The organism is Duganella aceris (assembly GCF_011090165.1).
GTDB classification, from domain to species: Bacteria; Pseudomonadota; Gammaproteobacteria; order Burkholderiales; family Burkholderiaceae_D; genus Rugamonas; species Rugamonas aceris.
Genome location: NZ_JAADJT010000005.1, coordinates 57672 through 115342, shown reverse-complemented (window position 1 = coordinate 115342; position 57671 = coordinate 57672). Strand labels below are relative to the sequence as shown.

Annotated in this window: 48 protein-coding genes and 2 riboswitches (2 of these 50 cut by a window edge); of the genes, 22 read left to right on the top strand and 26 right to left on the bottom strand. The window is 64.7% G+C overall.

What is annotated here, in order from left to right; all coding sequences use genetic code 11:
- The 5 genes from uppS to rpsB all read right to left on the bottom strand — a co-directional run.
- A protein-coding gene (gene uppS, locus GW587_RS12275; protein WP_166103006.1) for a polyprenyl diphosphate synthase crosses the window boundary here: on the bottom strand, nt 1-14 show its 5' portion. 739 nt of this gene lie to the left of the window's left edge; 14 of the gene's 753 nt are visible here — the first part of the coding sequence; the start codon lies at nt 12-14; the stop codon falls past the left edge of the window.
- A 156-nt stretch (nt 15-170) separates the two neighbouring features.
- Nucleotides 171-731 carry a ribosome recycling factor gene (frr, locus tag GW587_RS12270; RefSeq protein ID WP_166103003.1) on the bottom strand — a complete coding sequence of 187 codons (561 nt, stop codon included), beginning with the start codon at nt 729-731 and terminating at the stop codon, nt 171-173.
- Nucleotides 732-758: 27 nt separating this feature from the next.
- Complete coding sequence (gene pyrH, locus GW587_RS12265; RefSeq protein ID WP_166103001.1) at nt 759-1475, bottom strand: UMP kinase; 717 nt, start codon at nt 1473-1475, stop codon at nt 759-761.
- A 121-nt stretch (nt 1476-1596) separates the two neighbouring features.
- Nucleotides 1597-2514 carry a translation elongation factor Ts gene (tsf, locus tag GW587_RS12260; protein ID WP_166102998.1) on the bottom strand — a complete coding sequence of 306 codons (918 nt, stop codon included), beginning with the start codon at nt 2512-2514 and terminating at the stop codon, nt 1597-1599.
- Between the two features lie 108 nt (nt 2515-2622).
- Nucleotides 2623-3375 carry a 30S ribosomal protein S2 gene (gene rpsB / locus GW587_RS12255; RefSeq protein ID WP_166103761.1) on the bottom strand — a complete coding sequence of 251 codons (753 nt, stop codon included), beginning with the start codon at nt 3373-3375 and terminating at the stop codon, nt 2623-2625.
- Nucleotides 3376-3744: 369 nt separating this feature from the next.
- Here rpsB and GW587_RS12250 point away from each other — a divergent pair, with 369 nt between their 5' ends.
- From GW587_RS12250 to GW587_RS12210, 9 genes are all read left to right on the top strand, one after another.
- On the top strand, nt 3745-4512 hold the full coding sequence (locus tag GW587_RS12250) for an MHFG family PEP-CTERM protein (RefSeq protein WP_166102996.1): 768 nt from the start codon (nt 3745-3747) through the stop codon (nt 4510-4512).
- A gap of 134 nt (nt 4513-4646) precedes the next feature.
- On the top strand, nt 4647-5468 hold the full coding sequence (map, locus tag GW587_RS12245) for a type I methionyl aminopeptidase (RefSeq protein WP_166102993.1): 822 nt from the start codon (nt 4647-4649) through the stop codon (nt 5466-5468).
- 5 nt (nt 5469-5473) lie between these two features.
- Entirely contained in the window at nt 5474-8056 is a 2583-nt protein-coding gene (locus GW587_RS12240) for a [protein-PII] uridylyltransferase (RefSeq protein ID WP_229259413.1), read from the top strand.
- A 31-nt stretch (nt 8057-8087) separates the two neighbouring features.
- Complete coding sequence (locus GW587_RS12235) at nt 8088-8837, top strand: pseudouridine synthase (protein ID WP_207393462.1); 750 nt, start codon at nt 8088-8090, stop codon at nt 8835-8837.
- Nucleotides 8838-9041: 204 nt separating this feature from the next.
- Nucleotides 9042-9713: a flagellar brake protein gene (locus GW587_RS12230; RefSeq protein WP_166102991.1), complete on the top strand. Its 672-nt coding sequence runs from the start codon at nt 9042-9044 to the stop codon at nt 9711-9713.
- 75 nt (nt 9714-9788) lie between these two features.
- On the top strand, nt 9789-13205 hold the full coding sequence (locus tag GW587_RS12225; RefSeq protein ID WP_166102988.1) for a hybrid sensor histidine kinase/response regulator: 3417 nt from the start codon (nt 9789-9791) through the stop codon (nt 13203-13205).
- Complete coding sequence (locus GW587_RS12220) at nt 13189-14106, top strand: response regulator transcription factor (protein ID WP_166102986.1); 918 nt, start codon at nt 13189-13191, stop codon at nt 14104-14106. Before GW587_RS12225 ends, GW587_RS12220 begins: the two co-directional genes overlap by 17 nt.
- A 200-nt stretch (nt 14107-14306) precedes the next feature.
- Entirely contained in the window at nt 14307-15587 is a 1281-nt protein-coding gene (locus GW587_RS12215) for a DUF445 domain-containing protein (protein WP_166102984.1), read from the top strand.
- Between the two features lie 23 nt (nt 15588-15610).
- Nucleotides 15611-16414: a substrate-binding periplasmic protein gene (locus tag GW587_RS12210; RefSeq protein WP_371875580.1), complete on the top strand. Its 804-nt coding sequence runs from the start codon at nt 15611-15613 to the stop codon at nt 16412-16414.
- Here the strand turns inward: GW587_RS12210 and urtE are convergent.
- The 6 genes from urtE to GW587_RS12180 all read right to left on the bottom strand — a co-directional run bounded on the left by urtE (nt 16411) and on the right by GW587_RS12180 (nt 23058).
- A complete protein-coding gene (urtE, locus tag GW587_RS12205) occupies nt 16411-17109 on the bottom strand; it encodes an urea ABC transporter ATP-binding subunit UrtE (RefSeq protein ID WP_166102981.1) in 699 nt (232 codons plus the stop codon). The two genes, GW587_RS12210 and urtE, sit on opposite strands and share 4 nt — an antisense overlap.
- A gap of 5 nt (nt 17110-17114) precedes the next feature.
- A complete protein-coding gene (urtD, locus tag GW587_RS12200; RefSeq protein ID WP_166102980.1) occupies nt 17115-17906 on the bottom strand; it encodes an urea ABC transporter ATP-binding protein UrtD in 792 nt (263 codons plus the stop codon).
- The gene (gene urtC, locus GW587_RS12195) at nt 17903-18985 is read right to left on the bottom strand and encodes an urea ABC transporter permease subunit UrtC (protein ID WP_166102977.1); all 1083 of its coding nucleotides are present in this window, start codon (nt 18983-18985) and stop codon (nt 17903-17905) included. The genes urtD and urtC overlap by 4 nt, the downstream gene beginning before the upstream one ends.
- Nucleotides 18982-20577 carry an urea ABC transporter permease subunit UrtB gene (urtB, locus tag GW587_RS12190; RefSeq protein ID WP_166102975.1) on the bottom strand — a complete coding sequence of 532 codons (1596 nt, stop codon included), beginning with the start codon at nt 20575-20577 and terminating at the stop codon, nt 18982-18984. Before urtB ends, urtC begins: the two co-directional genes overlap by 4 nt.
- An 89-nt stretch (nt 20578-20666) precedes the next feature.
- Nucleotides 20667-21866: an urea ABC transporter substrate-binding protein gene (gene urtA, locus GW587_RS12185; RefSeq protein ID WP_229259437.1), complete on the bottom strand. Its 1200-nt coding sequence runs from the start codon at nt 21864-21866 to the stop codon at nt 20667-20669.
- A 79-nt stretch (nt 21867-21945) separates the two neighbouring features.
- Entirely contained in the window at nt 21946-23058 is a 1113-nt protein-coding gene (locus GW587_RS12180; protein WP_166102970.1) for a porin, read from the bottom strand.
- A gap of 134 nt (nt 23059-23192) precedes the next feature.
- Between GW587_RS12180 and GW587_RS12175 the strand changes: the two genes are divergently transcribed.
- The 3 genes from GW587_RS12175 to GW587_RS12165 all read left to right on the top strand — a co-directional run bounded on the left by GW587_RS12175 (nt 23193) and on the right by GW587_RS12165 (nt 25065).
- On the top strand, nt 23193-23420 hold the full coding sequence (locus GW587_RS12175; protein ID WP_166102967.1) for a hypothetical protein: 228 nt from the start codon (nt 23193-23195) through the stop codon (nt 23418-23420).
- 73 nt (nt 23421-23493) lie between these two features.
- Nucleotides 23494-24594 carry a DNA topoisomerase IB gene (locus GW587_RS12170; protein WP_166102964.1) on the top strand — a complete coding sequence of 367 codons (1101 nt, stop codon included), beginning with the start codon at nt 23494-23496 and terminating at the stop codon, nt 24592-24594.
- Between the two features lie 42 nt (nt 24595-24636).
- Nucleotides 24637-25065 (top strand): hypothetical protein, encoded by a 429-nt coding sequence (locus GW587_RS12165; protein WP_166102962.1) that lies wholly within the window; start codon nt 24637-24639, stop codon nt 25063-25065.
- A 4-nt stretch (nt 25066-25069) separates the two neighbouring features.
- Here GW587_RS12165 and GW587_RS12160 read toward each other — a convergent pair whose 3' ends face one another.
- The 8 genes from GW587_RS12160 to GW587_RS12125 form a co-directional block, all read right to left on the bottom strand.
- Entirely contained in the window at nt 25070-26044 is a 975-nt protein-coding gene (locus GW587_RS12160) for an ion channel (RefSeq protein ID WP_166102959.1), read from the bottom strand.
- 3 nt (nt 26045-26047) lie between these two features.
- Nucleotides 26048-26584: a peptide deformylase gene (gene def, locus GW587_RS12155; RefSeq protein ID WP_166102956.1), complete on the bottom strand. Its 537-nt coding sequence runs from the start codon at nt 26582-26584 to the stop codon at nt 26048-26050.
- Between the two features lie 20 nt (nt 26585-26604).
- Nucleotides 26605-27483: a UTP--glucose-1-phosphate uridylyltransferase GalU gene (galU, locus tag GW587_RS12150; RefSeq protein WP_166102953.1), complete on the bottom strand. Its 879-nt coding sequence runs from the start codon at nt 27481-27483 to the stop codon at nt 26605-26607.
- A 1-nt stretch (nt 27484) separates the two neighbouring features.
- On the bottom strand, nt 27485-29830 hold the full coding sequence (gene ligA / locus GW587_RS12145) for an NAD-dependent DNA ligase LigA (RefSeq protein WP_166102950.1): 2346 nt from the start codon (nt 29828-29830) through the stop codon (nt 27485-27487).
- A gap of 9 nt (nt 29831-29839) precedes the next feature.
- On the bottom strand, nt 29840-30997 hold the full coding sequence (locus GW587_RS12140; protein WP_166102947.1) for a cell division protein ZipA C-terminal FtsZ-binding domain-containing protein: 1158 nt from the start codon (nt 30995-30997) through the stop codon (nt 29840-29842).
- Entirely contained in the window at nt 30994-34521 is a 3528-nt protein-coding gene (smc, locus tag GW587_RS12135) for a chromosome segregation protein SMC (RefSeq protein WP_166102944.1), read from the bottom strand. The genes GW587_RS12140 and smc overlap by 4 nt, the downstream gene beginning before the upstream one ends.
- A 101-nt stretch (nt 34522-34622) precedes the next feature.
- Nucleotides 34623-35171: a phosphatase PAP2 family protein gene (locus tag GW587_RS12130; protein ID WP_229259412.1), complete on the bottom strand. Its 549-nt coding sequence runs from the start codon at nt 35169-35171 to the stop codon at nt 34623-34625.
- Nucleotides 35172-35373: 202 nt separating this feature from the next.
- Entirely contained in the window at nt 35374-38139 is a 2766-nt protein-coding gene (locus GW587_RS12125; RefSeq protein ID WP_166102939.1) for a DUF1631 family protein, read from the bottom strand.
- Between the two features lie 219 nt (nt 38140-38358).
- On the opposite strand from GW587_RS12125, the gene GW587_RS31750 reads away from it, so the two are divergent.
- On the top strand, nt 38359-40044 hold the full coding sequence (locus GW587_RS31750; protein ID WP_166102937.1) for a methyl-accepting chemotaxis protein: 1686 nt from the start codon (nt 38359-38361) through the stop codon (nt 40042-40044).
- 31 nt (nt 40045-40075) lie between these two features.
- Here GW587_RS31750 and GW587_RS12115 read toward each other — a convergent pair whose 3' ends face one another.
- The gene (locus tag GW587_RS12115) at nt 40076-40636 is read right to left on the bottom strand and encodes an ATP-dependent Clp protease proteolytic subunit (RefSeq protein WP_166102934.1); all 561 of its coding nucleotides are present in this window, start codon (nt 40634-40636) and stop codon (nt 40076-40078) included.
- Between the two features lie 130 nt (nt 40637-40766).
- Nucleotides 40767-40853, top strand: a riboswitch (glycine riboswitch).
- Between the two features lie 5 nt (nt 40854-40858).
- Nucleotides 40859-40965, top strand: a riboswitch (glycine riboswitch).
- A 75-nt stretch (nt 40966-41040) separates the two neighbouring features.
- On the opposite strand from GW587_RS12115, the gene gcvT reads away from it, so the two are divergent.
- The 6 genes from gcvT (at nt 41041) to GW587_RS12085 (ending at nt 46699) form a co-directional block, all read left to right on the top strand.
- Nucleotides 41041-42162: a glycine cleavage system aminomethyltransferase GcvT gene (gene gcvT, locus GW587_RS12110; protein ID WP_166102932.1), complete on the top strand. Its 1122-nt coding sequence runs from the start codon at nt 41041-41043 to the stop codon at nt 42160-42162.
- A 24-nt stretch (nt 42163-42186) separates the two neighbouring features.
- A complete protein-coding gene (gene gcvH / locus GW587_RS12105) occupies nt 42187-42567 on the top strand; it encodes a glycine cleavage system protein GcvH (protein WP_166102929.1) in 381 nt (126 codons plus the stop codon).
- A gap of 95 nt (nt 42568-42662) precedes the next feature.
- Nucleotides 42663-45557 carry an aminomethyl-transferring glycine dehydrogenase gene (gene gcvP, locus GW587_RS12100; protein WP_166102927.1) on the top strand — a complete coding sequence of 965 codons (2895 nt, stop codon included), beginning with the start codon at nt 42663-42665 and terminating at the stop codon, nt 45555-45557.
- A 126-nt stretch (nt 45558-45683) separates the two neighbouring features.
- Complete coding sequence (locus tag GW587_RS12095; RefSeq protein WP_166102924.1) at nt 45684-46016, top strand: ArsR/SmtB family transcription factor; 333 nt, start codon at nt 45684-45686, stop codon at nt 46014-46016.
- 8 nt (nt 46017-46024) lie between these two features.
- A complete protein-coding gene (locus GW587_RS12090) occupies nt 46025-46261 on the top strand; it encodes a hypothetical protein (protein WP_166102921.1) in 237 nt (78 codons plus the stop codon).
- A gap of 21 nt (nt 46262-46282) precedes the next feature.
- On the top strand, nt 46283-46699 hold the full coding sequence (locus GW587_RS12085; protein WP_166102920.1) for a hypothetical protein: 417 nt from the start codon (nt 46283-46285) through the stop codon (nt 46697-46699).
- Here GW587_RS12085 and GW587_RS12080 read toward each other — a convergent pair.
- Entirely contained in the window at nt 46685-48349 is a 1665-nt protein-coding gene (locus GW587_RS12080; protein WP_371875579.1) for a methyl-accepting chemotaxis protein, read from the bottom strand. The genes GW587_RS12085 and GW587_RS12080 overlap by 15 nt on opposite strands.
- Before the next feature lie 138 nt (nt 48350-48487).
- Between GW587_RS12080 and GW587_RS12075 the strand changes: the two genes are divergently transcribed.
- Both GW587_RS12075 and GW587_RS12070 read left to right on the top strand, forming a co-directional pair.
- Nucleotides 48488-48823 carry a hypothetical protein gene (locus GW587_RS12075; RefSeq protein ID WP_166102919.1) on the top strand — a complete coding sequence of 112 codons (336 nt, stop codon included), beginning with the start codon at nt 48488-48490 and terminating at the stop codon, nt 48821-48823.
- Nucleotides 48824-48832: 9 nt separating this feature from the next.
- Complete coding sequence (locus tag GW587_RS12070) at nt 48833-49522, top strand: PA4824 family protein (protein ID WP_166102916.1); 690 nt, start codon at nt 48833-48835, stop codon at nt 49520-49522.
- Here GW587_RS12070 and GW587_RS12065 read toward each other — a convergent pair.
- From GW587_RS12065 to GW587_RS12055, 3 genes are read right to left on the bottom strand one after another with little or no spacing between them, the layout of a single operon-like run.
- On the bottom strand, nt 49519-50943 hold the full coding sequence (locus GW587_RS12065) for a hypothetical protein (protein WP_166102913.1): 1425 nt from the start codon (nt 50941-50943) through the stop codon (nt 49519-49521). The two genes, GW587_RS12070 and GW587_RS12065, sit on opposite strands and share 4 nt — an antisense overlap.
- Nucleotides 50940-51815, bottom strand: a complete 876-nt coding sequence (locus tag GW587_RS12060; RefSeq protein ID WP_166102910.1) for an ABC transporter ATP-binding protein — start codon at nt 51813-51815, stop codon at nt 50940-50942. The genes GW587_RS12065 and GW587_RS12060 overlap by 4 nt, the downstream gene beginning before the upstream one ends.
- Complete coding sequence (locus GW587_RS12055) at nt 51812-52204, bottom strand: GntR family transcriptional regulator (RefSeq protein ID WP_166102907.1); 393 nt, start codon at nt 52202-52204, stop codon at nt 51812-51814. Before GW587_RS12055 ends, GW587_RS12060 begins: the two co-directional genes overlap by 4 nt.
- A 229-nt stretch (nt 52205-52433) precedes the next feature.
- Here GW587_RS12055 and xth point away from each other — a divergent pair, with 229 nt between their 5' ends.
- A complete protein-coding gene (xth, locus tag GW587_RS12050; protein ID WP_166102905.1) occupies nt 52434-53216 on the top strand; it encodes an exodeoxyribonuclease III in 783 nt (260 codons plus the stop codon).
- Between the two features lie 94 nt (nt 53217-53310).
- On the opposite strand, the gene GW587_RS12045 is transcribed toward xth, so the two are convergent.
- The gene (locus tag GW587_RS12045) at nt 53311-54978 is read right to left on the bottom strand and encodes a peptide chain release factor 3 (RefSeq protein WP_166102902.1); all 1668 of its coding nucleotides are present in this window, start codon (nt 54976-54978) and stop codon (nt 53311-53313) included.
- Between the two features lie 90 nt (nt 54979-55068).
- Nucleotides 55069-57671, bottom strand: the 3' portion of a protein-coding gene (locus GW587_RS12040; protein ID WP_166102900.1) for a pilus assembly protein. The gene runs 1981 nt beyond the window's last position; only the last 2603 of its 4584 coding nucleotides appear in the window; the start codon falls outside the window, past its right edge; its stop codon occupies nt 55069-55071.

Here is a 57671-nt window from a genome sequence, read left to right as displayed (position 1 = left end):
CTCGTATATTTCATGAAAACTTCGGTGCCAAAGTATAAAGTATTGCAGTTGTGACGCAAAAAGACAAGACGCCAGCGTCAACCCCGCACCCCGGCGTTCGGCGGGGACGGACCCCGTACGGGGTCCGTCCCCTCGGACGAGGTGCTGGATCGGCCGCTGGCGTCTGCGGGTTAAACCGTCAGCACTTCTTTTTCTTTTTCCGTGACCATCTTGTCGATGTCGGCGATGAACTTGTCGGTCAGCTTCTGCACTTCGTCGACCGCGCGGCGTTCGTCGTCTTCCGAGATCGCCTTGTCCTTGACCAGCTTTTTCAAGCCTTCATTGCCGTCGCGGCGGATGTTGCGCACCGCGATCTTGGCGTCCTCGGCTTCGCTCTTGACCAGCTTGACCATCTCCTTGCGGCGTTCCTCGGTCAGCGGCGGGGTCGGCACGCGGATCATGTCACCCTGCGACGACGGGTTCAGCCCCAGGTCGGCGTCGCGGATGGCCTTCTCGATGGTCGACGCCATTTTCTTCTCGAACGGCTGGACGCCGATGGTGCGGGCGTCCATCAGGGTCACGTTGGCCACCTGGCTCAGCGCGGTCGGCGAACCGTAGTACTCGACCATCACATGGTCCAGGATGCCGGTGTGGGCGCGGCCGGTGCGGACCTTGGCCAGATCGGCGCGCAAGGTTTCCAGCGATTTGGTCATGCGCTCTTGCGCATTCTTCTTAACGTCAGCTACGGACATTGCTGCTCTCCTAATACGGAATATTGTTTAAACGTGAACCAGTGTACCCTCATCCTCGCCCAGAATCACGCGCATCAGCGCGCCCGGCTTGGTGATGGAGAATACTTTGATCGGCAATTTCTGGTCGCGGCACAGCGCGAAGGCGGTGGCGTCCATCACTTGCAGATGCTTGGCGATGGCTTCATCGAAGCTGATGGTGCCGTACAGCGTGGCGTTCGGGTCCTTCTTCGGGTCGGCGGTGTAGACGCCGTCGACCTTGGTGGCCTTCAGCACGATCTCGGCGCTGATCTCCGAACCGCGCAGCGCGGCGGCGGTGTCGGTGGTGAAGAACGGGTTGCCGGTGCCGGCGGCGAACACCACCACCTTGCCCTCCTCCAGGTATTGCAGCGCCTTCGGGCGCACATACGGCTCGACCACCTGCTCGATGCCGATCGCCGACATGACGCGGGCGGTGATGCCGACATGGCGCATGGCGTCGGCCAGGGCCAGCGCGTTCATGACGGTGGCCAGCATGCCCATGTAGTCGGCGGTGGCGCGGTCCATGCCTTGGGCGCCGGGGGCGACGCCGCGGAAGATGTTGCCGCCGCCGATGACGATCGCCAGTTCCACGCCCAGTTTCGCGACCTCGGCCACGTCGGCCACCATCCGTTCGATCGTGGCGCGGTTGATGCCGTAAGGATCATCGCCCATCAGGGCTTCGCCGGACAATTTAAGGAGGACGCGCTTGTAGGCTGGTTTGGACATGAGACGGGGCTCCTAAGTTGATTAATTCGGGTAAGCTTGCCGGCGCCTATCATACCTCGCCCGGCGCCGGGCACTGCTGCGGGCTTAAAAAAACGGGCCTCTCGGCCCGTTTTCTTTAGTATTACGCTCCTTTGGAGGCGGCCACTTGCGCGGCCACTTCCGCTGCGAAGTCGTCCACCTTCTTCTCGATGCCCTCGCCGACCACGTACATGGCGAACGCCTTGACGGTGGTGGCTTTTTCTTTCAGCATCTGCTCGATCGATTGCTTGTCGTTTTTAACGAAAGCCTGGTTCAGCAGCGATACTTCCTTCAGGTACTTCTGTACCGAACCTTCCAGGCGCTTGGCGACGATGTCGGCAGGCTGCACTGGTTTGCCGGCGGCGACGGCGGTCGCCGCATCTTCGTCGGCCTTCAGCTTGGCGACCGAACGCTCTTTTTCGATCAGTTCGGCAGGAACCTGGTCGGCCGACAGCGACACCGGCTTCATCGCGGCGATGTGCATGGCGACGTCTTTGCCGACTTGTTCGTCGGCGCCGTCGAATTCAACCATCACGCCGATGCGGGTGCCGTGCAGGTACGACGCCAGCTTGCTGCTGGTTTCGAAACGCTGGAAGCGGCGGATCGACATGTTTTCGCCGATTTTACCGATCAGCGCGGCGCGCACTTCGTCCAGGGTCTTGCCGTCGTCGCCGGCTGGCAGCGCCAGCAGGGCTGCGACGTCGGCCGGGTTCTTTTCCGCGACCAGACGGGCGGCGGTGTTGGCCAGGTTCAGGAAATCGTCGTTTTTCGCGACGAAGTCGGTTTCCGAGTTCACTTCGATCAGTGCGCCCACGCCGTTGGCGATGTAGGTGGCGACCACGCCTTCGGCGGTGATGCGGCTGGCTGCTTTACCAGCCTTGCCGCCCAGCTTGACGCGCAGGATCTCTTCGGCACGACCCATGTCGCCTTCGGCTTCGGTCAGTGCTTTTTTGCATTCCATCATCGGCGCGTCGGTTTTCGCGCGCAGTTCGCCTACCATTGCTGCGGTAATAGCTGCCATGTGTTTCTCCTGTATTCGGTGGGGTGGTGAGCGGTGCTCTAACCATTTACGTTAAAAAAAAGGGGGAGCTGTTGGCCACCCCCTTTTTCCATCGCTTGCTACAAGCGATTAAGCTTGTTCGCTGACTTCGACGAATTCGTCGCCAGCTGCGGCTTGAACCATTTGCACGACTTCGTTGCCGGCTGCTGCGCGGCCTTCCAGGATCGCATCCGCAACGCCACGGGCGTACAGGGTGATCGCTTTCGACGAGTCATCGTTACCTGGGATGACGAACTGCACGCCTTCCGGGGTGTGGTTGGTATCGACCACGCCGATGACCGGGATGCCCAGTTTGGCGGCTTCGGTGATGGCGCCTTTGTGGTAGCCGACGTCGACGACGAAGATAGCGTCAGGAACGCCGCCCATGTCCTTGATGCCGCCGATCGATTTTTGCAGCTTGATCATTTCGCGCTGGAACATCAGGCCTTCTTTTTTCGACAGCTTCTCAACCGAACCGTCTTCGATCTGGGCTTCCATGTCTTTCAGGCGCTTGATCGAGGTCTTGATGGTTTTGAAGTTGGTCAGCATGCCGCCCAACCAGCGTTGGTCGACGAAAGGAACGCCTGCGCGTGCCGCTTCGGCTGCAATGATTTCGCGTGCTTGACGCTTGGTGCCGACCATCAGGATGGTGCCGCGGTTCGACGCGACCTGTTTCACGTGCTTCATCGCTTCTTGATACATGGTCATCGTCTTTTCCAAGTTGATGATATGGATCTTGTTGCGGTGACCGAAGATGAACGGTGCCATCTTTGGGTTCCAGAAACGGGTTTGGTGACCGAAGTGGACACCGGCTTCCAGCATTTCGCGCATAGTTACGGACATATTAAACTCCAGGGTTGGGTCTGGAATCCGATCAGTCACCATATAGGCACCCTTGTCGACCGGATTCGCGTTTATTGAATAAAATTTACAGCTCATTTACAGCTCAGTTTGCAACATTGCTCAAAACCGAATTCAAGCAACCCGAGATTCTACCCCGAAACCGGCCGGGAGGCAAGCATTGTCATGTGCACAAGCTTGGTGCGGAAGCGCACAGAACGTGTCGCGGAATCGCACCAGAATGTCACATTTGCGTCACAAGGGGCGGTAAACCTCGCCACGATACCTGAAATATAATATCATCCAGAAAATATTCTTTCTGATTCATTAACAAGTTGTAACACAGAACCAACCTGCACGAGGAGTGCCGACATGACCATCCTGCTCGCCATCACATTGGCCGCCGCTATCCAGCCCACTTGCTCGTGGGACCGTCCGGGACAAAATCCCTATACGGGTGGCGCCGCCGCAGCGATCGACCACTACACCGATATACCGGCGACGGTGCGCGGCACGCTCAAGCGACGCATGGCCGAGGGGCAGTCGGACGACCAGGTCAACATCACCCGTGACGGCATCAGCGGCAAGAACCAGTACGGCGCGCAGATTCGCGACATGCATTTCGGCAAAAACTCCGTATGCGGCACCGTGACCCGCAGCAAGTGGGCGGCCGACCGCGTGGAACCGGCGGCGGTGTACTGCGTCGGCGCGCATTGCGTGCTGGTGCCCAAGATCTGCGGCAACGTCAGCCGGATCACGCGCAATGCGCCGGCGGTGGCGGCCGCCAAACAAGCGGCGGATGGCGCGGCGGCGGACGGCAACCAGCACGTCATTCCGGACGGCATCCAGCAGTTCGACGACACGGGCTTGGTGGACGCCCCGCTGCGCGAGCAGTCGATCGAGCTGGAACCCTTGGAGCAGGCGGCGCGCGACCGCACCCGGCGCGTGCTCGGCGGTCTGAACCCGCCGGCCGAACCGAACGGCGGCTTCGGTCCGGGCCCGCGCGATCAGCCCGGCCAGCCGGTGGCCGCTCCGGTACCGGAACCCGAAACCTGGACCATGCTGCTCGGCGGCCTCGGCCTGGTGGGCTGGTTCGCCCGCCGCCGCGCCCGTGCCGCCGCAGCCGTCGGCGACGTCTGATTCATCGCCGGCACGACGGCCACGCACGCGGAGCCCTCCGCGTCGTTTATAATTTCAACATATTGTACGCCGTGCGCGGGAGAGTTCCGCGCGCCAGGCGTTTTTACCGTTTACCTTGCTGATTGCGATCCACTATGTCCATTTCCATCAAAACCGCCGAAGACATCGAAGGCATGCGCATTGCCGGCCGCCTGGGCTCCGAAGTGCTCGACTACATCACGCCCTTCGTCAAGGCCGGCGTCACCACCGGTGAACTGGATCGCCTCTGCCACGAATATATGGTCAACGTGCAGGACACCATCCCGGCGCCGCTGAACTATTGCCCGCCCGGCTACACCCCCTACCCCAAGGCAATCTGCACCTCGGTCAACGACGTCATCTGCCACGGCATCCCCGGCGACAAGGTGCTCAAGAACGGCGACGTGGTCAACCTCGACATCACCGTCATCAAAAACGGCTACCACGGCGACAACAGCCGCATGTTCTTCATCGGCGAGCCGTCGATCCTGGCCAAGCGCCTGTCCGACGTCACCTACGAGTGCATGTGGCTGGGCATCTCCAAGGTCAAGCCGGGCGCGCACCTGGGCGACATCGGCCACGTGATCCAGCAGCACGCGGAAAAAGCCGGCTACAGCGTGGTGCGCGAATTCTGCGGCCACGGCATCGGCAAGGTGTTCCACGAAGAGCCGCAGGTGCTGCACTACGGCCGCCCCGGCACGCTGGAGGAACTCAAGGCCGGCATGATCTTCACCATCGAACCGATGATCAACGCCGGCAAGCGCGAAATCCGCGAAATGGGCGACGGCTGGACCATCAAAACCAAGGACCGCAGCCTGTCGGCGCAGTGGGAGCACATGATCCTGGTCACCGAGACCGGCTACGAGGTACTGACGCTGTCGGCCGGCAGCCCGCCGCCGCCGGCGTTCATCACCGACTCAGCCACCGCCGTAGCGTAAGCCCGATGTCCGCGGCCGCGATGCAGAAGGAATTGCGCGAACAGCTCAAGCGCCAGCTGAAGGCCGACCGTCAGGTGGTCATCGCCGGCTTCCGCGAGGACGGCAAGCCGGAGAAGCTGCTGCGCAGCCTGCGCCAGAGCGTCGACGCGGTGCTGACCACCGCCTGGCACCACGCCCGCCTGCCGGCCAACACGGCGCTGGTCGGCGTCGGCGGCTACGGCCGCGGCGAGTTGTTCCCCTATTCCGACGTCGACCTGCTGATCCTGCTCGAAAGCGCGCCGGACGCGCCGACCACCGAGAAGCTGGAAGAACTGGTGCAGCTGCTGTGGGACCTGGGCCTGGAGATCGGCCACAGCATCCGCACCGTCGACGAGTGCCTGAGCGAATCGGCGGCCGATATCACGGTGCAAACCAGCCTGCTGGAGGCGCGCGTCATCTGCGGCGACGAGGCGCTGTTCGCCGAACTGCAGGTGCGTTACGACGCCGCCATGGACCCGCGCGCGTTCTTCCACGCCAAGATGCTGGAGATGAAGCAGCGCCACGCCAAGTACGAGGACACCGCCTTCAGCCTGGAACCGAACTGCAAGGAAAGCCCGGGCGGCCTGCGCGACCTGCAGGTGATCCTGTGGATGGTCAAGGCCGCCGGCCTGGCCAACTCGTGGCGCACGCTGGCCACCTCCGGCCTGATCACGCAGACCGAGGCCAAGCAGCTGATGGAGAAGGAACGCGCCTTCAAGGACATCCGGGTGCGCCTGCACCTGCACGCCAAGCGGCGCGAGGACCGGCTGGTGTTCGACGTGCAGACCGCGATCGCCGAATCGCTGGGCCTGACCGCCACCGGCAGCGGCGTCCACATGCGCCGCGCCAGCGAATACCTGATGCAGCGCTACTACTGGGCCGCCAAGACCGTCACGCAACTGAACACCATCCTGATCCAGAACATCGAGGAGCGGCTGTTCCCCAAGGCCGACGTGGCGGTGCCGATCAACGCCCGCTTCAACGACCTCAACGGCCTGATCGACATGGCGGACGACGACACCTTCGTCGCCACGCCGTCGGCGATGCTGGAGATCTTCGTGCTGATGACCGAGCGCCCGGCGCTCAAGGGCATGACCTCGCGCACCATGCGCGCGCTGTGGCACGAGCGCTTCCTGATCGACGCGCCGTTCCGCGCCGATCCGCTCAACCGCGCGCTGTTCCTGCGCATCCTACAGGCGCCGGTCGGCATCATCCACGCGCTGCGGCGCATGAACGACCTGTCGATCCTGGGCCGCTACCTGCCCAACTTCCGCAAGATCGTCGGCCAGATGCAGCACGACCTGTTCCACGTCTACACGGTGGACCAGCACATCCTGATGGTGGTGCGCAACATGCGCCGCTTCTCGATGGCCGAGCACGCGCACGAATACCCGTTCTGCAGCCAGCTGATGGCCAACTTCCCGCAACCGTGGCTGCTGTACCTGGCCGCGCTGTTCCACGACATCGCCAAGGGGCGCGGCGGCGACCACTCCAAGCTGGGCATGGCCGACACCGAGCAGTTCTGCCGCGAGCACGGCATGAGCGACGAGGAGACCGAACTGGCGGTGTTCCTGGTGGAGAATCACTTGACGATGTCGCAGGTGGCGCAGAAGCAGGACCTGTCGGACCCCGACGTCATCGCCGCCTTCGCCAAGACCGTCGGCGACGAGCGCCACCTGACCGCGCTGTACCTGCTGACGGTGGCCGACATCCGCGGCACCAGCCCGAAGGTGTGGAACGCTTGGAAGGCCAAGCTGCTGGAGGACCTGTACCGCATCACGCTGCGCGTGCTGGGCGGCGAGCCGCACAGCGCCGACAACGAACTGCGCAACCGCCAGCAGGAGGCGCTGGCCACCTTGCGCCTGTACGGCCTGGCGCCGGACGCGCACGAGCCGTTCTGGAAGCAGCTCGACGTCGCCTACTTCCTGCGCCACGACGCCTCCGACATCGCCTGGCAGACGCGCGCGCTGTACGAGCGCTTCAACAGCGAGCAGCCGGTGGTCAAGTGCCGGCTGGCGCCGATCGGCGAAGGCTTGCAGATCGCAGTCTACATCAAGGACCAGCCGGACCTGTTCGCGCGCATCTGCAGCTACTTCGACCGCAAGAACTTCAGCATCCTCGACGCCAAGATCCACACCACGCGCCACGGCTACGCGCTCGACACCTTCCTGGTCACCGAGCAAAGCTTCGCCAACAGCTACCGCGACATCATCAGCCTGATCGAGCACGAGCTGTGCGGGCTGCTGACCCGTCCGGAGGCGCTGCCGGCGCCGAACCAGGGCCGCCTGTCGCGGCTGTCGCGCACCTTCCCGATCCAGCCGACCGTCGACCTGCGCCCGGACGAGCGCGGCCAGTACTACCTGCTGTCGGTGGCGGCCAACGACCGCACCGGGCTGCTGTACTCGATCGCCAACGTGCTGACCCGCTACAAGATCAACCTGCACACCGCCAAGGTCATGACCCTGGGCGAGCGGGTCGAGGACGTGTTCCTGATCGACGGCGCGGCGCTCAACAACGCGCGCAACCAGCTGCAGCTGGAAACCGACCTGCTGGAAGCCATCAAGGTTTAAACTAGCCTCACCCCTTTATAGAAAACGCATCATGTCCGAAGAATTATTACGCCTGTCCAAACGCATGTCCGAACTGGGCCTGTGCTCGCGCCGCGAAGCCGACGAGTGGATCGCGCGCGGCTGGGTACGGGTCGACGGCCAGGTCGTGTCCGAACTGGGCACCAAGATCTACCCGAGCCAGAAAGTCACCGTCGAGCGCCAGGCGGCGGCCGAGCAGTCCAAGCGCGTCACGGTGCTGATCAACAAGCCGATGGGCTATGTCAGCGGCCAGGCCGAGGACGGCTACCAGCCGGCCGTGGTGCTGGTCAAGCCGGAAAACCGCTGGGCCGAGGATCCGTCGCCGGAGATCTTCCATCCGACGCAATTGCGCTCGCTGGTGCCGGCCGGCCGGCTGGACATCGATTCCATCGGCCTGCTGGTGCTGACCCAGGACGGCCGCGTGGCCAAGCACCTGATCGGCGAGACCACCGACGTCGACAAGGAATACCTGGTGCGCGTCGAGTACACCAAGCCGGGCAAGCTGCCGGAGAGCGACCTGAAAAAACTCAACCATGGCCTGTGGATGGACGGCAAGGCGCTGCTGCCGGCCAAGGTGCGCTGGCAGAATGACGACCAGCTCAGCTTCACGCTGCGCGAGGGCAAGAAACGCCAGATCCGCCGCATGTGCGACATGGTGGGATTGAAAGTGGTCGGTTTGAAACGGGTCCGCATCGGCAAGGTCAAGCTGGGCGATTTGCCGGTCGGGCAATGGCGCTATCTGCGGCCGGAAGAGCAGTTCTGACACAAGCGACAAAATATTCTTGCTATTATGCAAGCCAAGATGGCGAATAACTTGTAAACTGTACCGACCGACCTCGCATTGCAGAAGTCATTATCAAAGAGATATGCCGTCGTGAACGATCCTATACCGAATGAATTTCGCCGCGGTCCTCCCAGCCTAAAAGATGCTGTGGAACCAATTCCGGCGGGTTCGAAGCCGCATGACATGACCGATGAGCATGACATCGGTGATGCGCTGACCCTGCTCGCCGAAAACGGCGATCCGCTGTCGATCTATCCGGCCAGCACCACCAACGTGGTGATGGCGCGCATCAAGTCGGTCGATCCCGAGAATCCGTATTTTGTGCTGGAACTCAACGAGGGCGAGTTCATCCCGCCCGGCGACGCCATCTTCGTCGCCTGGCTGCGCTCGGCCAAGATCCAGTTCAAGCTGACCTCGCCGGACTGGGCCTGCAAGCCCGGCGAGCCGACCCTGATCCCGCTGGAATTCCCGCTCAAGTGCATGGTGCTGAACCGCCGCGCCTCGACCCGGCTGGAAACCCCGCTCGGCATCTACTACATGGCGTCGTTCGTGCTGAACGGCAAGCCGTATGAATTGCAGTTGTACGACTTTTCCTCCGGCGGCGTCGGCATGCGCGCGCCGCCGCGCGATTGCGTCGGTCTGCACGTCGGCCGCAAGCTGCAACGGGTGCGGCTGGAGCTGGGCCCGGATTCGGTGATGATCGCCGATCTGGAAGTGCGGCTGCAGCGCACCTTCCGCTCCTTCCTGCTGGGCGAGCAGGTGCAGATCGGCTGCCAGTTCGTCAACCTGTCGCCGGTGATGCAGGAAGAACTGGCGCGCCTGCTGGACAAGCTGAACTCCAACAAGCACCGCTAGCCGCAACCTCGGCATGTAATTTGCTTAAGAAAGCGACTGGAGACTTCAGTTGCTTTTTCTTTTTACAGGCCCGGCATGACAACCACTCAGCGCATCGTCAAGATACGGCGCGACTACAACACCTGGGTCGCCAACGAGACCATCGAGGACTACGCGCTGCGCTTCACGCCGCGCTCGTTCCGCAAATGGTCGATCTTCCGCGTCTCCAACACCGCCTTCGGCGCGATCTCGTTCCTGGTGCTGGAGGCGATCGGCGGCACCATCACCGTCAACTACGGCTTCATCAACGCGCTGTGGGCGATCATGGCGGTCGGCCTGATCATCTTCCTCACCGGACTGCCGATCAGCTATTACGCGGCCAAATACGGCGTCGACATGGACCTGCTGACGCGCGGCGCCGGCTTCGGCTACATCGGCTCGACCATCTCGTCCTTCGTCTACGCGTCGTTCACGTTCATCCTGTTCGCGCTGGAGGCGGCCATCATGGCCTATGCGCTGGAACTGTATTTCCATTTGCCGCTCTACCTCGGCTACATGGTCAGCGCGCTGGTGGTGATCCCGTTGGTGACGCACGGCGTCACGCTGATCAGCCGCATCCAGATGCTGACGCAGCCGGTGTGGCTGGTATTGATGGCGCTGCCCTTCGTCGCGATCCTGATCAAGCAGCCGGAGTTGCCGGGGCGCTTGATGGATTACGCCGGCCGCACCGGCGCCAACGGCCACTTCAACGTGTTGATGTTCGGCGCCGCGACGGCGGTCGGCGTGGCCTTGATCACGCAGATCGGCGAGCAGGTCGACTTCCTGCGCTTCATGCCGCCCAAGACCGCCGCCAACCGGCTGCGCTGGCACTTCGGCGTGCTGATCGCCGGACCGGGCTGGATCCTGCTCGGCATCGCCAAGATGCTGGGTGGCGCGCTGCTGGCCTATCTCGCCATCAGCAGCGCGGTGCCGCTGGAGCAGGCGGTCAATCCGACCCAGATGTACCTGGCCGGCTTCGGCCAGGTGTTCGACTCGCCGCGCATCGCGCTGCTGGCCACGGCGCTGCTGGTGGTGATCTCGCAGGTGAAGATCAACATGACCAATGCCTATGCCGGCTCGCTGGCCTGGTCGAATTTCTTCGCGCGGCTCACCCACAGCCATCCGGGGCGCGTGGTGTGGGCGGTGTTCAACGCGCTGATCGCGGTGCTGCTGATGGAGCTGGACGTGTTCCAGGCGCTGGACCAGGTACTGGGCCTGTACTCCAATATCGCCATCTCGTGGATCACGGCGGTGGTGGCCGACCTGGTGATCAACAAGCCGCTCGGTCTCAGCCCCAAGGGCATCGAGTTCCGGCGCGCGTACTTATACGATATCAATCCGGTCGGCGTCGGCGCCATGCTGCTGGCGTCGGCCTTGTCGGTGGCGGCGTTCATGGGCGTGTTCGGCGCGCAGGCGCAGGCCTTCTCCGCCTTCATCGCGCTGGCGACGGCGCTGGTGGCGTCGCCGCTGATCGCGTTCGCCACCAAGGGCAAGTACTACATCGCCCGCAAGCCGGAGCACGTCCATAACAAGACCTGCGTGATCTGCGAAAAGGAATACGAGGGCGAGGACATGGCGCACTGCCCCGCCTATCAAGGTTCGATCTGTTCGCTGTGCTGCTGCCTCGACGCGCGCTGCAACGACGTCTGCAAGCCGCACGCGCGGGTGGCGGTGCAGTGGCAGGAGGCGATGCGCGCCATGCTGCCCAAGTCGCTGTGGCGCTACCTGAGCAGCGGGCTGGGACATTATCTGCTGCTGATGATCGTCACGGTGCTGTTCCTCGCCACGCTGCTCGGTCTGATCTACTACCACGAGCAATCGGTGCTGCCGGCCGGCGCCGGGGCGCTGCTGCCGCAATTGCAGCTGGTGTTCTTCAAGATCTTCGCGGCGCTGCTGCTCACCAGCGGCATCGTCGCCTGGTGGCTGGTGCTGACCAGCGAGAGCCGCCGCGTGGCGCAGGAGGAGTCGAACCGCCAGACCGGCCTGCTGACGCGCGAGATCGAGCTGCACTCGCAGACCGACGCCCAGCTGCAGCAGGCCAAGAAGACCGCCGACCTGGCCAACCAGGCCAAGAGCCGCTACATCGCCGGCATCAGCCACGAGATCCGCACGCCGTTGAATTCCATCCTCGGCTACGCGCAGCTGCTGGACAACGATCCGTCCATCCCCGAGCACCGTCAGCAGGCGATCCGCGTCATCCGCAGCAGCGGCGAGCATCTGCTGTCGCTGATCGAGGGCACGCTGGACATCGCCCGCATCGAGGGCGGCAAGTTCAACTTCGACATGAAGGAGCTCAACTTCCCCGACTTCATCGGCCAGATCGTGCGCATGTTCGAACTGCAGGCGGCCAACAAGGGCCTGAGTTTCCGCTACGAGCTGACCGGCGTGCTGCCGCGCATCGTGCGCGCCGACCGCAAGCGGCTGGGGCAGATCCTGATCAACATCCTCGGCAACGCGGTCAAGTTCACCAGCCACGGCGGCATCGTACTGCGCTTGCAGTACGCGCGCGAGATGGCCTCGTTCGAGATCGAGGACACCGGCCCCGGCATCCTGCAGGAGGAGATCGACCATATCTTCGAGCCGTTCTCGCGCGGCAGCGCCAGCGCGCACGCCGACGCCAGCGGGACCGGCCTCGGCCTGCCGATCTCGAAGATGCTGACGCAGCTGATGGGCGGCGAACTGAAAATCCGCAGCCCGCAAGGCCCGCCTGCGCCACATCAGCAGCAGGGCAGCTTGTTCCAGATCCGCCTGTTCCTGCCCAGCGTGCACGTCTCGGGCAAGGAGCTGCGCGAGCTGGAGGCGCCGGAGCAGCAGCGCATCGGCTATCGCGGACCGCGCCGGCGCGTGCTGGTGGTCGACAACGAACGGGTCGACCGCGAACTGCTGCTCAACATCCTGTCGCCGCTGGGCTTCGAGGTGGCGCAGGCGGCGTCCGGGCCGGAGTGCCTGGACCTGTACGCGTCCTTCCAGCCGGACGTGATCCTGATGGATCTGGCGATGCCCGGCATGGACGGCTGGGAGGCCAGCTACATCCTGCGGCGCCGTCAATTGTCGAATGTGCCGATCGCCATCGTCTCGGCCAACGCCTTCGACAAGGGCATGGAGAATCCGGCCGGCATCCGCGCGGCGGACTTCATCATCAAGCCGGTCAACGTCGGCGAGCTGCTGGACTGGATCGGCCAACGCCTGGCGCTGGAGTGGATCGCGCAGCCGCGCGCGGAAGGCATCCGCAGCGAGATGCCGGCGCCGCCGGCGCAATTGATCTACCCGCCCGAGCCGGCGATGGAAGCGCTGCGCGAGCTGATTCGCATCGGCTATGTGCGCGGCATCCTTAACAAGCTCGATGAGATCGGGGCGCTCGATCCGCGCTACCAGCATTTCACGCACACCATGCGCGGTTTCGCGGCCCGCTTCCAGCTGGACGCGATGGCCGACTTTGTCAGAAAGAACAAGAGCGATGAACTTCAATATTGAGTCCGGCCTGGTGCTGGTGGTCGACGACGTGCCCGAGAACCTGGCCGTGCTGCACGACGCGCTGGACGAATCGGGCTTCACGGTGCTGGTGGCGAACAACGGCGAGACCGCGCTGCAACGCGCCATCGAGTCGCAGCCGCACATCATCCTGCTCGATGCGATCATGCCGGGCATGGACGGCTTCGAAACCTGCCGTCGCCTGAAGGCCAACCTGGTCACGCGGCACATCCCGGTGGTCTTCATGACCGGGTTGACCGAGGCCGAACATGTGGTGGCGGCCTTCGACGCGGGCGGCAACGACTACGTCACCAAACCGCTGCGCACCAGCGAGGTGTTGGCGCGCATCGCCGCGCACATGCAGACCGCGCGGCTGGTCGACCAGGCCCGCAGCGCGCTCGACGCCTTCGGCAACGCGGTGATCGCGATGTCGCCGCGCGACGGCCGCATCGTCTGGCAAACGCCGCTGGCGCGCACGCTGATGCAGGGTTATCTGGTGGATGCCGAGCTGCCCACCTGGCTGCAGGCGACCCAGGCGGCGCACGTGCAGGGCCTGTCGCACCCGCCGCTGACGCTGGCGCGCGGCAGCCGCCGGCTGATCTTCTCGGCGGCGGAATTCAGCGAGGACGAGCAATGGATGATCGTGCTGCGCGAGGAGTCGGACGTGGCGCAGATCGAGAAGCTGATGGTGTCGTTCAAACTGACGCAGCGCGAGTCGGAGGTGCTGAACTGGGTCATCAAGGGCAAGACCAACCGCGACATCGGCGAGATCCTCGGCACCAGCCCGCGCACCATCAACAAGCACCTGGAGCACGTCTTCGTCAAGCTGGGCGTCGAAACCCGCACCTCCGCCGCCGCCGTCGCGCTGAGCAAACTCCGCCCCGGCGAACTCGAACGCTCCTGAGAGCATACATAGGGGCTGCCTGTTTTCCGCCCTTCAGACAGACTGGGCCTGCGCCGCCACTCTCCGCGCGCGCTTGCAAGACCACGCGGCGCGGCAGCCGTTATCCGCAGCCGACGCCAAGACAGCGTGCACCGGAGCGTGCCCGCGCCGCGTTTTGGCTTACACTGCGGTCATCATCCACTCGACAACGACGGCAAGCGATGACCAAGGAAGAAGAACTCAAACGCTCCAAGCGCCTGGCGCTGTCGCTGCTGGTGGTGGCGGCCCTCGTCTTCGTCGCCACCTCGCTGGCGCCGCGCGGCTTCTGGGTGGACGGCGTGCGCGCCGTCGCCGAGGCGGCCATGGTCGGCGCGCTGGCCGACTGGTTCGCCGTGGTGGCGCTGTTCCGCAAGGTGCCGATCCCTTTCATCTCGCGCCACACCGCCATCATCCCCAACAACAAGAACAAGATCGCCGACAACCTGGCCACCTTCGTCGACGACAAATTCCTCAAGCCCGAATCGCTGGCCGCCGTGATCCTGAAGACCGATCCCGCCACCGCCGTCGCCGAATGGCTGAAGGAACCGGTCAACCGAGGCTTCCTCGCCAACCACCTGCTGCAACTGCTGCCGGAAATCCTCGACACCATCGACGACGCCCGCATCCAGCAACTGCTGCGCAACGCCCTCAACACCGCCATCGGCAAGCTGGAACTGTCGCCGGCACTGGGCGCCCTGCTCTCCGGCCTGACCAAGGACGGCCGCCACCAGGAGCTGCTGGACGACGGCATGGTCGCGCTGATCGGCGTCATGAACAAGCCCGCCACGCGCGAGCTGATCGCCGACCAGATCGCCGCCTGGCTCAAACGCGAGCACAAGGCCATGGCGCTGGTGCTGCCGACCGAATGGATCAGCGAAAGCGGCGCGTCGATGATCGCCGACACGCTCAACAACATCATGAAAAACATCGCCGCCGACCGCGACCACAAGCTGCGCATCAAGTTCGACGAGATGGTGCAGCGCTTCGTGGCGCGGCTGGAAACCGATCCTTCCTTCCTGGCCAAGGGCGAAGACTTCAAGCGCTACCTGCGCGACGGCGACACCTTCAACAACTACATCGGCGAATTGTGGGGCAGCGTGCGCGACTGGATCAAGCAAGACATCGCCGGCGGCGAATCGCGCCTCGGCGACGGCGTCGTGAAGGCCAGCCAGTGGCTCAGCGAAGAACTGCTGGCGCACCCGGACATGCGCGCCTCGCTCAACCAGCACATGGCCGGCATGGCGCGCACGCTGGCGCCGGCCTTCTCCAGCTTCCTGACGCGCCACATCAGCGACACCGTCAAGGCCTGGGATGAAAAGGACCTGTCGCACCAGATAGAACTCAATATCGGCAAGGACCTGCAATTCATCCGCGTCAACGGCACGCTGGTCGGCGGCCTGATCGGACTGTTGTTGTACGCCAGCGCGCAGGCGATGGAATTGGCGGCCCGGTATCTGCACTGACGGCTATCGTGTTAGGATATGACGTGCTTAAATCCTGGCTTCCCCTGTTAATCTCCACACTGTGCGGCGCCGCGCGGGCGGCCGACATCCCGGTCACCATCTACGCCGACGCCGGCTATCCGCCCTACTCCTACGAAAAAAACGGCAAGCCCGCCGGCCTGTATTACGAAATCGCCCGCGCCGCCTTCTCGCACATGCGCGGCTACCGCATCGAAGTGCAGCCCGTGCCCTGGAAGCGCGGCATGGCGCTGCTCAAATCCGGCAACGGCTTCGCGCTGTACCCGCCCTACATGAACACCAGGGACGAGCCGTGGACCTGGCCCTATTCGCTGCCGTTGTATGAGGAACGCGTGGTCGCCGTCTGCCGCAAGGACGTGCTGGCGGCCAAGCCGCGCAAGCGCTGGCCGGAGGACTTCTTCGGCCTCACCATCGGCAACAACGCCGGCTTCATCGTCGGCGGCGACGCCTTCGACAAGGCGGTGCAAGCCGGCAGCATGCGCATCGAGGAAGCCAAGGACAGCGAGACCAACATCATCAAGCTGGGCCTGAAGCGCATCGACTGCTACATCAACGACCGCGTCTCGATCCAGTGGACCCGCGAACAGCTCAAGGCCGAAGGCAAATACGACGAAGGCGGCGCCCACGCCGAAGTGGCCGAAGCGGCGCTGATCGCGGTCAAGCAAGGCTATCTCGGCTACACCAGCCGCGACAACGGCAGGTTCGCCTTCAAGGCGGACTTCGTCAAACAGTTCGACAGCGCCATCCAGCACATGCGGCGCAACGGCGAAATGGACAGCATCACCCGCGGCTTCTTCAAGCCGCGCTAGACCGCAAGGTGGCGCTTGACCTCCGGGTCGTTCATCGTCGCCTGCGCGCCGGAGGCGACCACCTCGCCGCGCGACAACACCATGAACTGGTCGGCCAGCTCGTGGGCGAAGTCGAAGTACTGCTCGCACAACAGAATCGCCATATCGCCGCGCTGGCGCAGCAGCCGCACCACGTTGCCGATGTCCTTGATGATGGAAGGCTGGATGCCTTCGGTCGGCTCGTCCAGGATGATCAGTTTCGGCTCCGCCAGCAGCGCGCGCGCGATCGCCAGCTGCTGCTGCTGGCCGCCCGACAGGTCGCCGCCGCGCCGGTGCAGCATATCCTTCAGCACCGGGAACAGCTCATACACCTCGCCCTTGATGGTGGAGGCCTTCTTGCCGCTGTGCGTCGCAAGACCCATCAACAGATTCTCCTCCACCGTCAGCCGCGCGAAGATCTCGCGCCCCTGCGGCACGTAGGCGATGCCGGCCCGCGCCCGCTGGTGCGGCGCCATGCGCGTGATGTCGCGCCCCTCCAGCTTGACGCTGCCGGCCGATACCGGCAGCACCCCCATCAGGCATTTCAACAGCGTGGTCTTGCCCACCCCGTTGCGGCCCAGCAGCGCCATGCACTTGCCGCGTTCCAGCTCCAGCGACACGCCGCGCAAGGTGTGCGAGGAACCGTAGTATTGATTGATTTTTTCAACTTGCAGCATATTGGTCAGCGCCCCAGATAGACTTCGATTACCCGCTCGTCGGACTGCACCTGCGCCATCGTGCCCTGCGCCAGCACCGAGCCCTCGTGCAGCACCGTCACCACGCCCTGCTGCGCGATCTCCGTCACGAACGCCATGTCGTGTTCCACCACCATGATCGAATGCTTGCCGCGCAATTCGTTCAGCAACTCCGCCGTGCGCGCCGTCTCGGCGTCGGACATGCCGGCCACCGGTTCGTCCAGCAGGATCAGCTGCGGCTCCTGCATCAGCAGCATGCCGATCTCCAGCCACTGCTTCTGGCCGTGCGACAGCAAGCCCGCCAAGCGCGACTCGTTGCCGTTCAGGCGGATCAGCGTCAGGATCTCGGCGATCTTGCCGTGCTGCTCGGACGACAACCGCGCGAACAGCGTCGGCCGCACCCGCTTGTCGGTCTTCATCGCCAGCTCCAGGTTCTCGAACACCGTGTGCTGCTCGAAGATGGTCGGGCGCTGGAACTTGCGGCCGATCCCGGCGTGCGCGATCTGGTACTCGGTCATGCGGCTCAGGTCCATGGTCTGGCCGAAGAACGCGGTGCCCGACGTCGGCCGCGTCTTGCCTGTGATGACGTCCATCATGGTGGTCTTGCCGGCGCCGTTGGGACCGATGATGCAGCGCAGCTCCCCCACCGAGATATCCAGGCTCAGTTTATTCAACGCCCGGAAACCGTCGAACATGACCGTGATCTCTTCCAGATACAGGATCGCGCCGTGCGTCGTATCCAGTCCTTCCAGCGCTACGCGCCCGTCGTTGGCACTCATGCCTGCTCCTTGCGCCAGCGCGCCGCCAGACCCGCGATGCCCTGCGGCAGATAGCGCGTCACCAGAATGAAAATCAGCCCCAGCGCGAACAGCCACAGGTTGGGGAAGGCGCCGGTGAACCAGCTCTTCAAACCATTCACCGTGAACGCGCCGATGATCGGCCCCACCAGCGTGCCGCGCCCGCCGACCGCCGCCCAGATCACCATCTCGATCGAATTCGCCGGCGACATTTCGGAAGGATTGATGATCCCGACCTGCGGCACGTACAGCGCGCCGGCGATCCCGCACAGCACCGCCGACAGCGTCCACACGAACAGCTTGAACCACAGCGGGTTGTAGCCGATGAACATCAGCCGCGACTCGGAGTCGCGCACCGCCTGCAGCACCCGGCCCAGCTTCGACTGGACGATCCAGCGGCACAGCACCAGCGATCCCGCCAGCGCCGCCAGCGTCACCAGGTACAGCGTCGCCTTGGTGCCGGGCGCGCTGATCGAGTAGCCCAGTATCCGCTTGAAGTCGGTGAAGCCGTTGTTACCGCCAAAACCAGTGTTATTCCGGAAGAACAGCAGCATGAAGGCATAGGTCATGGCCTGCGTGATGATCGAGAAGTACACGCCCTTGATCCGCGAGCGGAAGGCGAAGAAACCGAACACGAAGGCCAGCACGCCGGGCACCAGCACCACCAGCGCGATGCAGTACCAGAAGCTGTCGGTCGCGCTCCAGAACCATGGATAGGTCTTCCAGTCGAGGAACACCATGAAGTCCGGCAGGTCGCTCTGGTACACGCCGTCGCGGCCGATGGCGCGCATCAGGTACATGCCGTGCGCATAGGCGCCCAGCGCGAAGAACACGCCGTGGCCCAGCGACAGGATGCCGGCGTAGCCCCACACCATGTCCAGCGCCAGCGCCGCCAGCGCGTAGCACATGAATTTGCCGATCAGGCTCACCATGTAGCTTGGCACATGCAGCGCGTGGCCGTCGGCGAAGAACAGGTTCAGCAACGGCAGCGCCGCCAGCACCACCACCAGGGTCGCGATGCCGCTCCACGCGCGGCGGGAAAACAAAGAGGTGTGCGTCATTCTGCGCTCCTGCCTTTCATGGCGAACAGACCCTGCGGCCGCTTCTGGATGAAGATGATGATGAAGATCAGGATCGCGATCTTGGCCAGCACCGCGCCCGCCACCGGCTCCAGGAATTTGTTCGCCTCGCCCAGCCCCAGCGCCGCGATCACGGTGCCGGCCAGCTGGCCGACGCCGCCCAGCACCACCACCATGAACGAGTCGACGATGTAGCCCTGGCCCAGGTCCGGCCCGACGTTCCCCAGCTGCGACAGCGCCACCCCGCCCAGGCCGGCGATGCCGGAACCGAGGCCGAAGGTCATCATGTCGATCTTCGCGGTCGAGACGCCGACGCAGCCGGCCATGCGACGGTTCTGCATCACGGCGCGCACGAACAGGCCGAGGCGCGTCTTGTTCAGGATCAGCCACACGCCGGTGACCACGAAGATCGCGAAGACGATGATGGCGATGCGGTTGTACGCCAGCACCAGCGAACCTAGCACCGTCACGCCGCCCGACATCCAGGCGGGATTCGCCACCTCGACGTTCTGCGCGCCGAAGATGGTGCGCACCGACTGCATCAGGATCAGCGAGATGCCCCAGGTGGCCAGCAGCGTCTCCAGCGGCCGGCCGTACAGCCAGCGGATCACAGTACGCTCCAGCGCCACGCCCACCGCCGCCGTCACGATGAACGCGGCCGGCAGCGCGGCCACCAGATACCAGTCCAGCGCGTCCGGCAGGAAGCGGCGGAAGCCCATCTGGCACATATACGTCGTGTAGGCGCCGATCATCAGCAGTTCGCCGTGCGCCATGTTGATGATGCCCATCAGGCCGAAGGTGATGGCCAGGCCCAGCGCCGTCAGCAGCAGCACGCTGCCCAGCGAGATGCCGTAGAAGAGATTGCCGATGAATTCGGTGCGCGCCAGCCGGCTGTCCAGCGCCGCCAGCGTATGTGCGGCGGCGACGCGCACGCCTTCGTCGGGTTCGACGTGCGTGCCGTCCGGATTATCGGTCTGCATCGCCTGCAGCAGCGGGCGCAGATTGGCGTTGCTGCTGCTGGCCAGCGCCTCGACGGCGGCCTTGCGCTTGGCGCCGTCCGGCGATTGCAGGTTGGCGGTGGCCGCGACCAGTTGCAGCATGGGGCGGATCTCGGCGTCGTTCTCCGCCGTCAGGGCTTTCTCGATCAGCGGCGCCTGCGCCAGCGTCACGCTTTTTTGCAGCTCGGTGGCGGCGGCCAGGCGCAGCGCGCGGTCCGGCGCAAACAGCTTGAGCGCGGACAGCGCATCGTCGGCCGCGCCGCGCAGGCGGTTGTTGACCATCAGGCCATCCAGGCCTTCCGGCAGCGGGCCGGTGGCGCCGGTGGCCGGGTCGTAGGCATTGTCGTCGTCGACGATGTACAGATGGCCGTCGGGCGTGGCGTAGAGCGCGTCGTTCTTCAGCGCCGTCAGCAGCCGCGTGGCGTCCGCGTTGGCCAGCGCCCCGATCTTGACGATGGCCTCGACGCGGGCGTCGGGATCGTCGCCGGTCAACGGCGCCAGCAGGGCGGGGTCGATGCCCGCATAGGCCTTGCAGGCGAGGCCCAGGCACACGATCAGAAATAGTTTGCGTAACATATCAATCCCAGTAAGCGGAAACCGCGAAACCCGCACTGCGGCGGCTGGGGGTCAGACCCCGTACGGGGTCTGACCCCTTACTCTTAGGGTTACAGCTTCTGCTTACCCTCGTTGCCAGGGATGTACGGGCTCCAAGGATTGGCGCGCACCGGACCCGGCGTCTTCCACACCACGCTGAACTGCCCGTCCGGACGGATCTCGCCGATGAACACCGGCTTGTGCAAATGGTGATTGGTCGGATCCATGGTCAGCGTGAAGCCCGACGGCGCCTTGAAGGTCTGCCCCGCCATCGCCGCGATCACCTTGTCGGTGTCGGTCGACTTGGCCTTCTCCACCGCCTGCGCCCACATATGGATGCCGACATAGGTGGCCTCCATCGGATCGTTGGTCACCACCGTGTTCGCGTTCGGCAACTTCTTGGCGACCGCGTACGCCTTCCACTTTTTGATGAACTCCGTATTCACCGGGTTCTTCACCGACTCGAAGTAGTTCCACGCCGCCAGATGGCCCAGCAGCGGTTTGGTGTCGACGCCGCGCAGCTCTTCTTCGCCGACCGAGAACGCCACCACCGGCACATCGGTCGCCTTCAGGCCCGCGTTGCCCAGCTCCTTATAGAACGGCACGTTCGAATCGCCGTTGATGGTCGAGATCACCGCCGTCTTGCCGCCCGCCGAGAACTTCTTGATGTTGGCGACGATGGTCTGGTAGTCCGAATGGCCGAACGGGGTGTACACCTCATCGATATCGCTGTCCTTCACGCCCTTGCTCTTCAGGTAGGCGCGCAGGATCTTGTTGGTGGTGCGCGGATAGACGTAGTCGGTCCCCAGCAGCACGAAGCGCTTGGCGCCGCCGCCTTCCTTGCTCATCAGGTACTGCACCGCCGGAATCGCCTGCTGGTTCGGCGCCGCGCCGGTGTAGAACACATTCTTCTCCAGCTCCTCGCCCTCGTACTGGACCGGATAGAACAGCAGGCTATTCAGCTCCTTGAACACCGGCAGCACCGACTTGCGCGACACCGAGGTCCAGCAGCCGAACACCACCGACACCTTGTCCTGCGCGATCAGGCCGCGCGCCTTTTCCGCGAACAGCGGCCAGTTGGAGGCCGGATCGACCACCACCGCCTCCAGCTTCTTGCCCAACACGCCACCCTTGGCGTTGATCTCATCGATGGTCATCAAGGCCACGTCCTTCAACGAGGTCTCGGAAATCGCCATCGTGCCCGACAGCGAATGCAGGATGCCGACCTTGATGGTGTCGGCGGCGTAGGCCGAGGTGCCGGCGGCCAGCATGGCGGTGGCGGCGGCGATGCGGCTCAGGGTGCCGATGAATGTGCGACGATTTTGCATGTGTAGCTCCGTGGGTGAGAGATTAATATTGCAGTTGCAGCGCGATCTGGAACTTGTCGTTGTCCGCTGCGCTGGTGATCTTGGTCTTCGAGTACACGGCGCTGATCTGCGCGTTGTAGCCGTCGATGATGTAGTTCACGCCCGCGTCGAACTGCTTGGTGTCGATGTTGGTGTCGGCGGCGAACTTCTGCCAGCGTACGAAGGGCTGGAACTTGCCCCAGCCGGCCTTCTGTTCGAAGATGTAGGAAGCGCCGGCCGAATACGCCTTGCCCTGCTCGGATTTAATGATGTCGTCGGTGTCGTAGTCGTACCAGGCCGCCTCGATGGCGAACGCGCCGGCGCCCTTGATGCGTTTCTCCAGCAGGAAGTCGACGTTGTAGGAGCTGTATTTGCCGACCGCGCCCACGGTCAGGATGCCGTCTTTCTGGTAGCGTCCCGCCACGCCGATGGCCAGGATGTCGGCGCCGCCCAGGTAGTTGCCGGTGCCGTAGTAGCCCGGCTCCGCATCCCAGAAGTCGTACTGCGCGCGGCCGGCGTACATCAGCGCGTCGTCCGCCTTGATGCCGGCCGCCTTGGCCTGCGACTGCGTCAGCGAACCGATGCCGAAGGTATGGCCCTCGAATACGCCGAAGGAGTAACCCAGCTTGCCGCCGGGGCCCGCGTTGCCCCACACGACCACGCCGTCGTCGCGGCCGCGGAAGATGCCGCCGTTGTAGCCGTAACGCGACGCCACGCCGGCCCAGTAGCCGCCGCCCAGCGAGTAGTAAGGCCCGGCCATGTTGGCGCGGTCGGAAGGCGACAGCAGCCGGCCGGCCCAGATGTTGAGCTCAGGTGAAATGGCGAACTGCCCGGCCGCGTCCAGCACGCGGATCTTGTCGCCGTCCCACTCGGTGTTGAACATGCCCTTGATGTTCTTGTTGAGCGAAGCGCCGAAGAACAGGCGGCCGCTGTCGAGATTGAAGTCGTTGGAACGGCCGCCGTCGGGCGCCGCGTTCTCCGCGCTGGTGTAGCTCTCGCGCAGGCCGAAGCCGACGCTGACCGACTTGTCGTCGCCCATATTGATGGTCGCACCGCCCCACGCGCTGCTCATCGTCGCCGCCATCGCCGCCAGCAGCACTCCCCTTGTCAACGCCATCTTGTTCTCCCTTTTGGTTTGGATGTTGCAAGATTAACTAGCAGACAAGCAGCGAGGAATACGTTGAATGACGTAGTGGCGCGGGTGGCACAAATTGGTGGCACAATACCGGCTTCATTCCCAGGACCACCACCATGACCATATTCGCCGCCTCCGTTTTCGACGCCACCGTGATCTACGAGGGCAATGAGCTGTTCAAGGGCCAGGGCGCCGCCAAGGGCTGGGCCGAAAAGCTGGCCAAGGAACTCAACTGCGAGATCGGCGTCGAGAAGCTCGGCACCGGCTGGGTCTTGACCGGCACCGTGCACGATGAGCCCTGCAAATGGAGCATCGTCGGTCAGCGCCTGAAGCGTATGGACTGATCGTGCGTTAGCGCACAACATCGCTTCTCGCCGGCGGGTACGATCCTTCATACTCCGCTCACCAAGGACAGCGATGAAACGCGATTTACCATCGGCGACCGCCCCGGACGCCACACATGATGCCCAAGTCGCCGCCAAGTCGGCCGGCCTGCGTTACGTGCATGACTACCAGCCCGGCATCGCCCGCCGCAAGCGTGGAGCGCACTTCCACTACGTCGACGCCGACGGCCACGCCGTCAAGGATGCCGACACGCTGGCCCGCATCAAATCGCTGGTGATTCCGCCGGCCTGGCAGGACGTCTGGATCTGCAAGCAGCCGCTGGGCCATCTGCAGGCGACCGGGCGCGATGCGCGCGGCCGCAAGCAGTACCGCTATCACCCGCGCTGGCGCGCGCTGCGCGACGAATCCAAATACGAACGCATGCTCAGCTTCGGCAAGGCGCTGCCGGCGATACGCCTCGCGGTCGACGCCGCGCTCAAGCAGCCGGGCCTGCCGCGCGAGAAGGTGCTGGCCACCATCGTCTACCTGCTGGAAGCGACCATGATGCGGATCGGGAACGAGGAATACGCGCGCGAGAACAAATCCTTCGGCCTGACCACGCTGCGCGAGCGCCACGTGCGGCTGGACGGCAGCAAGGTGCAGTTCCGCTTTCGCGGCAAGAGCGGCGTCAATCATGAAGTCGAAGTGCAGGATCGGCGGTTGGCCAACACCATCCGCCGCACGCTCGACTTGCCCGGCCAGGACCTGTTCCAGTACGTCGACGACCACGGCGAAGCCCACACGGTAGGCTCGGCCGACGTCAACGAATACCTGCAGGCGATCGCCGGCGAAGACTACACCGCCAAGGACTTCCGCACCTGGTCCGGCACGGTGCTGGCGGCGGTGGCGCTGCTGGAATACGAGAAGTTCGATTCGGAGGCGCAGGCCAAGAAGAACGTGGTACAGGCGATCGAATCGGTGGCAAAAAAACTCGGCAACACGCCGACCATCTGCCGTAAGTGCTACGTGCATCCGGCGGTGATCGAATCCTACCTCGACGGCACCATGCTCAAGGCCCTGCGCCGCCGCGCCCAGCAGCAGTTGCAGGAAGACCTGCACTCGCTGCGTCCCGAGGAAGCCGCCGTGCTGGCGCTGTTGCAGCAGCGTTTGCAATCGGCCGCGGCGGGAAAATAGGAGTAAAATTCAGGTCCGCCACCGACCGCCAAGCGCCGCGCCATGCCCCAAGCCCTGCCTTTCCCGATTCGCAAAGAGTGCCCGCCCGGCGCTTGCGAGTGCGGGCGCGAGGACTTGCTGGAGGCCTGGGACAAGGCGCCCGACGACACCGACATCCGCATACTGCGCCTGACGCGTGAACAGGAAAAGGTGCTGATCGAGCGTATCGAAGCCATCGCCAGCTACGAGGATCTGGGCCGCATCAAGCAGCGCATCCTGGAGCAGCTCGGCGTCACGCTGAACATCACTCCCAGCACGCGCGGCGTCAGCACCGTCATGGGCTTGTCGATCAAGTTGATCGAGCGGCCGGGCCTGTGCCGCAAGACGCGCGAGGCGCTGCCCGCCGCCGTGCGCCGCTGCTTCCGCAAGAATCCCGATATCGTCTACGCGCTGCTGAACGCGCGCGACCTGCTGGGCGTCGAGGAAGAGTAAGCCGCTAGCCTGGATGCGCCAGCGCCGCGCCGGGCATGCTGCCGCCGCTGCTGCCGTCCGGGTAGATGTCGTGGAATTTGCTGTAGTCGAGTATCCGCACATCCCCCTCCTGCTTGTCCGACATGATGTCGGCGAAGTGATGGCCGAAAAAGATATGCTCCGCCGCATACGTCTGCCGCGCGTGCACGAAATCGTTGAGCGTGTCGTCGGTGCCGGACATCGCCACCGCCAGCGTCGCGCCCTCGTCATGCAAATCCTGCTGCGTCTTGCCGAACAAGGGACTGTTTTCGTCGATGCGGTGCATGATGGTCCAGGTCAGCGCGAAGATGCCGGAGTTCTTGCGCTCCAGTTCCAGGTCGTAGAAACGGGTGAAGATCTGCCCCTCCAGCGTGGTCTCGCGGCGGATCAGAGAGGCACGCACCGATGCCTCCAGTATCAGGTTGGCGCGCTCGTTCCCGGCGCGCAGCATCAAGGTCGGCACGCCGTTAAACGGCGTCACCACGGCGACATCGGAAAACATGATGCGCGAGGTCGGCCGCGAGAAGCGCGCGAACAGCAGCCCGGTCACCGCCGCCACCTCCACCATGCCGAGCAGGATCTCGGTCGATGCCACGATATGGCCGTAGGTCGAGCCGGGATTCATGTAGCCGTAGCCGACGGTGGCCAGCGTCTCGATCGAGAAAAACACGCAGTCCGGGAAGTAGCCCGGCCGCGCGTTGGAGATGGAGCCCGGCACCGCGAAGAAGGCCAGCGCGAAGCCAAGGTTGGTGATGAAGTACAGCACGCCGATCAGCAGGAAGAAGCGCGGCCAGCTGAGCGTCAGCATCCAGTGGTAGATGTCGCCCCAATACCAGCGGTTGACGCCGACCCGCTTGATCCGCGATGTCCCCATCTGGAACTCGCCCCGCACATTGCCCACCTTGGGGCGTTTGACGGTCTGCGCGGGCGGCGAAGCGGGATGGGGCGGGCGCTCGCTCATGGATCAATCGTCGTCGTTGGGATCGAGATCGGGGAACATCACTTCGGTGAAGCCGAATTTGGAGAAGTCGGTGATGCGCATCGGGTACAGCACGCCGAGCAGATGGTCCACCTCGTGCTGCACCACGCGCGCATGGAAGCCGTCCACCTCGCGCTTGATCGGCTGATTGAGCTGATCGACGCCCTCGTAACGCAGCTTGCTCCAGCGCGGCACGGCGCCGCGCAATCGCGGCACCGACAGGCAACCTTCGAAGCCCTCTTCCATCTCGTCCGACAGCGGCGTCAGCACCGGATTGATTAATACCGTTTCCGGCACCTGCGGCGCATCCGGATAGCGCACGTTTTGCTTGAAGCCGTAGATCACCAGCTGCAAATTGACGCCGATCTGCGGCGCGGCCAGGCCCGCGCCATTGGCCGCGTGCATGGTGTCGAACATATCGGCGATCAGCTCGCGCATGGCGGGCGTGTCGAACTCGGTCACCGGCTCGGCCACGCGCAGCAGGCGCGGATCGCCCATCTTCAGGATTTCACGAACGGCCATGATCTGTTTCCTTTAAATTGCTAGCATTGTAACTCGCGCAGAAACTGGCAATACTCCTCGCCCGTCTCCGCGTGTTTCAGACCCATCGCCGTCATCGCCTTCAGGTAGCCCAGCTTCGAACCGCAGTCGTAGCGTTGGCCGTCGTAGCGGTAGGCCAGCACGCGTTCATCGCGCATCAGCGCGGCGATGCCGTCGGTCAGCTGGATCTCGCCGCCGGCGCCGCTGCCGATGTGTTCCAAGTAGTCGAAGATGCGGCCAGACAGCACATAGCGCCCCACCACCGCCAGCGTGGACGGCGCCAGCTCCGGCGCCGGCTTCTCGACGATGCCCTGCACCGTCTCCAGCTTCGGCAGGTAGGCGGACGCGCTGACAATGCCATATTGGCGCGTCGCCGCGCGCGGCACGTCCTGCACCGCCAGGATGCTGCTGCCCTCGCGCTCATACAGCTCGGTCATCTGCGCCAGCACCGGCTTGACGCCGGCGTCGGTGTCCATGAAATCGTCGGCCAGCAGCACGGCGAACGGCTCGTCGCCGATCACCGGCCGCGCGCACAGCACCGCATGGCCCAGACCCAGCGGCTCGGACTGGCGGATGTAGATGCAGTTGATGTTCTTCGGGATGACCGTGCGCACCAGCTGCAGCAGATGCTGCTTGTCGGCCGCTTCCAGTTCCGCCTCCAGCTCGTAGGCCTTGTCGAAATGATCCTCGATGGCGCGCTTGTTGCGGCCTGTGATGAACACCATATCGGTGATGCCGGCGGCCACCGCCTCCTCCATCGCGTATTGAATCAGCGGCTTGTCGACGATGGGCAGCATCTCCTTCGGCTGCGCCTTGGTCGCGGGAAGGAAACGGCTGCCGAGGCCGGCCACCGGGAACACTGCTTTTCTTATTTTGGACATTTTATTTTTCGAGCAGCGCCACCAGGCCCGCTTCGTCGAGTATCGTTACTTCCAGCTCCTGCGCCTTGGCCAGCTTGCTGCCGGCGTCGGCGCCTGCCACCAGATAGTGGGTTTTCTTCGAGACCGAACCGGAGACCTTGCCGCCCTGCGCCTCGATCATCGCGGCCGCCTGGTCGCGGCTCAGGTTCGGCAGCGTCCCGGTCAGGACGAAGGTCTTGCCGGTCTGCGGACCTTCGGCCGCCTGCGCCGGCAGCTGCGCCAGCAAGTCCTCGCGCAGCTTGTGCAGCGCGACCAGCTGCTCGCGATGGCCCGGCTCCGCCATCCACGCCTCCAGCGCCTCCGCCACCGTCGCCGGCAGGCTGAATACGTCGAACACGCGCAGATGCGCCAGCACTTCCAGCGTGATGTCCTGCTCGACCAGCTGCTTGCTGCGCGGCTCGGTCAGTTTCGGAATCGCCAGCGCCGCCATCAGCTTGACCATGTCCAGCTTCTCGCGCAGCTTGGCGCTCGGCGCATGCTCGCCTTGCGGCGTCACGCCGGCCGCCAGCAGCGCGTCGATGGCCTCCTGGTTCTTCGGCTCGGCGAAGAAGTCGGCGATCGACTCCGCCACCGTGCCGCCGATATCGGGCAGCACGCGCAGCAGCGCCGCCGGCACGCGGCGTATCAGGTCGAAGCGGCCCAGCCACTCGGCCAGCGTCTTCGCGGTCGACTCGCCCACATGACGGATGCCGAGCGCGAACAACATGCGCTCCAGCGGCGGGTTCTTGCTGGCGGCGATGGCCTCCAGCAGATTGTCCGCCCACTTGGTGGCGATCTTGCCCTGCGCGACGGTCTCCGGCGTCGCGGTGGTCCCACCATCGTCGCGCTCATCGGCGAGCCGCTTCATATCCAGCAGGTCTTCCAGCTTCAGCGAGTACAGGTCGGCAACGCGCTGCACCTTGCCGTGTTCGACCAGGTTGTCGATGTAGCGGTCGCCCAGGCCCTCGATGTCCATCATGCGGCGGCCGGCGAAGTGGCGAATCGCCTCCTTGCGCTGCGCGGAGCAGAACAGACCGCCGGAACAACGCGCGATCGCCTCGCCCTCCTCGCGCACCACGTGCGAACCGCACACCGGGCAAGTCCTGGGCAGCACGTAGGCGGCCGGCTCCGGCGACGGCCGGCGCTCCAGCACCACCGCCAGCACTTCCGGAATCACGTCGCCGGCGCGGCGCACGATCACCGTGTCGCCGATGCGCACATCCTTGCGGCGTACTTCGTCTTCGTTGTGCAGCGTGGCGTTGGTGACGTTGACGCCGCCGACGAACACGGACGCCAGCCGCGCCACCGGCGTGATCGCGCCGGTGCGGCCGACCTGCACCTCGATCGCCAGCACCGTGGTCAGCGCCTCTTCGGCCGGGAACTTGTGCGCCAGCGCGAAACGCGGCGCGCGCGACACGAAGCCCAGCGTGCGCTGGTCCTGCAGCGAATTGGCCTTGTAGACCACGCCGTCGATTTCATACGGCATGGTCGGGCGGGCTTCGCCGATCTGCTTGTAATAGGCCATCAGCCCATCGTAGCCGCGCACCACCGTGCCTTCCTTCGCCACCGGCAGGCCGAGCGTGCGATACCAGTCCAGCAGCGCCGAGTGCGACGGCGGCATGTCCGCGCCTTCCAGCGCGCCGACGCCATACGAGAAGAAGCTCAGCCTGCGCGACGCGGTGATGCGCGAATCGAGCTGGCGCAGGCTGCCCGCCGCCGCGTTGCGCGGATTGACGAACTCCTTCTGGCCGGCTTCGCGCTGGCGCGCGTTCATCGCTTCGAAATCGCTTTTGAACATCAGCACCTCGCCGCGCACATCGAGGATGGCGGGCGGCGTCGGCGTGTTCAGGCGCAGCGGGATCGAGCGGATGGTGCGGATATTGGTGGTGACATCCTCGCCGGTGTAGCCGTCGCCGCGCGTCGCGGCCTGCACCAGCAGCCCGTCGACGTAACGCAGGTTGATCGCCAGGCCGTCGTATTTGACTTCCGCCGCGTATTCGACGTCGGCCGCCGCATCGAGGCCGTCGCGCACGCGGCGGTCGAAGTTCTCGATATCCTCTTCGGTGAAGCCGTTGTTCAGCGACAGCATCGGCACCGTGTGCGTGACCTGGTCGAACTGCGGCAACGGCGCCGCGCCCACGCGCTTAGTGGGCGAGTCCGCCAGCGCCAGCTCGGGGTGTTGCGCTTCGAGCTGTTGCAGCTCGATGAACAGCTTGTCGTACTCCGCGTCCGGGATGGTGGGCGCGTCTTCAACGTGATACGCGTGCAGGTGCTTGTTGAGCTCAGCGCTCAACGAAGCGATGCGCGCTTTGAAATCTACTTCCGTCATTACAATACCTTAGCTGAACAAACGCAGTGCGCGGGTGGAACCTGCCGGGATGTCGGCATCGTTCATCTCGGCGTAGAAATCCTGCACCTGGCCGGCGATCTCGCCCAGCGCCGCATCCGACAGCGGCTGGTTGTAATCGTCGACGATGGTCGCGTCCAGGCGCCCCACCAGCGATTTGGCGCACGCCACCATCGCGCCGAAGCCGTCGCGCGACGGCGCCACGCATGGCACGTCCAGCAGCAGCGTCAGGCGCGCCGTGGTTTCCTCCGCCAGCGTGACATTGGTCGACAGCGAGAACAGGAAGCCGCCTTCGCCGTCCGGCATCACGTAACGGCCGTCGGGACGCACGTCGAAGCCCTGCTTCTCCAATGCGCCCAGCAGCGTCGAAATCGCCCACGGCGCGCCGTTGCTTTGCAGATTGACGCCCAGTTGCGCGTCGTGGCCGGCGACGAAGCGGTGCAGATTGCGCGCCTCGGCCATCACTTCGATCATGTCCGGGATTTCCGGCTCGGCGCCGATTTCGTCGGCCATCGCGCGCAGGCGCGTGACCAGCTCCGAGTATTCCAGTTCGTTCAGCGCGGTGCTGCGGCTGGCCAGCTGTACGCCGCCCTGCAGCTTGGTGTAGACGCCGCCGTGCGTGATCGGTTCCCAATCGCCGCTGACGGCCAGGCCGATGTAGTGCACCGGCTTGTTGCCGACCATGCGCAGCGTTTGCAGCACCGGCAGCAGCTTGTCGCCGCGCGCCGCGCCTTCCAGCGCCAGCGGCAGCAGGCAATCGATCAGCGGATCGACCAGCGCGGTGGCTTGCTCGGCGGCCGCCGTGGACGCGGCCTTGGCGCGGGCGGCCAGCGCGGCATCGGCGGCGGCGCCGTCATCGAGATCGTCGCTACTGAACTCCGCCGCGACGGCGCCCAAGGCGGCCGCCGAAGCGGACGCCTCGCCGCCGGCCACGCCGGGCGATGCGCTGTCGAGCGAGAAGCTCGGTTCCTGGCGCGCGACAGCGGATGCCGGCGCATCGCCGGTGCGCATCAGCACATCGTCATGGTCGGTCGAGAAGGCGCGTTCCACGGTCTTCTTGGCCTTGTATTCCTGGATCTTGTTGTACGTGAAAACGCCGGCGACGAATACGCCCGCGATTCCGATCAAACTCATTTGTAGGTCTGTCATGCTGCTTGTGCCTCGGAAGCGAAGTTTGCGGCGGATTCCATATCCACCGCCACGATGCGCGATACGCCCTGCTCTTGCATCGTCACACCGATCAGTTGATTGGCCATCTCCATCGCAATCTTGTTGTGCGAGATGAAGAGGAATTGCGTATGCGCGGACATGCGCTTGACCATCCGGCAGAATCGTTCGGTATTGGCGTCGTCCAGCGGTGCGTCGACTTCGTCGAGCAGGCAGAACGGCGCCGGGTTAAGTCGGAACATCGAGAACACCAGCGCCGTCGCCGTCAGCGCCTTCTCACCGCCGGACAGCAGGTGGATGGTGGCGTTCTTCTTGCCCGGCGGCTGGGCCATGACCTGCACGCCGGAGTCGAGAATTTCATCGCCGGTCATGATCAGCTTCGCCTGGCCGCCGCCGAACAGGATCGGGAACAGCTCGGAGAAGTGACCGTTGACGCGGTCGAAAGTATCTTGCAGCAGATCGCGGGTTTCCTTGTCGATCCGCGCGATGGCGTCTTCCAGCGTGTTGATCGCCTCGGTCAGATCCGCGTTCTGCGAATCGAGGAAGTTCTTGCGCTCGGACGCCGTCGCCAGTTCGTCCAGCGCCGCCAGATTGACCGCGCCCAGCAACGAGATCGCATTGGTCAGGCGCGTCACCTCGCCCTGCAGGTAGGACGCCTTCATCTCCGGATGCAGCTTCTCGGCCAGCGCCGCCTCGTCGGCCTGCACTTCGGCCAGCTGCGCCGCGAACTGTTCCTGGTTCAGGCGCGCGGCCTGCTCCTTCAACTGCATTTCCATGATCTTGTCGCGCTGCGGCTGCAAGGCGCGCTCGGTCGACATGCGGCCTTCCTCGAACATGCGCAGCTGCTGCGCGATCTGATCGAGTTCGTGGCGCGCGTCGGACAGCGCTTTCTCCTGCCCCGTGCGACGGTCGAGCAGCTCCTGCAAGCCTTCGTTGGCGGTGCCCTGCTCCAGGCCCTCCAGCTCCATGCGGCCGGCTTCAAGACTCTCGCTCACCTGCGTGACCTGCGCGGTCGCGGTGGCGATACTGCGGCGGAATTCCTCGATCTTGCTGCGCTGGGATTTTTCCGCGAACTGCACTTCCTGCGCCGTGCGTTCCAGGTCGCGCAACGATTCGCGCGCATCGGCCAGACGCTGCTCCTTTTGCAGGAATTCGGTCTGGCCGTCTTCATGCTCGCCTTGCAGATTACCGAGCTCCATGTCGAGCTGCTCGAACTTTTCCTCGGACTCCATCTTGACCTGGGTTTGCTCTTCTTCCTGCATCGCGATTTCCGCCAGGTCGGTTTCGATCTGGTTGCTGCGCTGGTTGAAGCGCGCCTCGATCTCCGACAGCTTGACCACATCCAGTTGCAGCGTATGCACCGACGATTGCAGGCTTTGCAGCCTGGCGCGGTACTCGCCGAGGCGGCGCGTCAGCTCCGTCACGGCGGCATCGGCGCGCACCGAACGGGCGCGCGCCTCGTCGGCCAGCATCTGCTGCGCGCGCAACTGCTTGGTGATGTTGTCGATCTCCTGCTGGCGGCCCAGCATGCCGTCCTGCTCCGAGTCGGCGGCGTAGAACCGCACGCTGTCCTGGGTGACCGCATGGCCCTGGCGTGTGACGAAGCAGGCGCCGGCCGGCAGCTTGCCGCGTTCGGCGAAAGCCTCGGCGGTGTCTTCGGCGATGTAGACGTTGTGCAGCCAGTCTTGCAGCAAGCCGCGCAGACCGGGATCGTTGAGCTTCAGCAGATTCAGGAAGGGCTTCAGTCCCGCCACTTCCACCGGCGCCGGCGGCACGGCGGTCGACGGCGCGAACAAGGCCAGCTTGGCCGGCGGCGCATCGTTGAAGAAGGCCTTGGCCCACTCGATGTTCGACATCTGCAAGGCCGAGGTGCGCTCGCGCAGCACCGATTCCAGCGCGGTTTCCCAGCCGGATTCGATATTCAATTTTTGCCACAGGCGCGGCAGCGTATCCAGCTCGTGCTTTTGCAGCCACGGCGTGACCTTGCCCTGCGTTTGCACCCGTTCCTGCATCTGGCGCAGCGCGTTCAGACGCGCCTCCAGCTGCGCGTTGGCCGCCGTTTCGGCGTTGACCTGCTGCTGCGCGGCGTGACGCTCTTCTTCCAGCTTGGGTTGCTGCTCCTGCGCTTCCTCCAGCAGATAGCTCTGCTCCTCCAACGCCTGCTGCTTCTCTTCCAGCTGCATGCGCAGATTGCTCAGGTGCGTGCTGTCGGGGAGGCTCAAGCCGCTTTTCTCCTGCTGCAAACGCTCGCGCCGCACGGCCAGGCCGTTGAGGATGTTGTTGGCGTTGCGCTGATGCGCCGATTCCAGCTCCAGCTGTTGCTGCGCCTGCATGATGCGGGCGCGCGATTCGGTGCTCCTGGTCTGCGCCTCGCGCCACGACTGCTCCAGCATCGGCAGCGACTCGGCTTTTTGCTCGGCCATCATCTGCGACTGTTCGACCTTGGCCGACAGCTCCTCCAGCGTGAACTCGGCTTCCTCGATCTGGCCGCCGTACTCGGTGGCCTGCTGCTGCCATTGGTCGCGCTGCGCGGTCAACGCGGCCAGCTGCTGTTGCAGGCGGCTGCGCGATTCGATGACGAACTTGATCTGCGCTTCCAGGCTGCCGATTTCGGCGTTGGTCTGATACAGCGCGCCCTGCGCGGTGTGCAGCCGGTCGCCGGCGGCGAAGTGCCCTTGCCGCATCTGCTCCAGCGACAGCTCGACGTTGCGCAGCTTGGCGGTCTGCTCTTCCAGATCGTTCTGCGCCTGCTCGACTTCACGGAAGTATTTTTTCTGCTCGCTTTCGGCTTCCAGCTTGCGCAGCAGCCAAAGCAGTTTCTGCTTCTCTTCCTGGTCCGATTGCAGCTGGTGGAACTTGGTGGCCACGGCGGCCTGGCCTTCCAGTTTTTCCAGGTTCGAATTCAGCTCGCGCAGGATGTCCTCGACGCGCAGCAGGTTTTCGCGCGTATCGTGTAAACGGTTTTCGGTTTCGCGGCGGCGTTCCTTGTACTTGGAGACGCCGGCCGCCTCTTCCAGGAACACGCGCAACTCTTCCGGGCGCGACTCGATGATGCGGCTGATCATGCCCTGGCCGATGATGGCGTAGGCGCGCGGACCGAGGCCGGTGCCGAGGAAGATGTCCTGGATATCGCGCCGGCGCACCGGCTGGCCGTTGATGTAATAAGTGGACGTGCCGTCGCGCGTCAGCGTGCGCTTGACCGCGATCTCGGCGTACTGGCCCCATTGGCCGGAAGCCTTGCCGTCGTTGTTGTCGAACACCAGCTCCACCGACGAGCGGCCGGCGGGTTTGCGGTGGGTCGAGCCGTTGAAGATCACGTCCTGCATCGACTCGCCGCGCAGCTCGGAAGCCTTGGATTCGCCCAGCACCCAGCGCACGGCGTCGATGATATTCGACTTGCCGCAACCGTTCGGCCCCACCACGCCGACCAACTGACCCGGCACCTGGAAATTGGTGGGATCAACGAAAGACTTAAATCCCGACAATTTGATGGAAGATAGACGCACGTTGTTATCTGGACGGTGAGCTGTAAAAGTTCACAATAATACCATTTTGCGCACTAAATCAGGCCGAAAACGCATAACGATGCAAACGGGCAATCCAGTCCTTATCGCACTTCAGGTCGCGGGGCATTCCATATGGCACGGGTATAGGGATGCTCGCGGCCGGACAGGTACAGCGCGGCCTTGGTGATCCACGCTTCGGTGGGGACCGGTTCGACGCGCGGCGCTACCAGCAGCACCGGCACGCATAGTGCCACCAGCACCCGGCTCAGCGCCAGATGGTGCTCGGTGCTGGCATACCAGATGAACAGCGCCGCCACCGTCAGGCCCAGCAGGCAGCCGGTGACCGCCTCCGATACCGAATGGGCCTGCACGTAGACCCGCGATATGGCGATCAGCACGGCAAGCAGCACGCCGGCCGCGGTGCTCAACTGTCGCGCGGTCAGCGACGAGGAGCGGAAGGCCAGGAAACCGGCAACCGGAAACACGGCAGCAGCGCGCATCGCATGTCCGCTGAACCCGGCGAATTCCACCGATTCAACGCCGATGCCCCATCCGATGAAAGCGATCTTGGTGATGACCACCAGCGCCATGCCGGCGCCGAACAAGACGGCCCAGATCGCCGTCAGGCGCCAGGATTTCCCAGACAGCAACCAAACGGCGATAGCAACGCCGATCGGCCCGGTTACCGCCAAACTTCCCGCCAGACTGAGCCAATGCCACCAAATCATCATTTAATTAACCTGTTCATTATTTTGCAGTGCATCACATTATAAGCACACGCACGCGGCCTTGGGGCGAAGATTACTATGGGGAAACGACGAATTCCCGCCAACCGCGCCGCAGCAAATCGGCTCAGCCGAAGGCCGAGGCTGGCGGGTCGATGGACGCGTCGTTGTCGGCGGCGCGGGCCAGCGCTTGCGACAGCGCGACCGCGACCACCCCGTCGCTGCGCACCACCTGCGCGGTGCGCTCGCGGAAGCGTTGCGCCAGCTGTTCGCCGGACATCGAGAACGCTTCCTGCCGCGCGGCGGTCGAGAAGATATACAGCGTGCGTAGCGGGCTGATCCACGCCAGCTTGACCTTGCGGCTGCCACCGCCGTCCTGCATGAACTCCAGCCACATGCCGCGCGCCAGGCCGTCGACTTCGACGGCGGCGTCTTCGTCCTCCGCGTCCGGCGCCGGCCGGTGGACCAACGCCTCGGCGGCGGCTTTTTCCTCGGCATCGGCCTTGGCTTGCAGTTGCAACCGACGCTCGGCGGCCCGCTGCGCCACCTGCATCGAGATTTCCAGCTGGCGCTCCGGCGACATCTCGATCGGCGCTCGCACGATCGAAGCGTGGCATTCGGCCAGCTCGGCGAAGAATTGCAGCCGGTCCGCGTCCTGCCACTTGATGACGTCCAGCCACTTGTTCAACTGCGACAGCAAGCCCGGCAGCCTGGCGATCAGCTGCTTGCGCTCGTCGCCGTTGAGCTTGGGCCGCACGCTCCAGATCAGCTCGTCCATGGTGCGGGTGGCGTTGTTGACGGCGCCCGGCTTGTCGTCCTCGATACTGTAGGCGACGGTCAGCACCGATACCCACCGCTGCTCCAGGAAGGCTTCGACCACGGCGATCACTTCCCCGGTGCCGATGCGCAGCGCCACCGAATTCTTGGCCAGCTTGCCCGACTCGGCCATTTTCTCCTGCTTCAGCGCGGCCGCGATCGGCGCCGCGATGGCGGTGGCGGCGGCGCGCTCCTCGGCCTGGATCGAGGCCTCCAGTTCGTTGACCGCTTCGGTGAAGACCGACAGTTCGTGATCGTAGTCGCGGCCGACGCGGTCGACGCTGCGCTGCATCGCCTGGAACAGCGGATCGTCCGGCCCCTTGCGCTGCTCCCAGCCCATGCGCGACAGCAGATCGATCAGCCGGCGTGCCGGATGGGCGTCCTGGAAGAAGAAGTTCTTGTCGACCAGCGCGGCCTTCAGCACCGGGATCTGCAGGAAGCGGATCAGGTCGCGGATTTCCTGTGAGATGTTCTGGTCGCGGAAGACGGTGTCGAACACCGCCGACAGCAAGTCGATGGTGCTTTCGTCGTTGCGCGACAGGCTGCCCTGCGGCATGCTCTGTTTGAGGTTGGGCAGGTAGAAGACTTTGGCGGATTCGGGCGATTCGCCGGCCGGTGCTGGCCCTGGTCCTGCGGCGGCGGCCTTGCCCGATGCGGCGCCGGCCATGACGCCGAGGCCGCCGATCGAATCATAGGGCACGGCTTTTTGCAGCTGCGCCAGATAGGCCAGCAGCGGCTGCTTGCCGCCGATCTGCACCAGACGCTGCGCGTCTTCGTTGGTCAAGGCGCCGGGCTGGAAACCTTGCGCCGGACCCTGCAGCCACACGCCTCCCGCGCCCTGCACCGCACCGGCCGGCAGGCCTGCCGCAGGCACGAATCCGCCCGCCACGCCCACGCCACCCACGCCGCCGTCGCCTCCCGCCGCGCCAGCCGGTAAGCCGGTCCCGCCTGGCATCGCCACCATGACCGCGCCTGCTGGCACCGCCATCATCACGGTCCCGGCCGGCAACGGGCCGCCAGCATCGCCGGACCCCGCTCCTGGACCGAAGGCGACGCCTGACGCGGCGGCTGCGCCGGCGCCAGCGTGGCCGGCAACGCCGTGGGCAGAGGCGCCGTGGGCAGAGGCGTGACCGCCAGCCCCCGTCGCGCGCGGCGCCGCCTGCGCGCCATTCGGCGCCCAGCTGCTGCCGGCCGTCAACGCCGACATCGGCAAATCCGGAATACTCAGATCGATATCCCCGCCCGCGCTCTGGATGATGCCGCCGGCGATCCCGTCGACAATTTCCCCGGCAGCCGAACCAGCCACCTCGCTGGACGCGAAAAACTGCCGTAACTGCTGCGCCAGCGCCGCCTGGTTGCTGCGCGCGCGCGACGGCGCGGCCTTGGCGGCATCCGCCTTGCGCCCCTTGTAGCCATCGACCGAGCCCGGCAGCACTCCCTTGCTTTGCAAAGCCAGGTTCAAGGCATCAAGCATCGGCCCCAGTTCGATGAACATGCCGGGTTTGACCATCGGCTGCAACAGCGGCGCCGATTCCGGCTCGGTATCGAACTCGTTCCAGGCCTGCTGCAACGCCACCAGAAACACCTCCGGCCGGAACGGATTCTGACTCCCGCGCAAGATATCCCGATCCAACAGAAAAGCCAGCCGCACATTCAACGTCTGCAACTGATCCGCATACCGGATCTCGAACGGCTTGCTGACACCACCCAGCGCCACGCGCGTATCCATTTCCTCGAACGGCACCAGCGACAGCGGCCCGCCCTCACCCGGCTGCCCCTTGGCGGCCGGCGACAATTCGGCGATCTCCCGGCGCAACGCCTTCTCCAACATGCTGGTGGCCAGATGCAAGAAGGCGAAATTGCGGTTGCGCAGCTGATTGCCCGCGCGCAGACGCGCCTGGATCGCGCGCGTGTCGCCGTCGGTGGCGTCGATCAGCGCCCCGGCCAATCTGGTGGCCAGATCCAGATACTGATCGCCCGCGTGCTTGAGCGCGATCTTGATCAACTCCTCCAGCAAGGCATGCCGCGGCGTGACCGTCTTATTTGGCGATGCCTGCGTTGTCGGAGTTGCAACCATATATGACCTGCGGCGATGAAAAAATCAGGAATATCCCATTTTCACACAGTATTTCCATAAGGCAATACAAGAGAATCAAGAATGTGCAATTTTTCGCGTATTTTACCGATTTCCAGCAACTCCTCCCGGCGCAAACCCTGTGTTGACGCGGCTCAATAGGCAAGGTTGAGGTTTCCTTAACATAACAAGTCCGCCCGCCTTCGCCATCAAGGACGCCCCATGAAACTCCTGCATAACCTGGAAACGTCCAGCAAGCTTCTGGCCGCCTTCGCCATCGTGCTCGGCCTGACCGCTCTGCTTGGCGTCAACGCGCTGTCGCGTATGAGCGCCATCAACCACGCATCGTCGGAACTGTCCGGCAAATCGCTGCCGCAGACCATCGCCGTGCTGTCGCTGCGCAACGACTTGCTGGCATTGCGCAAACTGGAGCACGTGATCGCCGGCGACAAGGAGAGTATCGACGACGCCGCGCAAAAATTGAACGACGCCGCCTCCGCCTTGCGCGGCAACAGCGAGCAACTGGCGCGCGTACTGAGCGAGGGCCCCGCCCAGACGCAGGCGGCCGACATGCAGCGCCTGGCCGCCGCCTATCTCGCCGAACACGAGAAGCTGGCCGCGCTGGCCCGCGATGGCAAGCCGGACGAGGCGCGCGCCCTGCTCAAGGGCGCTTCACAGCAAATGCTCGATGCATTGAACGCGCAACTGGGCAAGCTGCTGGCCGGCTGCATGCAAGCAAGCCAGGAAGCGGCGCGCGCGGCCGACGAGCTATATGCCGGCGCCCGTCTCATCACCTTCAGCCTGCTCGCCATGGCCGTTGCCGGCGGCGCCTTGCTGGCGCTGTGGCTGGCGCGATCGATCTCGGCGCCGTTGCAGCACGCCATGCAGGCGGCGCAGCGCATCGCCGGCGGCGATCTCTGCGTCCGCATCGAGATCCACGGCGACAACCAGACCGGCAAACTATTGCAGGCGATGCAGCGGATGAACGACAGCCTGTTGCGCATCATCGGCCAGGTGCGCGACGGCGCCCGCGCGATCGGCGGCTCGGCGGCGGAAATCGCCGAAGGCAACCAGGATTTATCCAAGCGCACCGAGCGGCAGGCCGGCGCGCTGGAGGAAACCGCGTCGGCGATGGAGCAACTGACCGCGACCGTCAAGCAAAACGCCGGTCACGCGGTGCAGGCCAACCAGCTGGCGCTGTCGGCGTCCGCCGTGGCGGTGCGCGGCGGCGACGACGTGGCGCAGGTGGTCGGCACGATGGCGTCGATCAACGACAGCTCGAAGAAGATCGCGGAGATCATCGGCGTGATCGACGGCATCGCCTTCCAGACCAATATCCTGGCCCTGAACGCGGCGGTGGAGGCGGCGCGCGCCGGCGAACAAGGGCGCGGTTTCGCCGTGGTGGCGTCCGAGGTGCGCAGCCTGGCGCAGCGCTCGGCCGCCGCCGCCAGGGAGATCAAGGAACTGATCGCCGATTCGGTCGACAAGGTGGCGCGCGGCACGCAACTCGCCGACCAGGCGCGCAACACGATGGAGGAAGTGGTGGTCAGCGTCCAGCGCGTGACCGGGCTGATCGGGGAAATCGCCGACGCCAGCGCCGAGCAGACGGCGGGTCTGGAACAGGTGCACCACGCGATCGCGGCGATGGACCAGGCGACTCAGCAGAACGCGGCGCTGGTCGAGCAGGCGGCAGCGGCGGCGGCCTCGATGCGCGCCGAGACGGGCAAGCTCAGCCAGGCGATCGGCGCTTTCGTGCTGCCGGAGGACGCCACCGCGCAAACAACCGGACACGCGCCGGTCCCCGCCGCCACGGAGACGCGCGCAAAAAATCGCCGGCGCGGCGCACCGGCACTGCCGCTGAGCCCACCCCGCAAGGCGGCGCCGGAAGTCGAATGGGAAGAGTTCTAGCCGGCCGACACCGCGCCCGACGCCGACGCGCCTAGATGTTGGTCACCCGCTCGCCGCGCGGCGGCACGAAATCCCGCACCGCCTGAATCATTCCCACTTTCAAGCCCTCGACCGCCGTCAGGTGCAGGTCCGAATACTCGTGCGTGCGCCAGTGTTCTTCGGTCAACCGCACGTGCGTGCGCAGGATTTGCTCGGTGCGGGCATCGTCCGCCTGCAAGCCCTCGACGATGATGCGCAACGCGTCCGGCCGGGCGCCGTGCGGCGCGCTGGCGTGCGACTTGTGCACCATGAAGCGGGCGGTGTCGCTGGCGTAGCGCTCGGCGCCGGCCAGGAACAGCACCACCGCGATCGACGCCACCGCGCCGGCGTTGTAGGTGACGATCTTGATCGGCAGCTTGCTCAGGTAGTTGTACAGGCATATCCCGTCGCTGACGTAGCCGCCGTTGGACTGGATCAGGATGTGGGCGGTGGTGATGCGATCCTCGGTCATATCGGCGACGGCGTCGAAGACGCGGCGAACCATATCGCTGTTTACATCGCCGGACAAAGTGAACCACGCATGGCCCTCGGAATTGGTTTGGTCTTGGCTCATGGCTGGGCTCTCGGAAAGATTTTCATTAATTCTAGCAAATAGTTGATTTGTCAGTCTTTTACCGTACGCCTGCCGTGCGCGCCTCCTTGCCGCCAAGATTGACAATAAGGCCCTTCTGACATATATTCCCGAGTCTTGATCGGGAGAGGGCAAACTCGCGTTGCCGCCGAAGGGGCACTACCCAAAAACTCTCAGGCAAAAGGACCGATCAAGGGGCCAGTTTGGCTCAACTCTGGAGAGCGGCCGCGGCATACGCCGGCGGCCCACCGAAGGGGCGCGCGGGGATTTTCTCCCGTAATCTCTCAGGTACCAAGGACAGAGGGGTCTGCGATCATTGTGGAAACTGCTTTTTAGCCGTTCCTTGTATGTTCTGTTAACCCCTATTCGATTTGGACCGAGGAATCATGACGCTCAAAGCCACCCCACTCAACAATGCCCACCGCGCCGCCGGCGCCAAGATGGTCGACTTCGGCGGTTGGGACATGCCGGTCAACTACGGCTCGCAGATCGAAGAACACAACGCCGTGCGCACCGACGTCGGCATGTTCGACGTGGCCCACATGTGCGTGGTCGACATCAAGGGCGACAACGTGCGCGCCTTCCTGCGCGGCCTGCTGGCCAACAACGTCGACAAGCTCCAGGTCTCGGGCAAGGCGCTGTACTCCTGCATGCTCAACCCGCAAGGCTTCGTCATCGACGACCTGATCGTCTACTTCATCAGCGAGAGCTGGTTCCGCCTGGTGGTCAACGCCGGCACCGCCGAAAAAGACGTGGCCTGGATGCAGCAGCAAAACGCCGCCACCAACAGCGGTGTGACGATCACCCAGCGCCGCGATGGCGACAACGCCATGGCGCTGATCGCCGTGCAAGGCCCGAACGCCCGCGCCAAGGTGTGGGAAGTGATCCCTGAATCGAAAGCCGGCAGCGCCGACATGAAGCCGTTCAACGTCGCATTCGCGCAAAGCCCAATCTTCGGCGAGGCGATGATCGCCCGCACCGGCTACACCGGCGAAGACGGCTTTGAAATCGGCGTCGCCGCCGAGCAGGCCGAGAACCTGTGGAACGCGCTGGTCGCCGCCGGCGTCAAGCCGGCCGGCCTGGGCGCGCGCGACACGCTGCGCCTCGAAGCCGGCATGAATCTGTACGGCCAGGACATGGACGAAACCGTCAACCCGCTGGACGCCGGCCTGGCCTGGACCATCGACCTGGTCTCCGAGCGCGACTTCATCGGCAAGGCGGCGCTGCAGGCGATGGGCCAGAACGCCCAATTCGTCGGCCTGATCCTGCGTGAAAAAGGCGGCGTGCTGCGCGCGCACCAAAAGGTCATCGTGGCCGGCAGCGATGCCACCGGCGAAATCACCAGCGGCACCTTCAGCCCGTCGATGCAGCAGGCGATCGCCCTGGCGCGCGTGCCGAACGGCGTCAACGTCGGCGATACCGTGCAGGTCGAGATCCGCGACAAAAAACTGGCCGCGTCTGTGGTTAAATTGCCGTTCGTGCGCAACGGTAAAATCCTGGCTGTCTAACCTCTCACCCCTCTGGAGCTTTACATGAACATTCCTGCAGATCTGAAGTACACCGAATCCCACGAGTGGGTCCGCGCCGAGGCCGACGGCACCGTCACCGTCGGCATCACCGAATACGCGCAGGACGCGCTGGGCGATATCGTCTTCGTCGAACTGCCGAAAGTCGGCAAGAGCTACACCGCTGGCGACGACGCCGCCGTGGTGGAATCGGTCAAGGCCGCCAGCGACATCTACGCGCCGGTATCGGGCGAAGTCGTGGCCGTCAACGAAGACGTGGCCAGCGCGCCGGAATCGATCAACAGCGACGCCTACGCGGCATGGCTGTTCAAGATCAAGCCGACCGACGCCGCCGCCATCGACGGCCTGCTCGACGCAGCCGCCTACGGCAAGACCACCGGCGCTTAATGGCGCGTGAAGGCCAGCCCTGTGCTGGCCTTTTTGCTTTTCCATCTTGCCCGCGTCCGCGCCGGCATCCCGCATTTCTTTAGCCCAGACAAATCATGACTCGCACCAGCCTGACCCAACTCGAAGCCCGCGACGCCTTCATCGCCCGCCACATCGGCCCCGACGCCGCAGAACAGGACGCCATGCTGTCCGTCCTCGGCTACGCCTCGCGCGCCGCCCTGATCGACGCCCTGGTCCCCGCCAACATCCGCAACCAGGGCACGCTGGCCCTCGGCCAATACTCGCAGCCGATGCCGGAACAGGAAGCGCTGACCAAGCTGAAAAAGATCGCTTCGAAAAACAAGGTGCTCAAGTCGCTGATCGGCCAGGGCTACTACAACACGCTGACGCCAGGCGTCATCCTGCGCAACATCTTTGAAAACCCGGCCTGGTACACCGCCTACACGCCATACCAGCCTGAGATCTCGCAAGGCCGCCTGGAAGCGATCCTGAACTTCCAGCAAACCATCACCGACCTGACCGGCATGGGCATCGCCAACGCCTCGATGCTGGACGAAGGCACCGCCGCCGCCGAAGCGATGACGCTGATCCAGCGCGTCGGCAAATCGAAATCCCAAGTGTTCTACGTCGCCGACGACGTGCTGCCGCAAACCCGCGAAGTGGTCGAAACCCGCGCCAAGCCGCTGGGCATCGAAGTCAAGAGCTTCCACCCGGCCGAACTGGCCGACATCGGCGAAGCCTTCGGCGTGCTGCTGCAATACCCTGGCGTGAACGGCGTGGTGCGCGACTACAAGGCCGGCGTCGAAGCCATCAAGGCCAAGGGCGCGATGGTGGTGGTCGCCGCCGACCTGCTGGCGCTGACCATGCTCACGCCTCCGGGCGAATGGGGCGCCGACGTCGTGGTCGGCAACAGCCAGCGCTTCGGCGTACCGCTGGGCTTTGGCGGCCCGCACGCCGGCTACCTGTCGACCCGCGACGAATTCAAGCGCAGCATGTCCGGCCGCCTGGTCGGCGTCACCATCGACGCCCAGGGCAACAAGGCCTACCGCCTGGCGCTGCAAACCCGCGAGCAGCACATCCGCCGCGAAAAAGCCACCTCCAACATCTGCACCGCGCAAGTGCTGCTGGCGGTGATGGCGTCGATGTACGCCGTCTACCACGGCCCGAAAGGCCTGCTGCAGATCGCCAAGCGCGTGCACCGCTTCACCGGCGTGCTGGCGTCCAACCTGAAAACGCTGGGCTACACCGTCACCAACGACACCTTCTTCGACACGCTGACCATCGCCGTCAAGAACGCCGAACAGCTGCACGCCTCGGCCCACTCGCACGGCGTCAACCTGCGCGTGATCGACGCCTCGCACGTCGGCATCTCGCTGGACGAAACCACCACCCGCGAAGACATCGCGCTGCTGTGGACCGTGTTCGCGCACCCGGTCGGCGGCCCGGCCCACGGCCCGGATTTCGACACCGTCGAAGCGGCTATCGAGCGTTCCTTCCCTGAAGCGCTGGCCCGCACCAGCGAGTACCTGTCGCACCCGGTGTTCAACCGCTACCACTCCGAAACCGAAATGCTGCGCTACCTGCGCGGCCTGGCGGACAAGGACCTGGCGCTGGACCGCACCATGATCCCGCTGGGTTCGTGCACCATGAAGCTGAACGCCACCTCGGAAATGATCCCGGTCACCTGGCCTGAATTCTCCAACATCCACCCGTTCGCGCCGGACAGCCAGACCGTCGGCTACCGCGAAATGATCGCGCAACTGGAAGAGATGCTGTGCGCGCTGACCGGCTACGCCGCCGTCTCGCTGCAGCCGAACGCCGGTTCGCAGGGCGAGTACGCCGGTCTGCTGGTGATCCAGGCCTACCATCAATCGCGCGGCGAAGGCCATCGCAACATCTGCCTGATCCCGTCGTCGGCGCACGGTACCAACCCGGCATCGGCCAACATGGTCGGCATGCAGGTGGTGGTCACCGCCTGCGACGCCAGCGGCAACGTCGACCTGGCCGACCTGAAGGCGAAAGCCGAACTGCACTCGAAGAACCTGGCCTGCGTGATGGTGACCTACCCGTCCACCCACGGCGTGTTCGAAGAAGGCATCCAGGAACTGTGCGAAATCGTTCACGGCCACGGCGGCCAGGTCTACATCGACGGCGCCAACATGAACGCGCTGGTCGGCGTCGCGGCGCCCGGTTCGTTCGGCGGCGACGTCTCGCACCTGAACCTGCACAAGACCTTCTGCATCCCGCACGGCGGTGGCGGTCCCGGCGTCGGCCCGATCGGCGTCGGCGCGCACCTGGCCAAGTTCCTGCCGAACCAGCGTTCGAACGGCTATATCCGCGACAACGCCGGCATCGGCTCGGTCAGCGCCGCGCCGTACGGCTCGGCCAGCATCCTGCCGATCTCGTGGATGTACATCGCGATGATGGGCGCCGAAGGCCTGACCGCCGCGACCGAAACCGCGATCCTGAACGCCAACTACATGGCGCGCCGGCTGTCGCCGCACTACCCGGTGCTGTACTCGGGCCACGACGGCCTGGTGGCGCACGAGTGCATCATCGACCTGCGTCCGCTGCAGGACGCCACCGGCATCAGCAACGAAGACGTCGCCAAGCGCCTGATGGACTTCGGCTTCCACGCCCCGACCATGAGCTTCCCGGTGCCGGGCACGCTGATGATCGAACCGACCGAAAGCGAATCGAAGGCCGAGATGGACCGCTTCATCGACGCCATGGTCACCATTCGCGGCGAGATCGCCAAGGTGGAAAGCGGCGAATTCGACAAACTGGACAACCCGCTGAAATTCGCCCCGCACACCGCCGAAGTGCTGACCGCCGACGTCTGGGAACGCAAGTACAGCCGCGAAGTGGCGGCCTACCCTGTGCCGTCGCTGCGCAAGCAGAAATACTGGCCGCCGGTCGGCCGCGCCGACAACGTCTACGGCGACCGCAACCTGTTCTGCGGCTGCGCGCCGATGAGCGACTACGAGTAAATCGCCAGCCGCGCGGGTCCGCCCGCGCAGCCACCAGCCCGGCACGGTCGCCCGACCCTGCCGGGTTTTTTTATCTTTTTGAAAATAACGTTTGACTCGATATCACGTGTCAGCTATTCTTTACACATGAAATCGAAAACGCCAAACCTAACCGGAGACCAGCTGCTGGCCATGCTGGCGGCGCTATCGAATCCGCACCGGCTGCGCATCGTGGCGGCGCTGACGTCCGGCGGCCGCAATTACGTCAGCCAGCTGGCGCGCGAACTGGGCATCAGCCGCCCGTTGCTGCATCTGCATCTGCAAAAGCTGGAGGACACCGGCCTGGTCACCAGCAAACTGGAACTGTCCGCCGATGGCAAGGCGCTGAATTTTTTTGAAGTACCGGATTTCAGCGTCGAAATCACACCGGCGCTGATCGCCGAGGCGGCGCAGTCCCTGTCCACCAATCCCGAACCATAGAGGCACTTATGTCCGAACCCATCTACCTGCTGACGATCTTCCTGCTGCCAGTGACGGTGCTGCTGATTTTCGCCATGCGCTTCGTGGCGCAGACCAAGCAAGCCAAGCTGCGCCAGCAGAGCGACGACGATTACCGCCAGCTGGCCGAGCGCAGTATCGCCGCGCAGGCTGAAACGGCGGCCGCGCTGGCCGACCTGAAGTCCCGCATCATCACGATTGAAAAAATTCTGAAAGAAGTCGAGTAATCCAACCTAAGGAGCTTCGCCATGCAACCAGTATCGCTGACCCGTCTGTATATGTTGAGAATCGTGTACCTGATCATCGCCGTCGGCCTGGGCCTGGTGATCTGGCCCGGCGTGATCCACCACGAGCAACCATGGAGCGTGGCGCAGGGCTTCGTCAATTGCATGTTGGCGGCGTTCGGCCTGCTGTGCGCGTTGGGCATCCGCTACCCGCTGCAAATGCTGCCGGTGCTGCTGTGGGAACTGACCTGGAAGACGATCTGGCTGCTGGTCGTCGCGCTGCCGGCCTGGCGCGCCGGTCCGCTGGACCAGGCGATGATGGAGAACCTGTTCGCGGTCGGCATCGTCGTCATCATCCCGATCGCCATGCCATGGGGCTACCTGATCGAGAAATACCTGAAACAGCCGAGCGACCGCTGGAGCCGTTCAGTGTCGAACTGAGGCCAGCCGCAGCCGCACAGCGCGCGGCGAGTCGCCGGGACGGCGCGGGTGCGGCGGTTCGACGCCCTCGTCCAGCTTGAACATCGCCACCGCCTCCGACAAATACAGCGCCTGCCGCTGCAAGGTGCTGGCCGCCGCAGCGGCCTGCGCCACCAGCGCCAGATTCTGCTGCGTCACCTGGTCCATGCCGACGATCGCCTGCCGCACGCCAAGCACACTTTGCGCCTGTCCCGCGCCGGCGTCGCCGATGCGGCCGATGATGTCGCCCACCTGCTGCACCGAGCTGACGATGTCCACCATGCTCAAGCCCACCTCCTCCACCGAGCGGCTGCCGCCTTCGATCTGCGCCGCCGACTCGGCGATCAAGGCCTTGATCTGCTGCGCCGCGCTGGCCGAGCGCTGTGCCAGCGTACGCACCTCGCCCGCCACCACCGCAAAGCCGACGCCGTGCTCGCCGGCGCGCGCCGCCTCCATCGCCGCGCTCAGCGCCAGCAGGTCGGTCTGCACCGCCAGGCCGTCGATGACGCCGACGATCTCCACCACCTTGCGGGTGCTGCCGCTGATCGAGGCCATCGTCACCACCAGCCGCTGCACCACACTGCCGCCGCGCGCCGCGAAGCTGTTGGCGCACAGCGCCAGCTGCCTGGCCAGCTGCGCGTGGCTGGCTGCCTGGGTGACGTCGTCGCTGAGCTGCTGCACCGCGCCCCCAGCCTGCGCCAGCGCGCCAGCCTGCTCCCTGGTCCGCCGCGTCAAGCCGGCGCTGCCCTGCGCCAGCTCGCGCGAGGCGCTGTCGATCGATTGCGCCGAGGCCAGGATGGTCTTGAGCGTGGTGTTCAGGTTGCGGATGCTGGTGTCGAGCGCGCGCGCCGTCTCGCCGATTTCGTCCTGGCCGTAAGTCCGCTGCCGCACCGTCAGATTGCCCTCGGCCAGATCGACGGCGGCGGCGCCGATCTCGCGCACCTCCTCCAGCATCGCGTTGCGCACCGCCATGGTCACCAGCAGCGACAAGGCGATCGACAGCGCCACCACAATCGGCATCCACGTCGACAGAATCCGGAAGTCGGTCTCGGCGTCGGCGTAGGCGCGCTCGCTCAGGCTTTGCTCCAGCCGCGCCAACTCGTCCAGCCGCAGCGACACCACATCGAACGCGCGCTCCGCCTTGGCCATGGCGTTGGCGGCGATCGACTGATCGGCCATCGCCAACTCGATCACGTCGGCGATCGCCTTGACGTACAGCGCGTGCGCCGCCTGCGACTGCACCACGAAACGGCGCTCGGCCGGATCGGCCTGTACCGCCATCTCCAGTTGCGTGAACTGGCGGTCGAGCGCCGCGTGGCGCACGTGGATGCCGCGCACCAGCGCGTCGACGCGCGGCGGCGAGAAGCTGCCGTTGATCCAGGTAAGCAGCTGGTAGATCTCGGCATGCGCGCGATTGGCGCCGATCACCAGGTCGGCGGCCGCCTTCAGCCGCGCGGCGCGTTGCTGCACCATGTTGTCGAGCGACTGGTTCTGCCGCAGCAGCCCGAGATAGGCGCCGGCCGACAGCACCACCAGCAAGATCAGGACGACGCCCGGCGCCAGCAACAGCTTGGGGCCGATCCGGAGTTTGCCGAGCAGGTAGCGCACGATGTTCAAGGCAGGCAGAAGCACATCGACACTACGGATCCAATCAAGGCGCGCATGATTCCCCCCGGCAGGTAAGATGTTGTAATCTACGCTGCCTGCCACAATGCAATCTTGCGTTGTGTCAATTTCCACGGCGCGTCACCAAGAAACAACAGGAGCGACATGAAAGCATCGACCAAGGCAGCGCTGATCTCGGCGCTGGTGTTTCCCGGACTGGGCCACCTGGTGCTGCGCAAGGGCAAACGCGGCCTGCTGTTCATCGTGCCGGCGGCGCTGGCGGTGTTCTACCTGCTGCGCTCGGTGCTGCAACTGGTGGACCAACTGATGGAGGAAGTCAACCGAGGCACGCTGCCGCTGGATCCGGCCTTGATCCTGGAGCGGGTCAACGCCGCCGGCGGCGACAACTTCGCCACCAATCTGGCGTCGCTGGTGTGCATCGTGTGCTGGGTCGGCGCCATCGCCGACGCCATTTGGTTGGGACGCCGCAACGCCAAATAGCATAGCCAGATGATCCTGACGAATCTCCCGTCCCGACGGCGCGCCAAAGCCGCCGCCTGCGCCCTGGCGCTGCTTCCCCTGACCGCCCACGCCGGCCGGCCGATGACGGTGGACGATGCCGCCATCGTCGCGCCGGGCCTGTGCCAGCTGGAGACCTACGCGCTGCACGACGCGCGGCACAACGAATACTGGGCGACGCCGGCCTGCAATATCGGCGGCGACTGGGAGCTCGGCATCGGCCGCTCCGGGGGCGGCGACGCGCACTACGGCCGGGTGCAGGCCAAGACCGTGTTCAAGCCGCTGGAGACCGGCGGCTGGGGCATCGGCCTGGTGCTGGCCGACCAGTTCCGCAGCGGACGCGGACTGGAGGGCGATGTATCGGCCAATGTACCGCTGAGCATCTCGCTGGCAGGTGACTCGGTGCTGGTCCACTTCAACACGGGCCTGATGCGCACTCGGGCTCAGCGCAGCACCGATGCCATCTGGGGCGTCGGCGCCGAGTTCAAGCTCAACGAGCGCAACTCGCTGACGGCGGAAGTCTTCGGCCAGCAGCGCAACGGCTCGCGTTATCAACTGGGTTTTGCCCACGCGCTGATACCGGACCGGCTGCAAGTCGACGCTTCCTGGAGCCGGCGCCTGACGGCGCGCGGCGCCGGAGAACAGGCCGTCACGCTCGGCCTGATCCTGCAATCCAATTAACGCGCCAGTCGTCCCGCCGGCAATACCGGCGGCAGCGCCACCAACCACCGCCAGCGCAGGGCCAGTCCAGCCGCCGACGCCAGCAACACACCGCCGCCGGCCCATCCCCAGGGGAACGCCGGCAACATCTCTTCCACCCACAGCGCCGCGATGCAGGCGGTGACCAGCAATACCGTGCCGGCAATCGTCACCACTTCGCCGGACTGCCGCGACATGACCGCATAGTTGCGCAGCACCAGGCCGGCGACCGGCAGCATCAGCGCCGCCAGCATAAAGGTGATGCCGCGTAGCTGGCCGAAGGTGGCGAGATCGATACACATCGCGCATGCCAATGACAACAGCCATAGCCGCAGGCTGCGGAACAGCAGCGTTCCCGCCAGCACCCGGTTGATCCGCGCCGTCGGCGGAGCCGCCGGCGTCAAGCGGTACAAGGCCTGCTCGGCGCTATGACGCACCACATTCGCCGACGCGGTGACCGCGTAGATCAGCATGGCCAGCAGCACGCAGCCCTGCATGGTCGAGCTGCTGACCAGCACCACATTCGAGCTTCCCTGGCCGGTCAGCTCGCGTCCGACCAGCACCATCACCAGCGTGGTAACCAGCATGTAGATAATCGCGCCGCCGTCGTGCGCCTTGCGGCCCAGCGCATGCATCATCATCCGTCCCTGCGAGGCGCCGCCCCGGCTGTCGCGCCGCAGCGCGGCGTCGTAGGCCAGCCGCAGCCACGCCATCCAGCGCGCGCCCCCTGGGACGTCGGCCAGCGCCCCCCGGATCCGCGCCTGCTGGCGGCCAAGACGCCGATGCCATGCCCAGTGGCGGTCGCCGCCCTGCGGAAACACGGCCTGCACGCCCAACACGCCGAGCAAGGCCATTACGATCACGCCCACTCCGGCCACCACCGGCTCGCCGATGGCATTGGTGGTTTCGAACAGCATGTGCATCGGCCGGTTATTGTTGGTCACCGAGGCGATGATCACCACCGACGGGAAGAAATTCAACGCATAGTAGCGGTTCGCGAACAAAATGTAGACGCTGAGCAGCCCGGCGCCGACCAACGCATAGCCGGCGTGGCCGTACAGCAGCGTGGTCAGGGCGGCCGTCAACAGCGTACACGCGGCGAACAGCAGCGCGGTCAGCGTCATCAGCCGGCTGCGCAGGCCGGGCACCAGACAGGCGTAGGCCGGCTGGTTCTGCTGCGCCGCGTTTTTCAGGAAGGCGCCGCTCCACATGTAGCCGGCGCCGCCGACCAACAAGATCAATATTGCCGGTCCGAACGGCGGCTGTCCGAATTTCATCGCGAACAGCAGCTCGCCGATGGCGCACAGGGCCATGAAGACCGTCAGGCGCAGCAGCACGCGGCTGGCGCAGCGTTCGCGCATCACCTGGCCCAGCAGCTGGCCATAAGCGTTGGTGGCGCTCATTTCGTCACCTCGACGAACAGATCCTCCAGGCTCAGCGTTTCCACCCGCAACTCGGGACCGGCGCGCAGCGCCGCCGCCTCGGCTCCGCTCAGTCGCGCCAGGATGCTGACGCCGCCGCCGGCGTCCTGCTGACGGCGGATCTCGTCGCTGAAACGCAGCCCGGCCAGCGCCGCGCCGGTGCCGGTGATGCGGTGTGCGCTTTCCAGCAACTCATCCAGCGGCGCCTGGAGCGTGATCTTGCCGCCTTGTAGGAACGCCACGTCCAGCGCGACGCGCTCCAGGTCGGACAGGATGTGGGTGGAAAAGATCACCGTGGTGTCGCGTTCGATGACGCCGTCGACCAGCTCATGCAGGAAATCGCGGCGGCCGACCGGGTCCAGGCTGGCGACCGGCTCGTCCAGCACCAGCAGTTTCGGATCGTGGGCCAGCGCGCGGATGATGGACAGACGCTGCTTTTCGCCGCCGGAAAGCTTGCCGATTTGCTTATGCGCCGCCTCGCCGCCGAAGCCCCAGCGCTGCATCAGGCCATCGACCTTGGCCGCGTTCCAGCGCGGATACAGCGCCTTGAAATAATCTAAAAGTTGCACGGGCGTCAACCATTCGAACAGCTCGGACGTCTGCGGCACGTAGCCGATGTCGGCGCGCGCCTGATCGCTCAGCGCCGTCACCGGCTCGCCGAACAGCGTGCTCGCGCCACCGTCCGCTTCGCGCAGGCCGAGCAGGCATTCCAGCAACGTCGATTTGCCGGCGCCGTTACGCCCCAACAGGCCGACCACCTTGCCCGGTTCGATATTCCAATTAACGCCTTGCAATACCTGCTGTTTGCTAAATGCCTTATGCAAACCGTTTATCTCGACGATGGAAGGTTTCATTTCTGTTCCTTAAGAATTTTAGCAAAAAGAGTAATCACCGCTTCTGGATCGAGTTCAAGCTGACGGGCCTCGGCGGCCGCGCGTTCCAGCGTTGGACGTAATAAATGCTCGCGATCCTGCCGTATCGGCGTCTGACGCTCAGCCACCAGCATGCCTATTCCGCGCGAGCGGCTCAATAAACCCTCGGTTTCCAGCATGTTATAAGCCTTGGAAACCGTCATCGGATTGACCGCCAACGTCAGCGCCACATCGCGCACGGACGGCAATATGTCGCCGGGTTTTAAGACGGCGGCGGCGATTAAACGCCGGACCTGTTCAATTAATTGCCGGTAAATAGGATCGGAGGCGCCGGTCGCTATTGAAAACAGTGTGGCGGTGTGGGTAGCCATGGCGTGTCGTATTTGTGTATTAGTTGAGTAATACAGTAGGCGAAGATGCGAGCCGTGTCAAGCACAAAATCCGAGCTGAGCCAGGAACTGGCTGGAACACGCCAATCGTTGGCACAGCTGTCCAAGGGAGGCGGGCGCATCGGGGCGAACGGTGGCTTTGGGTGCGTCAACGCACGGCTGCGACGCGCGGTCGGTCTATACTGTTTTGAATTGCTGATTAAGGAAAACCATGCGCATCGCGACATTCAACGTCAATGGTATCGGCAGCCGCCTGCCCGCCCTATTGCAATGGCTGGATGAAACCCAGCCGGACGCCGTCTGCCTGCAGGAATTGAAAGCGCCGCAGGAGAAATTCCCTGAAGCCGCGATTAACGATGCCGGTTATCAAGCGATATGGCACGGACAAAAAAGTTGGAATGGCGTGGCGATTTTGTCGCGTGGCGCCGCGCCTATCGAAACCGGTCGCGGATTGCCGGGTGATCCGGAAGACCTGCAAAGCCGTTATATCGAAGCGGTGGTGAATGGCGTATTAATCGCAGGCTTATATCTGCCCAACGGAAATCCCGCCCCCGGACCCAAATTCGATTACAAGCTGCACTGGATGGAGCGCTTGATTACGCATACCGCCAGATTGCTGGACAGTGGCGGGCCGGTTATCCTGGCCGGCGACTTCAATGTTATTCCCACCGAATTCGACGTCTATAAACCCGAGCGCTGGGTCGACGACGCGCTGTTCCGGCCCGAGACACGCACCGCGTTTGCGCGGCTGATGGCGCAGGGCTGGACCGACGCGCTGCGCACCATGCACCCGGAAGAAAAGATCTACACCTTCTGGGACTACTTCCGCAACGCCTACGGCCGCGACGCCGGCCTGCGCATCGACCACCTGCTACTTAGCCCATCGCTGGCCCCGTCGCTGAAGGCGGCCGAGGTCGACCGCGACGTGCGCGGCCGGGAAAAGCCGAGCGACCACGCCCCGGTGTGGGTGGAACTGGACCTGGGCGACAACTGAATCCGGGGTCAGAGCTAAAAACTGGACACGGGCTCTACCGTAGCGGTCGCTACGGTAGAGCCCGTGTCCAGTTTTTAGCTCTGACCCCGGAGTTTTAGGACAGCTTGGCGGAGTGCTCGCGGGTGGCGTGGAATTGCAGCTTCGGCCAGCGTTCCTGCGTCAGCCGCAAGTTCACGCCCGAGGTCGCCAGGTAGGCCAGGTTGCCGGCGGCGTCGTAGGCGACGTTGTGGCCCAGCGCGTCTTCGAAGTCGGACAGCGCTTTCTTGTCGTCGCTCGATACCCAGCGCGCGCTGCTGATGCTGGTGCCTTCGAACACGGCGTCGACGCCGTATTCGTTCATCAATCGGCTCGCCACCACTTCAAACTGCAGCACGCCGACCGCGCCCAGCACCAGCTCGCCACCCTGCAACGGCTTGAAGACCTGCACCGCGCCCTCTTCGCCCAGCTGCTGCAAACCTTTGTGCAGTTGTTTGATTTTTAACGGGTTGCGGATCCGCACCGAGCGGAAGAAGTCCGGCGCGAAGTATGGGATGCCGGTGAAGGTCAGCATTTCGCCTTCCGAGAACGAGTCGCCGATCTGCATGTTGCCGTGGTTCGGCAGGCCGATGATGTCGCCGGCGTACGCCTCTTCCACCTGCTCGCGCGACGATGCCATGAAGGTCACCACCGACGATACCTTGATCTCGCGCCCCAGGCGCAAATGCTTGACCTTCATGCCGCGCTCGAAACGGCCCGAGCAGACGCGCAGGAAGGCGATCCGGTCGCGGTGCGCCGGGTCCATATTGGCCTGGATCTTGAACACGAAGCCGGTGAACGGCTGCTCGGTCGGGTCGACCGCGCGCACCGTGGCGTCGCGCTCGCGCGGCGCCGGCGCCCAGTCGACCAGCGCCGACAAAATCTCGCGCACGCCGAAGTTGTTGATCGCGGAGCCGAAGAACACCGGCGTCTGCACGCCGGCCAGGAACTGCTCCAGGTCGAACGGGTGCGAGGCACCGTGCACCAGCTCCACTTCCATCTTCAGCTGGTCCATCTCCAACGGGAACATTTCCACGAGGCGCGGGTTGTCGATGCCTTTGATGATCTCGAACGCGCCGTCGGCTTTTTCCTCGCCGGCCTTGAACAGCATGATCTCGTCGTTCAGCAGGTGGTACACGCCGCGGAAGTTCTTGCCCATGCCGATCGGCCAGGTCACCGGCGCGCATTGGATCTTCAGCACCGATTCCAGCTCGTCCAGCAATTCCAGCGGGTCGCGGGTTTCGCGGTCCATCTTGTTCATGAACGTGACGATCGGGGTGTTGCGCATGCGGCAAACGTCCAGCAGCTTGATGGTCTGCGCTTCCACACCCTTGGCGGCGTCGATCACCATCAGCGCCGAGTCGACCGCCGTCAGCACCCGGTAGGTGTCTTCCGAGAAATCCTGGTGGCCGGGGGTGTCGAGCAGGTTGACCACGTGGTCGCGGAATTCGAACTGCATCACCGACGAGGCCACCGAAATGCCGCGCTGCTTTTCGATCTCCATCCAGTCCGAGGTGGCGTGGCGCCCCGATTTGCGCGCCTTGACCGTGCCGGCCATCTGGATCGCGCCCGAGAACAGCAGCAGCTTTTCGGTCAGCGTGGTTTTACCCGCATCCGGGTGGGAAATGATGCCGAAGGTGCGGCGGCGCTGTACTTCGCGCGCGATCAGCGCCGGCGTTTTACCGCTGGGCGCCGCGCTGACGTCGTCGTTGTTATCGGGGATAGTGTTGTCGGTATCGTTGACCATGTGTTCGCGATCTGAGGCGTTTCTGCAAACCCTCGATTATACCGGCACTTGGCGCCGCCGTCGGAACTGTTTCGCGGCGGCGCCCTCCCCCTACTCGCCCTTGACCCGGCGCCAGCCGACCCGGTGCGCGTCGGCGGTGTACAGCTCCTTGGTCTTGACGGTGGCGTTGCTGCCGTCGGCGAAGGTGGTGATCAGCTTCAGTTGCCCGCTCGGCAGGCGGACGATGATGAAACCGACCGCCGCCGAGGTGGTCGACAGCGTGCTGCCGGCCGGGTCGCCGTTGACGCCCTGGCCGTTGCAGACGTTCACTTGGTACAGATTGCTGGTGCCGCCCACCGAGCACGCCGACGACGACGACGGCACGTTGGTCACCACGTTGGCCACGCCGCTGACGATTTGCGGATCCAGGTTCATGCGTTCGCCCGGATTGAGCTTCCAGTCGAAATACCAGCCGTTCTTCTGCGTCAGGTCGACCTGGTTGCTGGTCACCGCGTAGGTCACCACATTGCTGGCCGATCCCTTGATGCTCAGCGTCTGCTCCACCATCGTGCTGTTGGGAATGGTGCCCTGCGCCACCCCGCTGTCCTTGAGCACGTACAGGCTCTGGACGTCGGTGTTGCTGGTGTCGGTCACGTCCAGCAGCCGGCCGGTGCCGAACAACACCACGCGCGAGGCCGTCACCTTGGTGCTGCTGACGCCCGAGGCGTCGGTGGTGGTCACCGGCACGCCGCACTGGGTCACGTCCGGCCGCGTGGTGATCGGCTTCTTCAGCCCGGCGTCGCCCATCTTCAGTACGTTCACCACGCCGACGTCGCTGGTCAGGTCGAAGCGCCACATCTTGCCGGTGTTGTCGCCGCCGTACACATAGGTGACGCGGGCGTCGGCCAGCGGGTCGTCGCTGATCGCGGTGATCTTGGCCAGCCCCGACGGCGTGGTGGTGTCGCCCTCGCCGGTGGATTTCTTGGCCAGCACCTTGCCGGTGCCGACTTCGACGATGTACAGCATGCCGACGCCGTCGCCCTGGCCGTAGCCGTCGGTGCCGGGAATGTTGTTGTAGCCGGAGGTCAGGAACACCACCCAGCGCTCCGCGCCGCTGCCGTCCTTCCAGGTGCCGAACTGCGGATTGCCGAAGCTCAGGCCGAAGTTCTTGTCGTTGTTGGTCGGGCAGACCGCCGGATCGGCGCACAGTTCCCACAGCACCTTGGGCGCTTTCTCGTCGGTGATGTCGAGCGCGTAGAAGCCGCGGCCGCCGGCGTTCAGGCCGCCGACCAGCACCGTCTTCCAGGCGCCGCCGATCATCACGTCGGCCACTTCGGGCGAGCCGTCGGCGGTGAACTGGTGGTTGGTGCCGTAGGTGGTGCTGGCCAGCGCCGCCAGCTTGCTCATGGTGATGCGCGGCACATAGGCCCAGCGCTCGGCGCCGGTCGCCGAATTGAAGGCGTGCAGCATGCCGTCGTTGGCGGCGACGTACACGGTACCCTCGCGCAGCGTGGTCTTGTCCTTGAAGATGGCGTAGGCGGTGTCCGAATAACTGTTGGTCGATGCCCGCACGAAGGCCGGCTTGGACGAGGCGATGTCGCCCACCACGATCGGCACCGCGGTGCCGGCTGCGTTGGTGGTGGAACTGTAGGCGCGGAACAGCGTGTCGTCGGCGTAGGTCTGCACGCCGCGCAGCCAGTTGACCAGGTTGGCGCCGCTGTTGACGATGGCCTTGTCGGCCGCCGACAGCAGCGTGCATTGCGCCAGCAGGCTGCATTTGTTTTCGAACCAGCCCTTGGTGGTGGCGTCGGCCGACATATTGCTGAACAAGAAGTCCACCGGATCGGAATTCGGCGCCGCGTTGGCCGGCATCATGTAGATCTTGCGGGTCGCCTGCGCGCCGACCGTGCTGCTGGTGTTCCAGCTGGCCGTGGCCGAGACGTTGCCGGTGCTCGGATCGATCTTCTTGTCGGTCAGCTCGCCGTACCAGCGCACCGTGGTGAAGGTGGCGGAGAAGATGTCGTTGTCGGTCAGCGTGATGTTCGGGGTCGAGGTCGCGGCGGCGGCGGCCGAGCCGACCCGCACCTGCATGTTCGACAGCGCTTCGCTCAGGCCGTTGATGACGTCCTTCGGATCCTGCGCGCTGAAGTACTTGCCGTGGCCGTTGATGGCGGCGTGCCACAGATCGTCCACCCGTTCCTGCACGGTGCTGGCGGTGTTGGTGGTGTCCGGATTCGGCCAGACATAGGGGCCGTTGCCGTTCCATGGACAGCCGGTCGGCGCCTGCGTGATCAGGTTGTAGAAGTCGCCGCCGCTCTTCGGCGCGGTGTCGTAGGCCGGCTCGTAGTTCATGACGCCGTCCACGCCCAGACCCAGCGTGTAGGTGTTCATGTGCAGGTGGGTGTTCTCGCCGTTGGCGGCCGGCACCGAGCCCGGCCGCGTCATGTCCGGCTCCAGCGTCGGCCGCAGCGACACGGTGGTGGTGCTGGAGCCGCCGTTATACCAGTGCAGCGCGACGTCCGAGATCGACGGCTGCGTCTGCGCGCGGGTGTCGACGCAACCGGACGACAAGGTGCAGAAACGCGCCGGGTTTTCCACGTTGTCGTTGTTGACCACGTTGTTGGTGCTGCTGCCGTTCCAGTAACCGTCGGTGGTCAGGATCAGGAAATTCGGCTGGCACGGGTACTGCACCACTTCCTGGCCGGCGGCGTAGT

Excerpts from the sequence above, each read along its gene's own strand:
- frr (WP_166103003.1), bottom strand. The coding sequence starts at position 731 with ATGTCCGTAGCTGACGTTAAGAAGAATGCGCAAGAGCGCATGACCAAA.
- pyrH (WP_166103001.1), bottom strand. The coding sequence starts at position 1,475 with ATGTCCAAACCAGCCTACAAGCGCGTCCTCCTTAAATTGTCCGGCGAA.
- tsf (WP_166102998.1), bottom strand. The coding sequence starts at position 2,514 with ATGGCAGCTATTACCGCAGCAATGGTAGGCGAACTGCGCGCGAAAACC.
- rpsB (WP_166103761.1), bottom strand. The coding sequence starts at position 3,375 with ATGTCCGTAACTATGCGCGAAATGCTGGAAGCCGGTGTCCACTTCGGT.
- GW587_RS12250 (WP_166102996.1), top strand. The coding sequence starts at position 3,745 with ATGACCATCCTGCTCGCCATCACATTGGCCGCCGCTATCCAGCCCACT.
- map (WP_166102993.1), top strand. The coding sequence starts at position 4,647 with ATGTCCATTTCCATCAAAACCGCCGAAGACATCGAAGGCATGCGCATT.
- GW587_RS12240 (WP_229259413.1), top strand. The coding sequence starts at position 5,474 with ATGTCCGCGGCCGCGATGCAGAAGGAATTGCGCGAACAGCTCAAGCGC.
- GW587_RS12235 (WP_207393462.1), top strand. The coding sequence starts at position 8,088 with ATGTCCGAAGAATTATTACGCCTGTCCAAACGCATGTCCGAACTGGGC.
- GW587_RS12230 (WP_166102991.1), top strand. The coding sequence starts at position 9,042 with ATGACCGATGAGCATGACATCGGTGATGCGCTGACCCTGCTCGCCGAA.
- GW587_RS12225 (WP_166102988.1), top strand. The coding sequence starts at position 9,789 with ATGACAACCACTCAGCGCATCGTCAAGATACGGCGCGACTACAACACC.
- GW587_RS12220 (WP_166102986.1), top strand. The coding sequence starts at position 13,189 with ATGAACTTCAATATTGAGTCCGGCCTGGTGCTGGTGGTCGACGACGTG.
- GW587_RS12215 (WP_166102984.1), top strand. The coding sequence starts at position 14,307 with ATGACCAAGGAAGAAGAACTCAAACGCTCCAAGCGCCTGGCGCTGTCG.
- urtE (WP_166102981.1), bottom strand. The coding sequence starts at position 17,109 with ATGCTGCAAGTTGAAAAAATCAATCAATACTACGGTTCCTCGCACACC.
- urtD (WP_166102980.1), bottom strand. The coding sequence starts at position 17,906 with ATGAGTGCCAACGACGGGCGCGTAGCGCTGGAAGGACTGGATACGACG.
- urtC (WP_166102977.1), bottom strand. The coding sequence starts at position 18,985 with ATGACGCACACCTCTTTGTTTTCCCGCCGCGCGTGGAGCGGCATCGCG.
- urtB (WP_166102975.1), bottom strand. The coding sequence starts at position 20,577 with ATGTTACGCAAACTATTTCTGATCGTGTGCCTGGGCCTCGCCTGCAAG.
- urtA (WP_229259437.1), bottom strand. The coding sequence starts at position 21,866 with ATGCTGGCCGCCGGCACCTCGGCCTACGCCGCCGACACCATCAAGGTC.
- GW587_RS12180 (WP_166102970.1), bottom strand. The coding sequence starts at position 23,058 with ATGGCGTTGACAAGGGGAGTGCTGCTGGCGGCGATGGCGGCGACGATG.
- GW587_RS12175 (WP_166102967.1), top strand. The coding sequence starts at position 23,193 with ATGACCATATTCGCCGCCTCCGTTTTCGACGCCACCGTGATCTACGAG.
- GW587_RS12170 (WP_166102964.1), top strand. The coding sequence starts at position 23,494 with ATGAAACGCGATTTACCATCGGCGACCGCCCCGGACGCCACACATGAT.
- GW587_RS12165 (WP_166102962.1), top strand. The coding sequence starts at position 24,637 with ATGCCCCAAGCCCTGCCTTTCCCGATTCGCAAAGAGTGCCCGCCCGGC.
- GW587_RS12160 (WP_166102959.1), bottom strand. The coding sequence starts at position 26,044 with ATGAGCGAGCGCCCGCCCCATCCCGCTTCGCCGCCCGCGCAGACCGTC.
- def (WP_166102956.1), bottom strand. The coding sequence starts at position 26,584 with ATGGCCGTTCGTGAAATCCTGAAGATGGGCGATCCGCGCCTGCTGCGC.
- galU (WP_166102953.1), bottom strand. The coding sequence starts at position 27,483 with ATGTCCAAAATAAGAAAAGCAGTGTTCCCGGTGGCCGGCCTCGGCAGC.
- ligA (WP_166102950.1), bottom strand. The coding sequence starts at position 29,830 with ATGACGGAAGTAGATTTCAAAGCGCGCATCGCTTCGTTGAGCGCTGAG.
- GW587_RS12140 (WP_166102947.1), bottom strand. The coding sequence starts at position 30,997 with ATGACAGACCTACAAATGAGTTTGATCGGAATCGCGGGCGTATTCGTC.
- GW587_RS12125 (WP_166102939.1), bottom strand. The coding sequence starts at position 38,139 with ATGGTTGCAACTCCGACAACGCAGGCATCGCCAAATAAGACGGTCACG.
- GW587_RS31750 (WP_166102937.1), top strand. The coding sequence starts at position 38,359 with ATGAAACTCCTGCATAACCTGGAAACGTCCAGCAAGCTTCTGGCCGCC.
- GW587_RS12115 (WP_166102934.1), bottom strand. The coding sequence starts at position 40,636 with ATGAGCCAAGACCAAACCAATTCCGAGGGCCATGCGTGGTTCACTTTG.
- gcvT (WP_166102932.1), top strand. The coding sequence starts at position 41,041 with ATGACGCTCAAAGCCACCCCACTCAACAATGCCCACCGCGCCGCCGGC.
- gcvH (WP_166102929.1), top strand. The coding sequence starts at position 42,187 with ATGAACATTCCTGCAGATCTGAAGTACACCGAATCCCACGAGTGGGTC.
- gcvP (WP_166102927.1), top strand. The coding sequence starts at position 42,663 with ATGACTCGCACCAGCCTGACCCAACTCGAAGCCCGCGACGCCTTCATC.
- GW587_RS12095 (WP_166102924.1), top strand. The coding sequence starts at position 45,684 with ATGAAATCGAAAACGCCAAACCTAACCGGAGACCAGCTGCTGGCCATG.
- GW587_RS12090 (WP_166102921.1), top strand. The coding sequence starts at position 46,025 with ATGTCCGAACCCATCTACCTGCTGACGATCTTCCTGCTGCCAGTGACG.
- GW587_RS12085 (WP_166102920.1), top strand. The coding sequence starts at position 46,283 with ATGCAACCAGTATCGCTGACCCGTCTGTATATGTTGAGAATCGTGTAC.
- GW587_RS12075 (WP_166102919.1), top strand. The coding sequence starts at position 48,488 with ATGAAAGCATCGACCAAGGCAGCGCTGATCTCGGCGCTGGTGTTTCCC.
- GW587_RS12070 (WP_166102916.1), top strand. The coding sequence starts at position 48,833 with ATGATCCTGACGAATCTCCCGTCCCGACGGCGCGCCAAAGCCGCCGCC.
- GW587_RS12065 (WP_166102913.1), bottom strand. The coding sequence starts at position 50,943 with ATGAGCGCCACCAACGCTTATGGCCAGCTGCTGGGCCAGGTGATGCGC.
- GW587_RS12060 (WP_166102910.1), bottom strand. The coding sequence starts at position 51,815 with ATGAAACCTTCCATCGTCGAGATAAACGGTTTGCATAAGGCATTTAGC.
- GW587_RS12055 (WP_166102907.1), bottom strand. The coding sequence starts at position 52,204 with ATGGCTACCCACACCGCCACACTGTTTTCAATAGCGACCGGCGCCTCC.
- xth (WP_166102905.1), top strand. The coding sequence starts at position 52,434 with ATGCGCATCGCGACATTCAACGTCAATGGTATCGGCAGCCGCCTGCCC.
- GW587_RS12045 (WP_166102902.1), bottom strand. The coding sequence starts at position 54,978 with ATGGTCAACGATACCGACAACACTATCCCCGATAACAACGACGACGTC.